The following is a 56,064-nucleotide window of genomic DNA, read 5'->3' as shown; positions in this document are numbered from 1 at the left end:
AGCGACGCCAAGGCGGCCTTCGAATGGCTGTTCTGGGCCGGACGGATCACCACCGCCTACCGCCGTGGCTTCGAGCGTGTCTACGACCTGCCGGGGCGCGTGCTGCCGCGCGCCATCCTCGACATGCCCGTTCCCGCGACGGCGGATGCCCAGCGCGAACTGCTGCGCATTTCCGCCCGTGCCCACGGCATCGCAACTGCCGCCTGCCTGCGCGATTATTTCCGGCTCCCGGCCACCGAGGCAGCCGCCCGCATCGCCGAGCTTGTCGAGGAGGGGGAACTGGTTCCCGTTGCTGTCGCGGGATGGGCGCGGCAAGCCTATCTGCATCGCGACGCACGCCTCCCCCGCAGGGTCGGGGCCCGCGCCCTGCTTGCGCCTTTCGATCCTTTGGTCTTCGAGCGGGATCGCACCGAAAAGCTGTTCGGGTTCCGCTACCGCATCGAAATCTACACGCCGGCAGAGAAACGGCAGTATGGCTACTATGTCCTGCCCTTTCTGCTGGGCGACAGGATCGTCGCGCGTGTCGATCTCAAGGCGGACCGCCCGGCCGGGGTATTGCGCGTCCACGCCGCCTACGCCGAACCGGGCGCGCCCGCCGGGACCGCAGCGGCCCTCCTTGCGGAACTCGCACAGATGCGCGACTGGCTGGGGCTCGAGCGCATCGAGGCCACGCCAGCCGGCGATCTCGGCCCGACGCTGGCGGACATGATCGCGTCGTAACCGCGCGTTGACAGCGCCCCCTGCTCGGGCCTAAATCCGCCATGACGGTCTCCTTTCCCAAAGGAAGGGAGCTAAGAGGGAATGCGGTGCGGGAATGTTCCCAACTCCGCAGCTGTCCCCGCAACTGTAAGCGGCGAGCCTGTGCCGGACGCCACTGGGTGAAAACCCGGGAAGGCGGCATCAGGGCCACAACCCGCAAGCCAGGAGACCTGCCGTCTGCGTGAAATGAGCCGAAAGCCTGGCGGGTGACCCGGGCAAGGAGCAGATAGTGGATTCAGGCCCGGCCACTCAGACCGAACCAGCCGCCAGCATCACCGGAGCCGGCACGACAATCGTCGTCTGTATCTCGTGCCGGGATGCCAGCGGCTCCGATGCGCATCCCCGTGCCGGCGAAAGGCTGGCCGAGGATACGCGCCGCGCCGCCGCCGGTCAGCCGGTCGAGGTGCGCACCGTCGAATGCCTCGGCAATTGCAAGCGCAGGCTCAGCGCCTCCATCCTGCACGATGGCGCATGGAGCTATGTCTTCGGCGATCTCGCCGAAGACAGCGGCGCCGATCTGGTTGCCGGCGCCAGCCTGCTCGCGACCGCGGAGGACGGCAAGATCCCATGGCGGGGCCGTCCCGATTCGCTCAGGCGCGGCCTTGTCGCGCGCATTCCTCCCCTTATGCCTCTGAAGGACCAATCATGACCGCAAACGCCACCCGCGTGCCCTGCACCGTCGTCACCGGCTTCCTTGGTGCCGGCAAGACCACGCTGATCCGCAACCTGCTGGAACAATCCGCAGGCAAGCGCCTCGCCCTCATCGTCAACGAGTTCGGCGATGTCGGAGTCGATGGCGAAATCCTGAAGGGTTGCGGCATCGACACCTGTCCGGAAGAGAACATCGTCGAACTGGCCAATGGCTGCATCTGCTGCACGGTGGCCGACGATTTCGTGCCGGCGCTCGACCAGATCCTGTCGCGCACGCCGAAGGTCGATCACATCCTGATCGAGACTTCCGGCCTCGCCCTGCCGAAGCCGCTGGTGCAGGCATTCCAGTGGCCGACGGTCAAAAGCCGTGTCACCGTCGATGGCGTGATCGCCGTGGTCGATGGCCCGGCCCTTGCCGAGGGCAAGGTCGCCTCCGACATGGACGCGCTCGCCGCCCAGCGCGCGCAAGACGAGTCGCTCGACCATGACGACCCCATCGAGGAGGTCTTCGAGGATCAGGTGGCCTGCGCCGACCTCATCATCCTGTCCAAGAACGACCTGCTCGATGAAGCCGCCGCCGAGCGCGCCCGCAAGATCGTGGACGCCCATATCGGGCCTGCGGTGAAGGTGGTCCCGTCCGGGCACGGCAAGGTCGACCCGTCGATCCTGCTCGGCCTCGGCCTCGCCGTCGAGGACGACATCGAGAACCGCAAGTCGCATCATGACGGCGTCGGCGATCACGAGCATGACGATTTCGACACTTTCGTCATCGACGTCCCTGCCGTTGCCGACCCGGACGATCTGGCTCGTCGCATCGCCGCCGCCGCCGAACAGGAGGACGTGTTGCGCGTGAAGGGTTTCGTGGAAGTGGCCGGCAAGCCGATGCGCCTGCTGGTTCAGGCTGTCGGTCCCCGCGTCAATCATTACTATGATCGCGCCTGGACAGCCGGGGACGATCGCCGCTCGCGGCTGATCGTCATTGGCCTCAAGGGTCTCGACCAGCCGGCAATCGAGAAGATACTGGCGGGCTGAACACAACAGGGCGCCTCTTGCTTTCATCAGGATTGAACGATGCACATCCTGACCACCACTTCCGCCTCGCTCGACGATGTCGTCGAGCCGGTCGACCTGCGCCAGACGCCGGGCGAGGTGGTGGCGCTGTCCTTTACCGACAGCGATCTGGCAGCCCTTGCGTCTGCATGGAAGGCCGAGGCGGATCGCCTGCCCTCCATGCGGCTTGCGGCCCTGCGCGATCTGCGCCACCCCATGTCCGTGGACCTGTGGGTGGATAGCGTCGCGAGGCATGCAAAGGTCATTCTGGTGCGGCTTCTGGGCGGCTACGACTGGTGGCGCTATGGCTGCGACCAGCTTGCCGCCATCGCCCGCGCCAGGGGCATCAGACTTGCCCTGCTGCCCGGCGAATGCCGCGACGAGGACGAGCGGCTGGCGCAGGCTTCCACCCTGCCCCGCGACGAGCTTTCCCTGCTTCTCGGTTATTTCCGCGAGGGCGGCCCGGCCAATATGCAGGCGCTGGTGCGCCGTCTGGCAAGGCTCGCCGGCCATGTGGCCGAAGCGCCGGCACCCGAGCCCGTGCCGAGAGCCGGCTACCATGAGCCCGGATCGGGCGTGGTCGAACGGCCGGCATCCTGTCGGGCACCCGTCGTGCCGGTGCTGTTCTACCGTTCCATGCTGCTGGCGAACGACATCGCCCCCATCGACGCGCTGACCGCTGAACTGTGCAGCACCGGCATCGCGGCGGTGCCTGTCTTCGTCTCCAGCCTGAAAGATGCGGCCTCGCTCGCTTTCGTCGAGGAGGCAATCGCGGCCCTGCAACCGGCGGCCATCGTCACCGCCACGGCCTTTGCCTCCGGTGCCGAACCGGGCGCGGAAACGCTGTTCGACCGCACCGGCATTCCGGTGTTTCAGGTGGTCGTGGCCACGACGAAACGCGAGGCATGGGAAAGCGGCCAGCGCGGCCTTGCGCCCGCCGACCTCGCCATGCACGCCGTTCTGCCGGAACTCGACGGGCGCATCATGGCAGGTGCCATCTCCTTCAAGGCGGAAGCGGAGGCCGATGCCGCACTTGGCCTGCGCGCCCAGATCAACCAGCCGGTGCCCGACCGCGTCGCGCAGGTGGCCCGGCGGCTTTGCGCCTTCCTGCGCCTGCGCGCCACGCCGCCGGCTGAACGGCGCGTCGTCATCCTCATTCCGGATTATCCGAGCGCGCCCGGCCGTACCGGCTATGCCGTCGGCCTGGATGTGCCCAACAGCGTGCTCGCCATGCTGCAAGACCTGAAGGACGCCGGCTATGTCGTTGACCGGATTCCGCAATCGCCGCGCGCCCTGCTCGATATGATCGACCGTGGCACCCACGGCCTTGCCGCTGACGACTATATTGCCCTCTTCAGCGAACTCCCCGCCGCGGCACGCGAGGCCGTCCTCGGCGCATGGGGCAAGCCTGCCGGAACCCGCTTCACGTTCCGCGCCGCCAGTTTCGGCAACGTCACGGTAGCCCTCGCCCCGGATCGCGGTCGCTCCGAGGACCGCCGCGCCGACTACCACGACCCCACCCTGCCCCCGCGCCATGAACTGGTCGCCTTCGGCCTGTGGATGCAGAAGGCGCTGGGCGCGCATGCCATCGTCCATGTCGGCGCGCACGGAACGCTGGAATGGCTGCCGGGCAAGACCGTTGCGCTCAGCGAAGCCTGTTTCCCCGAGATCGTCACCGGGCCGCTGCCGGTCGTCTATCCGTTCATCGTCTCCAACCCCGGCGAGGCGGCGCAGGCCAAGCGGCGCATTTCGGCCGTCACGCTCGGCCATCTGCCCCCGCCGCTGGTCAGCGCAGAACTGGATGAACACCAACAGAAACTCGAACGGCTGGTGGATGAATATGCGCAGGCCGACGGCCTCGATCGCCGCCGCCGCGACCGGCTGGCGAAGCTGATTGTCGAGACGGCCGGCGAGACCGGGCTTGCCGTCGAGGCCGGCGTGACCGGCACCGACGCGCCCGACGAGGCACTGCGCCGCATCGATGCCTGGCTTTGCGACCTCAAGGATTTCGCCATCAAGGACGGCCTGCATATCTATGGCCGCGCTCAGGCCGACGAAAACGATCCGCTGCGCCTGCAAAGCGCCGAAGCGGAAAAATCCGCGCTTCTCGCCGCACTCGATGGCCGCCACGTTACGGCCGGCCCGTCCGGCGCACCGGCGCGCGGCCGCACAGACGTGTTGCCGACCGGCCGCAACCTGTTCACCGCCGATCCGCGCACCATGCCCACGCCCACCGCCTTCGATCTCGGCAAGGCGGCGGCTGGCGAGGTGGTGACGACCTATGTCCAGACTCATGGTGATTGGCCGCGTTCGCTGGTCATCGACCTGTGGGGTTCGGCCTCGCTGCGCACCGGCGGCGAGGAAATCGCGCAGGGGCTGGCGCTGATGGGCTGCCGCCCGCAATGGGACGCCGCCACCGGCCGTGTGACCGGCATCGAGGTGCTGCCGCCGGCCGTGCTCGGCCGTCCGCGCGTCGATGTCACCTGGCACATTTCCGGCCTGTTCCGCGACATGTTCCCGACCCAGATCGCGCTGATCGACGCCGCCGCGCGCGCGGTTGCGGTCCGTGACGAGACCGACGATGAAAACCCGCTGGCCGCTCTTGCCCGCGCGGAAGGCCGCGTCGGCCCGCGCATCTTCGGCTCCTCGCCCGGCACATACGGCGCGGGCATCGAAAGCCTGCTTGCCAGCGGCGACTGGGAAAGCCGCGAGGAGATCGGCCGCGCCTATCTGGACAGCGCCTCGCACGCCTATGGCGGCGCGGAGGGCGAAGGCGTGGCCGCACCCGGCGCGTTCGCCGACCGGCTGTCGGAGGCCGATCTGCTGGTCCACACCGGCGACGACTCCGGCCGCGACATTCTCGAAGGCTCCGCCGATGTCGCCTTCATCGGCGGTTTTTCCGCCGCGCTTGCAGCGCTTGGCCGCAACGCCGACGTCATCGTGCTCGACACCACCGACCCGGCAAGGCCGAAGCCGCGTTCGGTGTCGGAAGCCGTTTCCCGCGTGGTGCGCGCCCGTGCCGTCAACCCGCGCTTCATCGCCGGCCAGATGCGCCACGGCCCGCGCGGTGCTTCCGAATTCGCCGAAACCGTGGACCGGCTGGTCGGTTTCGCCGAAACCACGCACGCCATTCCGGGCGCGCTGATCGAGGCCGTCCACGACGCCTATCTGGGAGATAATGAGGTGCGCGCCTTCCTGCTGCGCGAAAACCGGGAAGCCGCAGCGCTCATCGCCGAGCGCTTCCTCGCCGCCCGCCGGCGCGGCCTGTGGCACCCGCTTCGCAACGCGATAGACGACGACCTCGCCGCGCTGATCGCCGAGGCAAGGCAGGCGGCGGCATGAACGCCTTCGCCAGACGCGGCGCCTGTCCCGCCCTTTCCGCACCGATGCAGACCGGCGACGGCCTGCTCGCCCGTCTCCACACCATTGCTGGAGGTTTGCCGCCCAGGGCGTTGATCGGACTCTGCGAATCGGCCCTGCGCCATGGCAATGGCATCATCGACGTGACGGCGCGCGGCTCGATCCAGATTCGAGGTCTCACGCCATCTTCTGCGCAAGCGCTCGCCCGCGAGGTCGATGCGCTGGAGATTGACGTGCGCACCGGCGTGCCGGTCGAGACCGGCCCGCTGGCCGGCATCGACGCCGGGGAAATCGCCGACCCGCGACCGCTGGCAAGTGAAATCCGGAACGCCATCGAAAAGGCCGGCCTTGCCGCACGGCTCGGCCCCAAGGTTTCCGTGGTGGTGGATGGCGGCGGCCGCCTGCCGATGGACGCCGTGCTGGCCGATGTGCGGCTTGTCGCTTCATCCTCGGGATGGTTGCTTTCGACAGGCGGCACGGCTGCCAGTGCCCGCCGGATAGGCATAGTCAACGACGCGCAAGCCTGCATCGCAGCCATCGCCATCCTCGAAGCCGTCGCCACTTTGGGCCGCGAGGCAAGGGCGCGCGATCTGGCCGATCCGCACAGGATCATTGCGGCAATACCCCTCTCCGCAAGGCCAGAGAGGAGCAATCCTCAGGCCCCGTCGACAGCTGCTTCCATTACCATGTTCCCGCTGGCAGATGGCACGCTGGCACTCGGCATCGCCCTGCCTTTCGGCTCGATGCCCGCCGAAAACATCGCCGCACTTGCGCAAGGCGCCATTGCGCTCGGCGTAACGGAAATCCGTCCCGCCCCATCCCGTGCGCTGCTGTTTCCCGGCATGAACGGTGATGCCTGCGACACCCTGCGCGATGCCGCCGCCTCTCTAGGCTTCATCACCGACGCTGCCGATCCGCGCCTGTCGATTGCCGCCTGCCCCGGCGCTCCCGCCTGCGGTTCGGGCAGGATCGCCACGCGGGCCTTGGCCGAACGCATCGCCGCCCGCCATGCGGATTTGCTCGACGGCTCCTTCACGCTCCACGTTTCGGGCTGCGCAAAGGGCTGTGCGCATCCCGCTCCAACCGCCCTCACCCTCGCCGGCCATGACCTTGATGACCATGACGGCGGCGCGGGAATCGCGCTGGACGCAACCGCTCGGGCTCCAGCCGCCGAAGCGCATGTTGTCGCTGACGCGCAAGCCGGCATCGCCCGCGTCGCTTCACTGGTGCAACACATGCGCCATCCTGACGAAACCGTCGCCGCCTGCCTCGCCCGGCTGGGCGCTGCTGCCGTGACCACCGCCTTCATGCAGGGACGAGAATGACCGCCTACGATTACATACGCGACGGCAACGCCATCTATGAGCGCTCCTTCGCCATCATCCGCGCCGAGGCGGACCTGTCGCGCCTTTCGCCGCCGGAAGCCGAGATCGCCATCCGCATGATCCATGCCTGCGGCGATGTCGAAACGGCAAGGCATTTTGTCTTCGGCCCCGGCTTCGTGGAGGCGGCGCGCGCGGCCCTGCAAGCTGGCGCACCCATCTTCTGCGATGCCGAGATGGTGGCGCGCGGCGTCACCCGCGCCCGCCTGCCCGCCGACAACGAGGTGATCTGCACGCTGCGCGACCCGCGCACGGCGGAAATCGCTCATGCCATCGGCAACACCCGCTCCGCCGCCGCGCTCGACCTGTGGGGCGAACGCATGGAAGGCGCGGTCGTCGCCATCGGCAATGCGCCGACCGCCCTCTTCTACCTGCTGGAGAAACTGCGCGACGGCGCGCCGAAACCGGCCGCCATCATCGGCATGCCAGTCGGCTTCGTCGGCGCGGCCGAATCCAAGGATGCCCTGGCCGAAAATTCTTATGGCGTACCCTTCGCCATCGTGCGCGGCCGGCTGGGCGGCAGCGCCATGACCGCCGCCGCCCTTAATGCGCTGGCGAGGCCGGGCCTGTGAGCACGCAAGCAACCACCGGCCGCCTGATCGGCGTCGGCACCGGCCCCGGCGACCCAGAATTGCTGACGCTGAAGGCGGTGCGCGCGCTGGCTGAGGCCGATGTCGTGGCCCATTTCGCCAAGCGCCGTTCCAACGGCAATGCGCGCGCCATCGTCGAGGGCCATATCAGGCCCGGCACGGCGGAACTGCCGCTGCACTATCCGGTCACCATCGAGATCGACAAGGATCACGCCGACTACAAGGCGCAGATCCTCGCCTTCTACGAGGAATCGGCGGCACAGGTGGCCGAACACCTTGCAGCCGGCCGCACCGTCGCCGTGCTGTCGGAGGGCGATCCGCTGTTCTACGGCTCCTACATGCATCTGCATGTGCGCCTCGCCCACCGTTTTCCGACAGAGGTCATCCCCGGCGTCACCGCCATGTCGGGCTGCTGGTCGGCCACCGGCGAGCCCATCGTGCAGGGCGACGACGTGCTGACCGTTCTGCCCGGCACCATGGGCGAGGCCGAGCTTGCGCGCCGCCTTGCGGATACCGACGCCGCCGTCATCATGAAGGTCGGCCGCAACCTGCCCAAGATCAGGCGCGCGCTGGCCGCCTCGAACCGGCTCGAAAAGGCGATCTATGTCGAGCGCGGCACCATGGCCAATGGCGCGTCCATGCGCCTTGCCGAAAAGCCTGACGATGACGCTCCCTATTTCAGCATCATCCTCGTCGCCGGCTGGGAAAACCGGCCGGGCGAGCGCGCTTCGGGAGTGGTGGTATGACCGGCCGCCTCGCCATCATCGGGCTCGGCCCCGGCAATGAAGCGCAGGTAACGCCGGAGGCCAGCCGGGCGGTCGAGCAGGCGGCCTTCTTCTACGGCTACAAGCCCTATGTCGACCGGCTCGAACTGCGGCACGACCAGACCCGCATCTCCTCCGACAATCGCGAGGAACTGGCGCGGGCGAAGGAGGCCCTGGCAAAGGCCGTCGAAGGCCACAGCGTCGCCGTGGTGTCCGGCGGCGATCCCGGCGTATTCGCCATGGCCGCGGCCGTATGCGAGGCGATCGAGTCCGGTCCCGAGGCATGGAAGGCGCTCGACATCGAGATCGTGCCCGGCATCACCGCCATGCTGGCGGTGGCGGCGCGCATCGGCGCGCCCCTCGGCCACGATTTCTGCGCCATATCGCTGTCGGACAACCTGAAACCATGGGACCTGATCGAACTGCGCCTGCTGGCGGCGGCCGGCGCGGGTTTCGTCGTCGCGCTCTACAACCCGATCAGCAAGTCGCGCCCCTGGCAGCTCGGCCGCGCCTTCGAGGCGCTGTCCGCCATCCTGCCCGGCACCGTGCCGGTGGTGTTCGGCAGCGCCGCCGGCCGGCCGGACGAGCGCATGGAGGTCTGCCTGCTGGCGGATGCCAAGCCGGAGATGGCCGACATGGCCACCTGCATCATCGTCGGCTCCACCGAGACGCGCATCATCAGGCGCGGCGAAAAGCCGGCGCTGGTCTACACGCCGCGCGCCGCGACGAGGCCGAAATGAGCCACCGCCATTTCGACCAGCCCCTCGACGGTCGACGCAGCCGGCACCTGCGGCAGTTCCGGCCGGCGGATCATGATCACCTCGATGCCGAGCGCCCTTGCCGCCGCGATCTTGCCATGGCTGGCCGCCCCGCCGCTATCCTTGGAGACGATGGCATCGATGCGATGGGCGGCCAGCAATTCGCGCTCCGCCTCCTCCGCGAACGGTCCACGCGCCAGAATGTAGAGTGCATCGGGAACCGCCAGCGGCGGCTCGACCGGATCGACGCTGCGGACGAGGTAGAAGTGCTGCGGGGCAGCCGCGAAGGCACCCGCCTCCTGCCGGCCGATGCTCAGAAACACGCGGCGCGGCCGGGACCCGAGCACCCGCACCGCACCCGCCACATCGTCCGCGAACGTCCAGCGGTCGCTGTCCCGCTGTTCCCAGCCCGGACGACGCAGCGCCAGTATCGCGACACCCGCCTCCTGCGCCGCTTCAGCCGCATTGGCGGAAATGCGCGCCGCATAGGGATGCGTGGCATCGATCAGCAGATCGATCCGCTGTTCCGACAGATAACGCGCCAGCCCCTTCGCGCCACCGAAGCCGCCAACGCGCACCGGCACCGGCTGGCGAACCGGGTTTCCGGTGCGACCGGCCAGCGAAAGCGTGACATCGAGTTCGGGAACGGTCGCGAGCCGTTCCGCCGCCTGCCGCGCTTCCGTCGTTCCGCCCAGAATGAGGATGCGCATGTCGGCTGAGGCTCCTTCCCGCCCGTGGCTCACCATCGTCGGCATTGGTGAGGACGGCATATCCGGTCTCGGCGACGAGGCCAAGCAGGCGATTGCAGCCGCACAATTTGTGTTTGGAGGGGCCCGGCATCTGGAACTTGCCCGCCCGTTGATTGCGGGAGAAGCGCGCCGGTGGCCGGTGCCGTTCGACGCGGCCATGAGCGCGGTGACGGCTCTTGCCGGCCGCAAGGTCTGCGTACTGGCCTCGGGTGACCCGTTCTTCCACGGCGTCGGCGTCACACTGGCGCGGAAAATACCGGCGGAGGAAATGCGCACGATCCCCGCGCCTTCCTCCATCTCGCTTGCCACTGCCCGCATGGGCTGGGCCTTGCAGGACGTCGAAACCGTCTCCCTGCACGGTCGCCCCACCGACCTTATCCGGCCGCTGCTGCATCCCGGCGCGCGCATCCTTGCGCTGACTTCGGACGAAGCCGCTCCAGCGGCGATTGCGGCGCTGCTTGCCGGTATTGGCTTCGGGCCAACACGCATCACCGTTCTGGAAGCGCTTGGCGGTGCGAGCGAACGCATGCGCAGCACTCTCGCCGCCTCCTTCAGCATCGAAAACATCAATCCGCTCAATGTTCTGGCGCTGGAGATTGAATCGACACCGCAAGCGCGCATCCTGCCGCTTGCGCATGGCCTCGCCGACGATCTGTTCGAGCATGACGGCCAGATCACCAAGCGCGAGGTGCGCGCGCTGACGCTCTCGGCACTCAGCCCCCGGCGCGGCAAACTGCTGTGGGACATCGGCGCGGGCTCCGGCTCCATCGCCATCGAATGGATGCTGGCGCATCCCTCGCTGAACGCCATCGCCATCGAGGCCAATCCCGAGCGCGCCGCCCGCATCGGCCGCAACGCCGCCGCCTTCGGCGTGCCCGGCCTTGCCATTGTCCAAGGCACAGCCCCCGCAGCACTGGCCGATCTCGAAACGCCGGATGCGATCTTCATCGGCGGCGGAGGCTCCGATCCGGACGTTCTCGACGCGGCGATCCGGGCGCTGCACCCCGGCGGGCGCCTCGTCGCCAATGCCGTCACGCTCGAAATGGAGGCGCTGCTCATCGCCCGTCATGACGGGCTGGGCGGGACGCTCACACGCATTTCCGTGGCGCGCGCGGCCTCCGTCGGCAGCATGACCGGCTGGAAGCCGGCGATGCCGATCACACAATGGAGCTGGGAAAAGCCATGATCGTCGCCGGAATAGGTTGCCGCAAGGGCGTCTCATGCGGGCAGGTGGTGGCAGCCGTCGAATCCGCTCTCGAACCCTACGGCCTGTCGCCCGATTCGTTGTCCGGCCTTGCCACCGCCAGGATGAAATCGGAGGAAAAGGCGATCATCGAGGCCGGCAATGCGTTGCGCCTTCCCGTTTTTCTTGTGGACGGCCCCGCCATGCAGATGGTCTCGCTGCGCAGCCTGACCCGCTCGACGGCATCGCTGTCGGCGGCTGGCACGCCCTCCGTCTCGGAAACGGCCGCGCTTGCCGCGGCCGGCCAGAAATCGCGGCTGCTCGGCCCCCGCTCCGTGCATGGACCGGTGACCTGCGCCATCGCAGTCAATGGAGAAGAGCCGTGACCGTCCATTTCATCGGCGCCGGCCCCGGCGCTGCCGACCTCATCACCCTGCGCGGTGCAAGGCTGCTCGCCTCCTGCCCGGTGTGCCTCTATGCCGGCTCCATCGTTTCGCCCGAACTGCTCGGGCATTGCGGGCCGGGAGCGAAGCTGGTCGACACCGCCCCCATGTCGCTGGACGAGATCGAGGCGGAATATCGCGCCGCCCACGCAGCCGGACAGGATGTGGCGCGGCTGCATTCGGGCGACCTTTCGGTGTGGAGCGCGGTGGCCGAGCAGGTTCGCCGTCTGGAGCGCGCGAGCATTCCCTATACGCTCACCCCCGGTGTCCCCTCCTTCGCGGCCGCCGCCGCCGCTCTTGGCCGCGAACTCACCATCCCGGAAGTGGCGCAAAGCCTTGTGCTGACCCGTGTTTCCGGGCGCGCCTCGAAGATGCCGCCCGGCGAAACGCTGGCCGCCTTCGGCCGCACCGGCTCGACGCTCGCCATCCACCTCGCCATCCACGCCATCGAACAGGTGGTGGCGGAACTGACCCCGCTCTATGGGGCGGATTGCCCGGTGGCAGTCGTGTTCCGCGCCTCATGGCCGGAAGAGCGCATCGTCAGGGCCACGCTGGCGACGATCGAGGGGGAACTCGCCGCCAGCCCCATCGAGCGCTCGGCCATCGTCTTCGTCGGCCGCTCGCTGGCCGCCGGAGATTTTTCCGAGAGCGCGCTCTACGATGCCGCTTATCAGCGCCGCTTCCGCGGCCGGGAGGGCGCATGAGCCTCGACACGCCAAAAGCCGCCCTTGCCGACGCGCTGGCACGCCTCGATTTCGAGCCACGCGTGCTGGAAAACGGCCATGTCTGGCTGGCGGGCGCCGGCCCCGGAGACCCGCGCCTGCTGACCCTCGACGTGCTGGGCGCACTGGCGCAGGCCGACGCCCTCGTCCATGACGCGCTGGTGTCGGCCGAGATCGTCGCCGTCGCCGCGCAGGCGGAGAAATTCCATGTCGGCAAGCGTGGCGGGCGGCTCTCCATCCCGCAGGAGGAGATCAATACGCTGCTGGTGAAGCTCGGCCGGGAAGGCCGCAAGGTGGTGCGGCTGAAAGGCGGTCACCCCTATGTGTTCGGGCGCGGCGGCGAGGAAGCCCGCGCGCTGGCGGAAGCAGGCATTCCCTGGCGGGTCCTGCCGGGCATCACCTCCGCTTTCGGCGGGCTCACCTCGGCAGGCATTCCCGCCACAATGCGCGGCATCAACGGCGCCATCATCCTCGCCACCGGTTTCGCAGCCGTTTCGGATGACCGGCCGGACTGGGCGGCCCTTGCCCGCACCGGCCAGCCCATCGTCATCTATATGGGCCTTACCCACATGGCGGCGACCGTGGCCGACCTGCTGTCCGGCGGGCTTTCGCCCGACACGCCGGCCGCGCTCATCGAAAACGCCACGCTGACGCACGAGCGCACCGTGGTCGCAACGCTCGGCACGCTGGTTTCGGCAGCCGAACGCGAGCAGATCGTCTCGCCGGCGCTGATTGTGGTGGGCCACATCGTGGCGCTGCGCGACAAGCTGGAAGGCAGGCCATGACGGCGCGCGCGATCATCATCGGCGCGCCGCGCTCGGGCTCGGGCAAGACCAGCGTCACCATCGGCCTGCTGCGGGCGCTGGCCCGGCGCGGCCTGCGCGTGCGCGGGGCAAAATCCGGCCCCGACTACATCGATCCCGGCTTCCATGAGGCCGCGACCGGCCTTGCCGGTGTCAATCTCGACAGTTGGGCGATGGCTCGTTCCCTGCTCAACGGGCTGGTCCGACGCGCTGCGGAAGATGCCGACATCGTCGTCCTGGAAAGCGCCATGGGCCTGTTCGACGGCATTCCCGGCACGCCCGGCCGCTCCGGTGCCGCTTCCGATCTCGCCGCGCTGTACGGCGTCCCCACGCTGCTGGTGCTCGACGTGTCCGGCCAGTCCACCACGGTCGCGGCGGTGGCCAAGGGGTTCGCCACCTACCGGCCGGAGGTGCGCATCGCCGGCGTGGTGCTGAACCGGCTGGGGAGTGAACGACATCGCCGCCTGTGCGCCGAGGCCATCGAGGCCCTTGGCCTGCCGGTGGTCGGCGCCATCGAGCGCGACCCGACGCTGACCATGCCGGAGCGCCATCTGGGGCTGGTGCAGGCCGGCGAGCATGACGACCTGATGGCCTTCATCGACCGCATGGCCGACATGGCCGAACGCTCCATCGACCTCGACGCGGTTCTGGAACTGGCCACACCGCTAACCCCACACGATGGAAATTTCACCTGTGCCCTGCCGCCGCCGGGGCAGCGCATTGCCCTTGCGCAGGACCGCGCCTTCACCTTCCTCTACCCGCATGTCGCACGCCGTTGGCGCGATGAGGGCGCGGAGATCGTCCCGTTCTCGCCGCTCGCCGACCAAGCGCCGAGGCCGGATTGCGATGTCTGCTGGCTGCCCGGCGGCTATCCCGAACTGCACGCCGGAACGCTGGCCTCGGCCGGAAAATTCCGCGCCGGAATGGCCGTCTTCGCGAAGGAAAAGCCGGTGCATGGCGAGTGCGGCGGTTATATGGTGCTGGGCGAGGCTATCGAGGATGCCGACGGCGTCACCCACAGGATGCTCGCCCTGCTCGGCCACACCACCAGCTTCGCCAAACGCAAGATGAACCTCGGCTACCGGCAGGCGCGCCTTCTGGCCGACTGTGCGCTGGGAAGCACCGGCGACCATATCCGGGGCCACGAGTTCCACTATGCGCGGGTCACCGACCCCGGCAACGACAGCCCCATTGCCGACCTTGCCGATGGCCAGGGCACCCCGCTTGGCCCGTCCGGCGGCCGGCGCGGCCATGTCAGCGGCACCTTCTTCCATGCCATAGCGCGGGCGGGCGCATGAGGGACCGGCTCAACCCGCTCGACATCGCGCTTTGCCTCGCCTTCTTCACGCGGCTGCCGCTGCCGCATCTCGACTTCCGCGGACGGACGCTGGCCGATGCCATCTGGGCGGCACCCGTTGCCGGGCTGGCGGTGGCTATCATTGCTTCCGCCGCCTATGCGCTTGGCGTGTGGCTCGGCCTGCCCTCGGGTCCCACCGCCGCCCTCGCGCTAGCCGCCGCCATGCTGGCCACCGGATGCCTGCATGAGGACGGGCTGTCCGACGTGGCGGATGGTTTCGGCGGCGGGTCGACGCGTGAGCGCAAGCTGGAGATCATGCGCGACAGCCGCATCGGCTCCTACGGCACTGCTGCGCTGGTCATCTCCCTGCTGCTTCGCTGGAGCACGCTGGCCACCCTCGCAGGGCCGGCGCAGGTGTTCGCCGCCCTCTTCGCCGCCCATTGCGCCTCGCGCGCCCTGCCCGCCGCGCTGATGCATGTCCTGCCGCCGGCCCGCGCGGATGGCCTTTCTGCCAGCGCCGGCACGATTTCGCAGGAGACTGCCTTGCTCGGCGCCGCCATCGGGGCCGTGTCGCTTCTGATCCTCGGGCTCGGCACGGCGCTCGCCGCGCTTATCCTGCTTGGCCTGCTGGTTGCCGGCTTCGCCGCGCTGTGCCGCCGCCAGATCGGCGGCCAGACCGGAGATACCGCTGGCGCGCTCCAGCAACTGGGCGAGATCGCCGTCCTGCTGGTCGCTTCCACCACTTTCATCTGAATCATTTCCGGAGCTTATTGTCCCATGGCCTTCAAATCGCTTGAAGAACTGCGCGCCGCCTGCCTCGATTTGCCGGCCGGAAACGAGGCGGCGCAGGCAGCCGTCGCACGCCGTCAGGACACGCTGACCAAGCCGCAGGGCAGCCTCGGCCGGCTGGAGGAGATCGCCGGCTGGCTGGCGCGCTGGCAGGGCCGCGACATGCCGAAGCTGGACAGGGTGAAGGTGATCGTTTTCGCCGGCAATCATGGTGTCACCGCACAAGGCGTTTCCGCCTATCCGGCGGAAGTGACGGTCCAGATGGTGGCGAATTTTGCCCATGGCGGTGCGGCGATCAATCAGCTCGCCCGCGCGGCCAGCGCAGAGCTTGACGTCATCCCGCTCGACCTCGACCGGCCGACCGGCGACTTCACGCAGGAACCGGCCATGGATGAGGCCGATTTCCTCGCCGCCGTCTCGGCCGGCTATGATGCGGTCGACGGAAATCTCGATCTCGTCTGCTTCGGCGAAATGGGCATCGGCAACACCACCCCGGCCGCTGCCCTCGCCTCCGCCCTGTTCGGCGGCGAGGTGCAGGGCTGGACGGGACGCGGCACCGGCGTTGACGATGCCGGGCTCCACCGCAAGGTGGCAGTCATCGAGGCCGGACTGAAGCGCCATTCGACGGCATTGGCGGACCCGCTGCAAGTGGCGGCCAGCCTCGGGGGACGCGAACTCGCCGCCATCTTCGGCGCCACGCTGGCCGCCCGTCATCGCGGCGTGCCGGTGCTGCTGGACGGTTTCGTGTGCACCGCCGCTGTCGCACCACTGGCCCGGCTCCATGCGCAGGGCCTCGCGCATGCGCTTTCCGCCCATGTTTCGGCCGAGGCGGGCCATCGCCGCCTGCTTGAGGCATTGGAGCTAAAGCCGTTGCTCGACCTCGGCATGCGGCTTGGCGAAGGCTCAGGCGCCTGCCTTGCCGTGAACATCGTGCGCTCGGCGCTGGAATGTCACGCGCGCATGGCGAGTTTCACCGAAGCCGGGGTTTCGGAAGGCTGAACTTACCGTCCCGAAGCAGCCTTGCCATGCAGGGAGGCTGCCCGAGCAACCGATTGCCACCAGCTGTCGATTTCATCCTGCCGTGGCCCGACCGCCGTGGCGTGCGGGGCAAAACGCTGCCACGGATAATTGTGCTTGGGCGCCACGGAGGTGATGACCGGCTTGCCCAGAACAGCGGCGACCTCGAAGGCGCGGAACAGACCGCCCCCAACTGCCTCCACCTTGCCGAACTTGCTCAGCACCACCACGTCTGCACCCGCAATCTGACCGAGCACGCTTTCGCCTGCCTTCGTGACGCCGGTTTCATCGAGATGGCACGACGTGTGGGCGGGAGGCTCATCGAGATACATGGGAAAGCGCGCGCCGGTAACGAAGTTGCGCAATATCCCGCAACTGCAACCGCTCTGCGTCGGCCCGTCGCTTTCCTCCACGATGCCACATACGGTAAGGCCAGCGGCGCGCCAGCGCGCCGCCGCATTCAGCAGAAGAGCCTGGATCGCCGCGGTTTCGGCGCCTGTGATTGCTGCGATAGGGTTTCGGGCCATGGTCACCTGCCTTGCGCTGCGATCATCCTGAGGTTCGCAGCGACCTCGATCAAGCTCTTCTTCATGACAGTTTGTCGCCCCCTTTTGTGCAACAATGTTGGAATTTGAAACTCTTTCAAGGCCGATACGGGCAAATGCGGACTCATTTTCATGTTTGCACCGGGGTTCGGCAGGCAAAAGTTCCAAAAATTTAACCGGGCCTTCCTAATTTAACAGGGCCTTCCCAAACGGTGACTTCAGGGGGATTGGGGGCATCGTTCTGACGAACGTTCGAAGCGTTCGGCAGGCGGTAATTCTTGGGCGACGGGCGCATGACATCGCAGATGAAAAAGGCCAATACTCCTCCATTTCCGTCAGAAATGGAGTTCATACGCTACGCCCTCGACAGCGCCGCGATCGTGGCCATCACCGATGTGAAAGGCACGATCACCTTTGTCAACAACAAGTTCTGCGAGATATCGGGATATTCGCGGCAGGAACTGGTCGGCGCCAACCATCGCATGCTTCATTCCGGCATGCATGACGTCAGGTTTTTCCGCCAGATGTACAAGCGCATCGCCGCCGGGCGCGTGTGGCAGGGCGAGATATGCAACCGGCGCAAGGACGGATCGCACTACTGGGTCGACACCACCATCGTCCCGCATGTGAACGCCGCCGGCAAGGTCGACAGTTACACCGCCATCCGTTTCGACATCACCGACCGCCATCGGGCCGACGAAAAGCTCCGGCACATCGTCAATATCGACGCCCTGACCGGGATAGCCAATCGCCGCCGGTTCCAGGAGCATCTCGAAACAGTGATATCGACTCACGGCAGAACGCAGCCGTCGAGGGTCCATCTGGCCCTGCTGGACATCGACACGTTCAAGGAGATCAACGACACCTTCGGTCACGACGTCGGCGACGAGTTGCTGCGGGTCGTAAGCGGGCGCCTGTGTGAACTGGCCAGCCCCGAGGTTTTCGTCGCCCGGCTGGGTGGCGATGAGTTCGGCATCGTGATGACCGGACATCCGGACCGGGAGGTCCATGACATGATGGGCAAGGTGCTGTCCTGCCTGCGCCAGCCCGTGGACCTCGGCCCGGTGGTCCGGCGCTGCTCGGCCAGCATCGGCATCGCCACATTCCCGGATCAGGCCGCCTCTCTCGATGAGCTGTTCAAGGCGAGCGACCTTGCGCTTTATCGCGCCAAGGAGCTGGGACGGGACCGCCTGCAGTTTTTCGTTCCACGCCTGCGCGAGGTGGCGCTGCGCAAGAGCGAGTTGCTCCACGCTTTCGAGACCGGTCTGGCGCAGGGTCAGTTCCGCCTGCTGTACCAGCCGATCATCGCCACCGACCAGCAGCTCAAACCGGCGCTTGAAGGTCTGCTGCGCTGGGAGCATCCTCAGCAGGGACATCTGACGCCCGGCGCATTCCTTGCGGACATGAACGACCCGGGTCTTCTGGCCGCCCTCGGCATGTTCGTGCTGGAGCAGGTCTTCACCGACATGCAGAAGATGCAGGAAATGGCGTTGCCGCTGCGCCGCGTCGCCATCAACGTGACCAATGCGGACTTCCGTTCGGACGCTTTCGTCGACCGGTTCTTCGAGCTTTCCGCCCGTACCGGCCTGTCACCGGACATGTTCTGCATAGAGGTGACGGAAGGCGTGTTTCTGGGGCGCGACTTCCAGCAACTGGAAGGACGTCTGCACAGGCTTCACGCTGCCGGTGTGGAAATCGCGCTGGACGATTTCGGTACGGGCTTCGCCTCGCTGTCGCATCTGCGGCGCATGCCCATCGATCGCGTGAAGATCGACCGCAGCTTCATCTCGAATCTCGGCACCAGCAGCGCCGACCTCGCAATCGTGCGCGGGGTGATCGACATCGCCCACGGCATGGGCAAGGTTGTGACTGCAGAGGGCGTGGAGACCGGCGTGCAGGTTGAAATCCTCACCGCGCTCGGCTGCGACAGCCTGCAAGGCTGGTATTTCGCCAAGGCATGCAACCTGCTGCATCTGCCCTACATGATCGCGAGCCTGCAATCCTTTCCGGAGCAGCGGATGAAGTCCCGCGCGGTCGCAAGCTGAAGAGATTGCAGGATCAGCTGGTGCCAGCTTGCCGCTGGAGCATTTTGCGGGAGCAAAACCGGCCGGAGAGATGGTGGCGAAACAAGTCCGGAGGTCGTGTGAAAATCGGCCCGACTCTAAAACAGACCGTTCTGTTCGCCATCCAGATGTTTGAAAATGGTGGGTGATGTAGGGATCGAACCTACGACCCGCTGATTAAGAGTCAGCTGCTCTACCGACTGAGCTAATCACCCACGGGCGTTGGTAAAACCAACGTTGGCGGGCATATAGCTGCCCCTATTGAGCCTGTCTACCCCTGTCGCGATATTTCGCTGAGAAAACATTCCGCAGGCTTGAAAAAAGGGGATGCCGGGCGCGCTGGCCGCGATGACTAATAGGCGTTCATGGGAAAAAATATGATGTAAAAACAAAAGGTAATATGGATTACACGACACAGGAAACTTACCGGACGCTTCAAATAAAGAGCCGCCCCTCGGCTATCTTGACCGCATTTCCGCCGATGCGGGCCGTGGCGAGCGTGCCGTTTTCCACATCCAGCTCCAGCCGGATTCGCGAGGGCCGGTCCATCTCCATTCCCTGCTCGATCCACATGCGTGACATGCCCTCACCAGGGCCGTCGAAGTGCATGACAGCACCGGCGAAAGCCGCGGCCGCCGAACCCGTTGCCGGATCTTCGTAAGACGGGTTGCCGGGCACGAACATGCGCGCATGGAAAGCGCTGTCGTGCCGGATGGTCTCGCGGCAATAGACATAGGCACTGGCGACGGCGGTGCTGCTTTTACGCGGCGAAAGGTCAGCCCACAGGCGCGTGTCCAGCCACGCCCTCGATGCTTCTTCCAGTCCGGCAACCGGGATCATGACGTAGGGAACACCCGCGCTCCAGCAGGAAACGCGGTGATTCTCGAATCCGATCTCGTGCGGCGACAAGGCGAGGGCAGCTCCAACGGCTTCCGCTTCGGCGCTGAGATCGAGCCTTTCCGGCAAGCGGGGCAGATCGAACTCGGCAAAGCCGCCATCCTGCGAAACCGCGCAGCGCACCGGCCCGATATTCTCCTCCAGAACCAGGATGCTGGCCCCTTCTCCGGCCTCCTGCGCCAGCGCTACCGCCGTGCCGATCGTCGGATGGCCGGCGAATGGCATCTCGTAATGCGGCGTGAAAATCCGGATGCGCGCCCGGTGCCGCGCCTGCGCTGCCGGCAGCACGAATACGGTTTCGGACAGATTGAACTCGCGCGCGATGCGCAGCATCGCCCGCTCGTCCAGACCTTCGCAATCGAGAACGACGGCAAGCGGATTGCCACCCATCGCCTCTTCCGTGAACACGTCATAGACCAGATATCTGCGACCCTGCATGACCGGCTTCCATCCGCCGACCGGCGGAACATGAGCGAAATTTAATTTGAAATTCAGGCCCGCAGGCCTGATGTGTGTCGTATAAGGGACGTTCACGGCTACTATAGGGGTCCGGCGTGGACCAGTTTGTCAATCCGCCGAAAGCGGAATCCGAACCTTCGATCGAGACCGCACTGGGGCTCGACGTCAAGGGAGCGACGAAGCAGCGCCGGCACCGTCTCGGCTATGCGATAATGGCGCTCGTGGTCGCCGCTGCCGCCTTCGCCGGCTATCGCTACTTCTCCGCCGATACGCCCCGCATCGAATATTCGACCCAGGCTGCCGTCAGATCGGATCTCGTCATCGAGGTATCCGCCACCGGCACATTGCAGCCGCTGACGCAGGTCGACATTTCCAGCGAGCTCTCCGGCATCGTGCGCTCGGTCGCCGTCGCCGAGAACCAGGAAGTCGGCAAGGGCGATGTGCTGGCCACCCTCGACACCTCCAAGCTGGAGGTGCAGATCGAGCGGGCAAAGGCATCCGCAAGGGCAGCGGCATCGAAGGTCGACGATGCCACCGTGACGCTCAGGGAAAACGAACAGGCTCTGGTACGTACCGACGCGCTGACGAGGCGCGGCATGGCGACCGCGCAGGCGCTGGAAGCCGCGACAGCGACCCGCGACCGGGCCAAAGCCGCGCTCGAGAGCGCCGAGGCCAATCTCGCCATCGCCGAGGCCGACCTCAAGGCGCAGCAGACCGATCTCGACAAAAGCACCATCTACGCTCCCATCGACGGCGTGGTCCTGACCCGCTCGGTCGACCCCGGCCAGACCGTTGCCTCCTCGCTTCAGGCGCCGGTGCTGTTCGTGCTTGCGGCCGACCTGAAGAAGATGGAGCTCAAGGCGGCGATAGACGAGGCCGATATCGGTACGGTCAGGTCCGGCCAGCAGGCCCGATTTTCCGTGGATGCCTTTCCCGAAAGGCGGTTCGACGCCACCATACGGGATATCTCCTATGCTTCCGTCACCACCGACGGCGTCGTCACCTATGACGCGCGGCTCGAGGTGGAGAATGACGAACTGCTGCTTCGCCCGGGCATGACGGCCACCGTTACCGTCGTCACCAAGCACGCGAAGGATGCGCTTACCGTGCCGACGGCAGCCTTCCGCTATCGCCCTGCCATGCAGCAGCGTGAAAGCGGCTGGAGTGCGCTTTCCATGCTCACCGGCCGCATGCAGCCGCCGCGCGAACGTCGGGGCCAGCAGCAGCAGGCCCGCCAGCGCGAGGCAGACGGCACCCGCATGCTCTACGTGCTGAAGAACGGAGAACCGCAGCCTGTCCGGGTTCATGTCGGTTCGACGAATGGCGAACTGACCGAAATCCTGTCGGGCATTTCCGAAGGCGATCTGGTCGTCACGTCGCAGCAGCAGCGGGGATAACCCGATGGCAGGCTCACCGCTCATCCGCTTCGACAAGGTCCGGAAGACCTATGGCGAAGGCGAGGCGCAGGTGCATGCGCTGGCCGGCGTCGATCTCGTCATCGAAACGGGCGAATTCGTCTCGATCATGGGACCCTCCGGTTCGGGGAAATCGACGGCGATGAACATTATCGGCTGTCTCGACACCCCCACATCCGGCACCTATTCCTTCAAGGGCGTGGATGCCGGACGCCTGGACCGCAACCGGCGTGCCCTGCTGCGCAACCGCTATATCGGCTTCGTCTTCCAGGGCTACAATCTGCTGGCACGCACCACTGCGGCCGAGAATGTCGAACTGCCGCTTATCTATCGCGGCGTCCCGGCCGGTCACAGACGCAGCCTCGCCATGCAGGCGCTGGCCGAAGTCGGCTTGCAGGGCCGTGAACACCACACCCCCGCCGAGCTTTCCGGCGGCCAGCAGCAGCGCGTGGCCATCGCCCGCGCCATTGTCACCCGCCCCACCCTGCTGGTAGCCGACGAGCCGACGGGCAATCTCGACACGGCCCGAAGCCATGAGATCATGGAACTGATGACCCGCCTCAACGAGGAGCAGGGCCTGACCATCGTCATGGTCACGCACGAGGCCGACATTGCCGCCTATGCGCGACGCACGATTCATTTCCTCGATGGCAATCTCGCAGCAGACCTGCGCAACGAGGTGCGGAGGATGGCGTCGTGATCTGGGAAACGGTCCGCCTCGCTCTCCGCTCGGTGCGCCGCAATGCGCTGCGCTCCTTCCTCACCCTGCTCGGCATCGTCATCGGTGTGGCGGCGGTCATCGCCATGCTCACCATCGGCTCCGGCACCACGGAAAAAGTGAAGTCCGACATTGCCCAGCTCGGCTCGAACCTGCTGGTCGTCCACCCCGGCCGGCCTGCCGGCCCCGGAGGCCCGGGCGGCGCGGACTGGGGCCAGCGCCGCAAGCTTGGAGCCAAGGAATTCGACGCGCTTTCGACGCGCCTCACCGGGGCGCGCGCCATCTCCGCAGCCTCGCAGAAGCAGGTGCGCGTGATCTATGGCACCGAAAGCACGAGCGTTTCGGTGACGGGAACGGACAGCGCCTTTCTGGAGGCACGCAACTGGACGCTGGCATCGGGACGCCCTTTCACCGAACAGGAATCCCGCAGCGGCGCCGGCGTGTGCCTGATCGGCGAGACGGTGCGACAGCAATTCTTCGGGTCCGGGGACCCGGACGGGGAGCTGATCCGCGTCAACCGCAGCACCTGCAAGGTCATCGGCCTGCTGCAAGCCAAGGGCTATACCGGCTTCGGTCAGGATCAGGACAATGTCGTGCTGATGCCGCTGCTGACATATCAGCGCCGCATCGCCGGCAACCGCAACATCGACAACATCTATGTCTCGGCCGACGATTCCGTTTCCACATCGGAATTGCAGACACGCCTGGAAAACATTCTGCGCGACGTGCGCCGCATCCCGCCGGATGGCGAGGACGATTTCGGCGTCCGCGACATGACCCAGATCGCCGACACCATGGCAAGCGCCAGCGCGACCATGACCGGAATGCTGGGCGCGGTGGCCGGTGTCAGCCTGCTGGTGGGCGGTATCGGCATCATGAACATCATGCTGGTATCGGTGACGGAACGAACCCGCGAGATCGGCATCAGGCTCGCGATCGGGGCGCAGGAAAAGCATATCCTGATCCAGTTCCTCGTCGAGGCAACCGTGCTTTCGCTGCTGGGTGGCATCATCGGCATCCTGCTTGGACTGTCGCTGGCCGGCGGAGCTGCAATCGCCCTTTCGATACCCTTTGCGCCGAACCCGGCGGTGGTCCTGCTGGCCGTCGGCTTCTCGGCGCTGATCGGCATGGTGTTCGGCTTCTTCCCCGCATTGCGCGGCGCGCGCCTCGATCCGATCGATGCGCTCAGGCACGAATAGGAAGAAAACCCGGCCCGTCAGGGATTGGAAAAATGCCAGTCGGTCAGGGCCGGCATGTAGGCCATCAGCCCGGCAAGCCGCACCGCCGCATCCGCAATGACGACCGGCTCGCTGATCTCGGGATCGGGATCGGCAGCGATATGGGCATGGATGCGCGCAGTCAGCTCGCCGGCCGTTTCGGCAAAACGGTAGCGGCGGAAGATCACCACGCCGCCGGGCGTCGAGATCAGATGGTGCCGCTGCTCCGCCCCCGCGGCATCGAGATCCAGACCGGTTTCCTCCGTCACCTCGCGCGCCATGTTGCGGTGCATGTCTACCTGCCCGCCGACGAAATCCTCCGGCTCGAAAGATCCGGCCGCGAAATAGACCTTGCCGGCGTTGAGCGTATGCGGCGCCATGCGGATCGCCACCAGCGCACCGTCGCTGGTTACCGGCATGGCATGGGCGAAGGCATGATGCGCGTGCGGCGTATCGCTGTGGCGACGCCAGTGCAGGAAGGTGGAATAGCGAACTTCGTGGCAAACCCCTGCCAGCAGTCCGCCTTCATAGGTGAGCGACGACAGAAGCACCATCGTTCCATCGAACAGGGCAGGATTTCCCGCCCGGTGCTCAAGCCAGCCCTCGGCGATGGCATCCGCATTGTCACGCTCGAATGGATGCGGTGAGGGATCGAGCCGCACGTCGATCCTGTCGACGGGCAGAATCACATTCGCAGGGAGATTAAAGCTCACCGCCGCCTCATACGATATCCAGCGTCACCGCAACCGGGCAGTGATCCGAGGCTTTCGGCCGGTCCCAGCCCACGCGCGGAAAGCGGTCGACATCCTGCCCGCCCGGGAACGGCGTACGCCAGGGTTGTCCGTTGCGCACGATGTCCGGCACCGCCCCGGCATTTTCTTCCGCCAGCGAACGCGACAGCAGGATGTAGTCGAGCTGGCACAGATGCCGCTCCTGCGGCCCGCGTGTATGGTAGAGCGTCCAGCGGTCCATCTCGGGCCGTCGTTCCACGACATTCTCGCAGAATCCGTCTTCCAGCAGGACGTCGAGGCAGGAAACCGGCTCGTCGTGCACCTCAAAGCGGTAATCGGACGGCCCCTCGCCGTCGATCACCACCCTTTGCCGGTAATCGTTCATGTCGCCGCAGACCGCCCAGCGCTTGTCCGCCGCGCGCTCGCGCCCGAATCGCTGCTCGATGATATGGCGCACGGCCCTCGCCTCGGCAAAGCGGATCGGCATGGTCGCCTGACGGCCATCGAGCCCGTTGCGCGGGCTGCCCATCGACTTGAAATGAACCAGATAGAGTGTCAGCGGCTTGCCGCCGATCTTAAGGTCGATCTCCAGACAGTCCCGCCTGAAGATACGCTCATGCGGTTCCTGCCCCAATGCCGCCAGTTCCGGCGTATGCAGGCCAAGCTCGCCGAAGGTGAGATGCGCATGGCTGGTCATGCGCATGAATTCGATCGGCTGGCCGTGCGCGGTCTCGTCGCGCATCATCAGCGCCACGTCGATGCCGCGCGAATCATTGCCTGAGGTGGTGTACTTCTGCCGGTAGCCCTGCCCCACCATCTTGAACAGATAGCCGTATTCGAAGGCCTTGAGCGCCTCGATATTGTCCACCTCCTGCATGCAGATGATGTCGGCCCGCGTCGCCGCGATCGCCAGCGCGGTGAGCTGGCGCGTATCGTCCGAATGCGCGATGGCGCGAGCCTGTTCCAGCGCGCGGTATTCGGCCTCGCTCCTGATCTCGAACAGGGCCAGCGTCCGGTCCTGATTGAGCTGGTTGCGGAAGCCGGAGAAATCGAACCTGTTCATCAGGTTCTCGACATTGAAGGTGGCGAGGCGCAGCGACATGGCAGCGACAATTGCCTGCAAGTCGCGTCAAAGACAAGCGCAGAAACGGCATGCGGACGGAACTGCAACCGTTCATCCTGCGTTCATTGACCGGACGTCATCCTGAAGCCAATCGCCGCAACGCTTCGGCGCTGCGACTTGCTCTATCCTCGGGAGTGGCATATGAAAAAGCTTCTTTCCTCTCCGCTCAGGGCCGGGCTGACCGTTCTGTGTCTTGCAGGCATGCTCTCGGTTCCGGCGATGGCCGGGCCGCCGCCTGCGAACACACCCGCCGCGCCTGCGGCAAGTGCATCACAGGACATCGTCAAGGTTCGCGACGAGCGCTGGCGCAGACCTCCCCATCACGGCAACCGGCCGTCCGGCAACTGGAACCGCCCTCACCGTCCGGGCGGCTCGCACTGGCGTCCTCCGCACCATGGGGGGCATTGGCATCGCCCCCGGCCGCCCCGGCATAATTACTACCGGCCCCATTATCGCGGCTCAGGCTTCTATTTCGGCCTCGGGCTCGGCGTTCCGGCCTACCGCTATGTCGAACCGCGCCGCTATTATCGCCCGGCAGGCGATGCGCATGTGCGCTGGTGCTACAACCGCTACCGGTCCTACCGGGCCTGGGACAACACGTTCCAGCCCTATCACGGGCCGCGCCGTCAGTGCCGTTCGCCCTACGGCTGAACCTTTTCCCTGCCCGCACATGAAAAAAGGCCGGCGATTGCAATCGCCGGCCTTCCGTTTTTCACAGGTCGGGGAACTCAGTTCTTCGCCTTGTCGACCAGCTTGTTCTTGGAAATCCACGGCATCATGCCGCGCAGCTTGGCACCGACCTCCTCGATCTGGTGCGAATCGTTCATGCGGCGGATGCCCTTGAAGCGGGAGGCGCCCGAACGATACTCCTGCATCCACTCGGACGTGAACTTGCCGGTCTGGATGTCGTTGAGGATGCGCTTCATCTCGGCCTTGGTCTCGGCGGTGATGACGCGCGGGCCCGACACATACTCGCCCCACTCGGCGGTGTTGGAGATCGAGTAGTTCATGTTGGCGATGCCGCCCTCGTAGATCAGGTCCACGATCAGCTTCACTTCGTGCAGGCACTCGAAATAGGCCATTTCGGGAGCATAGCCGGCTTCCACCAGCGTCTCGAAACCGGCGCGGATGAGTTCGACCAGACCGCCGCAGAGCACGGCCTGCTCACCGAACAGATCGGTCTCGCACTCTTCCTTGAAGGTGGTCTCGATGATACCGGAACGGCCGCCGCCGACGCCGCAGGCGTAGGACAGGCCGAGGTCGAGCGCATTGCCGGAAGCGTCCTGATGCACGGCAACCAGGCACGGCACGCCGCCGCCCTTCTCGTATTCGCCGCGCACGGTGTGGCCGGGGCCCTTCGGTGCGACCATGAGCACATCGACCGTCGACTTCGGCTCGATCAGGCCGAAATGCACGTTGAGACCATGCGCGAAGGCGATTGCCGCGCCGTCGCGAATGTTCGGCGCGATCTCGTTGTTGTAGATGTCGGCCTGCAATTCGTCGGGGGCGGCCATCATCATCAGGTCGGCCCACTTGGCCACCTCGGCAACCGTCATCACCTTGAGACCGTCGGCCTCGACCTTCTTCGCAGTCGCGGAGCCCGCCTTCAGGCCGATGGCGATGTCCTTGACGCCCGAATCCTTCAGATTCAGCGCATGGGCGCGGCCCTGCGAACCGTAGCCGATGACGGCAACCTTCTTGCCCTTGATGAGATTCAGATCGGCGTCGCGATCATAGTAAACACGCATATTGGTAGTCCTTCCCGTTTTGAATTTACCTGTTGAGGGTTACTCGGCCCGTTGAGCCTTCCCGGCCCCGTGCAGGGCAAGAAACTGCCTGGTGGCGCGCGCCGCGTCTTCCTCGATCGCCGCCTCCGTCATGCCCGGCCAGTCGCCGAGCAGAAGCCTGATCTGCACATCGCGCGCGACCAGCCCGAAAAACGTCCGGAACGCCGTTTCCGCATCCTCGAACACCAGCAGACCGGCCCGCTTGCCGGCATCCAGCACCGGCTTGAGCCGGGCCGCCAGCGCAAAGCGCCCATTCTGCAACACGATCTCGCCGAGCTTGTCGCGACCCGAGCCGGCATGGCTGATCGCCACGCGGTTGAGCGCCACGGAGGTATCGCTCGAAATCACCTTCAGCCAGTCGCGCGCGTAGCTTTCGAGGCTTTCGGTAAGCGACATGAGATCCGGCCTGCCCTGATCCACGGGCACCACGCGCACCTTGGATGCCTGCCAGCGCACCGTCGCCGTCAGCAGCCCGTCGCGGTCGCCGAACCATTTGTAAAGGCTTTCCTTGGAGCATTTCGCCCGGCGCGCAACGGCGGCCATGGTGAGATTGTCGCCGTCCTCGACCAGCAGGCGCAGAGCCGCGTCCAGAATGTCCTTCTGACGTTCCGTCAGCTTCTGCACTTCCTCCTGTTCGTAAACCTGCACCGCGCTCACGTCCGCCCACATGCCGGCAAAGATATTCTGCCGCTGCCTTTCTCCCGACCGGCCAGCCCCACCCGGCAACCGTACCGTACGTTACGGTTCCAGCTATGCCCCATCGCCATGGCGAAGGCAAGAGGGTCTTTTCGCGCAGGGCCGATCTTTTGAAAAGGCGTGCCACGGCAAACCGCAGACACCGAATGCAGGCCCCGGAATCCACGACGACAGAAGAATGGCAGATCAGGTCGCGCCGACTTGAATCGCCTCGGCAGAATTGGCCGCGACCCGCTGCCAATCCGCCTCGGCAAGTCCGATCCGGTGCAGCGGGTCGATGATCGTTCCCGCCACCAGCGCGGCCAGGATACGCGGCGACGGCGGAACCCTCGCCATGGTCGCCACCACGCTGTCGCGCATGAAAGGCAGCAGCCAGCCGTCCGACTGGTAGAACGGCGTGAACATGCGCGACAATGTTTGGAAACCGCGGATATGCCAGCGGCGCGCCCGCGCATAGGCTGCAAGCGCGTCTTCCACGCATGCACTCTGCTTCAGCGCATGTGCCAACGCCGCCGCGTCGAGCAGCGCCATGTTGGCGCCCTGCCCCAGTTGCGGGCTGGTGGAGTGCGCGGCATCCCCGATCACCGCCAGCCGCCGTCCGGCGGGAACCGGCAGCGTATGATGGCCGTAGCGGGCAAGCGAAAGCTGCTCGAAACTGTCGATCTGGTCGATATAGGCCACGCATTCAGGCCAATAGCCGGTCACCCGCGCCTTCCATGCTTCAAGCCCTGCGGTCTGCACGCGACCGGCATCATCCGGCTTCAGGCTCCAGAAGAAGGCAGCCATCTTCTCGCCGCCGGGTCCGGCGCAACCGATCGGCAGCACGCCGATCATCACCCGCGCCCTCTCATAGCGTTGCAGGAGCGCCCGTTCGTCGAAACCTTCGCCTCGCCAGCCCAGCGACGCCCAGAACGCGCCATAGGCCAGCGGTGTCGGCTCGACGGGCACATCCGAGTAACGCCGCAACCGGGATCGCGTGCCGCTGGCATCGATCACGAGGTCGAACGATCCGATCCGTCTTCCTTTGCCGTCGCTCAGGACCGCTGCCTCCCCCATATCGAGCGAATCGATTTCGACGCCTGTCTCGATGGTGATGCCTTCGCGCTGCACGGCGCGGTACAGCACGCCGAACAGCGCCGCGCGATGCACCGCCACACCGAAGCGGCCGCCCGGCAAGGCCCGGTAGCGCACATCGAGCACCGTTCGGCCGGACCGCGCATCCACGCCATGCAGCCGGTCGATACGGCTGCCGAGGGCCACGATGCCGCCAAGCAATCCGAGGTCGTCGAGCACGGTGAGCCCGGTTGGCTGCAGGATCAGCCCGGAACCGACCGGGGCCGGCTTTTCGAACCTCTCGAATATGGTGACCCTGTGCCCGGCGCGGTGGAGATAGAGCGCTGCTGCGAGCCCGGCCGGCCCGGCTCCCGCAATGGCGATAGACAATGTTGATTGCACGTCAGACCTGCTTTGCCCCGGCAATGCGCATTCTGCACCGCCGGTTGCCGGGCCATGCGCCTGCGGATGCCTTCCCCCGGCGCCGGGATACAACAAGGCTTCGCATGTTCACAACCGCCATGAACGCGTGCGGGCGACGCATTGCCGCGTCACCCGCACTGCCCCCGCACAGGTCCGGTCCTTGCCGTGAACCCTATTTCACGATGATCGCCACCGTGCCGGACTGATAGCGATGCCCTTCGGTGCCCGCCGCAATGCCCGTGCCGTTGACGGCGCGCGTCGGCACACGCTTGCCACAATCCCGGCTCACACGGCTCGAAAGCCCGCCGTCGGAATATCTGACGATCGAGGACTTCGGAAGCCGACCCTCGATTTCCGCATAGCCCGGTGCTCCCGCGCCGCAGGAATTGCTCCGGTAGGCGGTCAGGTGCCTCGTTTCCCCCACCCGCATTTCCACTGTCTTGTCGGCGTTGGTCGGCGTGACACAACCCGACAGCATCAGCCCCGACAGGATCGACATCGCGCCGACAACAATAGCGTTTCGCATCTCTAAGCCCCTCTCTGTAACGCCTGAAAGCTGATCCACCGGAGCCAGGCAGAACATCGGCGGTGGTCTTTCCGGCGTGCCAAATCCATTCGCACCAGCAAATCGAAAAGTCCGCCAATCACCGGAAAATACGGAAAAAGGGAAGCAATCCCGGTTGCTATCTCCATGAATCGCTTCTTAAATCGCCCTGTGGGCATCGTGGGGTGCACAGGGCATGCAGCGCCTTGAGTGGAACAGATTCAGTCAGTGGCACATCTTGCTCGACGAGTTGTGCGAAAGCCGTGGCCATGTCGACAATGCGAGGCTGGCGAGCCAGCTCTGCCGCCGGGCGGGAAAATCCGCGCAGGAGGATTTCAACGCGGCGGAGAAGAACCTCCGCAACTGGCGGCTCGGGCGCCACCTGCCGCTGCGGCGCAACTTCATGATCCTTGCCGAACTGCTGCATGTCTCGGACGAGCCCGAACTGTTGAGGCAATGGAACCTGCTCTACGCCGCCGCGCGCGGTCGCGAGGTACCGGGCCAGCAGCAGCTCGCCACGGACATATCTCCTGTCGGCGCGGAAGTCCGCCGCCCCGCCGCCGGCCGCCGGCTGCTGTGGGCGGGAGCCATCACCATGACAGCGGTGGTCGCCGTCACCGGCTTCCGCTGGATGGCCGCGGACCCGTACCGCGACCTGCCGATGATCGGCTATGACGCGCGGGTGAGGATGCTGGTCGGTGAAAGCCGGCTCATCCACGGCGATCGCGGCGACTGCGACGGGGGCAATGTTCCCGGATGGGGCTACACGATGCCGCGTGTGCCGTTCAGCACTTTGGGCACATTTTCGGACGGCGGCCTGGCCCGCAAGATGAGCAATTTCTGCAATGCCGTCGTGCTGGTGCGGGCGGTGCGCTTCACAGCGCGGAAGGCCGGGGTCGAGGAGGTCCGGCTGCTGGACGATTTCGTCAAGATTTTCGTCACCGATCCGGCACATCTGGTTCGATGAGAAGAGAGGGGGAGATGGAGGAAGCCGACGACGCGGCGTTCACGCGCTGGCATTTGCTGTTCGACGAGTTGTGCAACCGCGCCGGCTATTATGACGACGCCACGCTGGCCAGCGCCTATTGCGCCCTGACCGCCAGCAAGGGTCAGCGCCAGTTCGAGACGGCCATGCGCAATCTCAACAACTGGCGCTCGGGGCGTCACCTGCCCCGCGCCGGCAATCTCAGGATGCTGGCGAAGCTGCTCAACGTGGCCGACGATCCCGCCACGCAGGCTTTGTGGAGCAGGCTCTACAAGCAGGCGGGCGACATGGAAGCCCGTTTTGGCCTGCCGGTGCCGGTTTCTTCCGCTGAGGTTGCGGAGGCGAGGCCCATGACGGCCCTCGGCAGGGTGCCGCATCCGGCTGGCCTTCCCGCGCTGCTCAGCCGGGAAGGGCTGGGCCGCAAGCGTTTTTCGATGCTTCAGACCATGTTCGGCGGCATCGTCCTGCTGGCTGCCGGAGCCGCGGCCGGCTCCCTGATCACCGCATCCGGCTGGCGACCATGGGCCGGCCCGGCCGACCATGCGCCCATTGTCCCGTTCAACCCGGTGGTGACGATGAAGGTTGGCGACACGCGCCCGATCTACGCCGAGCGCGGCGATTGCGGGAAACTGCCGCGCGACTGGGAACTGGTTGAGTCGGACCTGCCGGCGCTGCGCACGGGAACCTTCTCGGACGGCGGACTGGCCCGCCGCTTCAGCAAGTTCTGCCAGGGACTGACCCCGGCTCGGGCCATCGTCTTCACCGCCACCACGCCCGGCGTCGAGGAGTTCGAGATACAGGGCGATTTCTTCAAGATGACGGTGTCCGAGTAACTGGGGCGAACCAGCCCCGTCAGATCGCCACCTGCGTGCCGATCTCCACCACGCGGCCGGTCGGAATCTGGAAATATTCCGTTGCATCCGCCGCCGAGCGCGCGAGTCCGATGAACAGGCGATCCTGCCACATCGGCATGCCGGAACTGGCTGCGGCCTTCAGAGAGCGCCGCGACAGGAAGAACGAGGTTGTCATGATGTCGAACTTCCATCCCTGTTTGCGGCATGAAGCGAGCGCGCGCGGAATGTTCGGCTGCTCCATGTAGCCGAATGTCAGGGTGATGCGCATGAACAGGTCGTTGATCGCTTCCAGCTTCACCCGCTCGCTGTCCGGCACCTTCGGCTGGGGCGCGGTCACCACCGAAAGGATGATGTTCTGCTCGTGCAGCACCTTGTAGTGCTTGAGGCTGTGCATGAGCGCAGTCGGCGCACTGAGCGGATCGCTGGTAAGGAAGATCGCCGTGCCGGGCACCAGCTGCGGCTTCTTCTTCGCCAGGTTGCCGGCCAGAAACTCCAGCGGCACCTCGTTCTTGCGTGTCTTCTCGAACAGCAGGCGCGACCCCCGCACCCATGTCACCATCACGACGACAACCATGAATGCCACCACCAGCGAGGCCCAGCCGCCGTCCCTGACCTTCATGGCATTGGTGACGAGGAAACCGAGTTCGATCAGGCCGAACAGCGCCGTCAGCGCGAGGGCGGACCACAAGGGCCACTTCCAGATGCGGATCATCACGATGGAAAACAGCGTGGTCGTCACCAGCATCACCCCGGTCACGGCAATTCCGTATGCGGAGGCGAGCCCCTCCGATTCGCGGAACCCCAGCACCAGCAGCAGAACCACCGCCGCCATCAGGAAATTCACGCGCGGCATGTAGATCTGGCCCGACTGGCGTTCCGACGTATGGCGGATTTCCATGCGCGGCAGCATGTTGAGCTGAACCGCCTGCCGCGTAAGCGAATAGGCGCCGGTGATCACCGCCTGGCTGGCAATGACGGTCGCCGCCGTCGCCAGCGCCACCATCACATAGAGCAGCCAGCCATCGTTCATCTGGAAGAACGGGTGACCGACATGGCCATCGTGAGCCAGCACGAAGGCCCCCTGCCCGAGATAGTTCAGCAGCAGGCAGGGGAACACGACCCAGAACCAGGCGAGCACGATGGGCTTGCGGCCGAAATGGCCAAGATCGGCATAGACCGATTCCGCGCCGGTCACGGCCAGGAAGACGCCTCCGATGATGGCGAGGGAGACAACCGGCTCATGACCGAGGAAACGGAGCATGTAGAGCGGATTGATGGCGAGCAGGATTTCGGGATCGTGGATGATGTGGCGAAGCCCTGCAAAGCCGATGGCGACGAACCAGACAAGCGTGATCGGGCCGAAGATGATGGCAACGCCGCCGCTTCCGAAACGCTGTACCGAAAACAGGATCAGCAGGATGACCACCGTCAGCGGCACGATGTATGGCCCGAAACCATCGGCGATGATGGTGAGGCCCTCCGTTGCCGAAAGCACGGAGATCGCAGGTGTTATGACGGCATCGCCATAAAAAAGCGCGGCGCCCACCATCCCGATGCCGAGGATGATGGCGGGACGCGCCGGAAATGCAGAGCGGCCAAGCGCCATCAGGGAGAGCGTGCCGCCCTCGCCCTTGTTGTCGGCACGCAGCACGAACATCATGTACTTCACCGCCACGACGATGGTGAGCACCCAGATGATGAGCGAAAGCACGCCCAGAATATCGTTGCGGGTGGCGCTTTCGGATGCGGAAGCCGCGCCGAGCGCCACACGAAAGGCGTAGATCGGGCTGGTGCCGATGTCGCCATAGACCACGCCGAGAGCGGCGAGCATCATGTAGGGCGTGCTGTGCGGCTTGTGTTGGGGATGGTCAGCCTGCGGGGCTGACTCTACCTCGCTACCGGTATCGGCAACGGCCATGGACAGAACTCCGTTAAGAGCGCGGTGCTCTACTCCTGCTGCAGCGCAATATCAAGTGCCCGTGCCCCGGTTCCGCCACACCTGCGAGGATTGCTCACGGCCAGCCGCAAGCCTTCAGGAAGCGTTTTACCGTCTTTTCCATGCCGAACTCCAGCGCATCCGCCGTCAGCCCGTGGCCAATGGACACCTCTGCGAGGCCGGGGATACGCTTCACCAGAGCCGGCAGGTTTGCAACCACCAGATCGTGGCCGGCATTGACCTCCAGCCCCATCTCCAGCGCCACATCCGCCGCCTGCCCCAGCTTGTCCAGTTCGCGCGCCATCGCAGCCTCGTTGGAGTGGTGGCTCGCATAGGGGCCGGTATAGAACTCGACGCGATCGGCACCGGTATCGCGCGCCGCCGACAAGCCCTCCGTTTCGGCATTTGCGAACAGGGATACCCTTGCCCCCCCTTTTTTCAGTCGCCTGACGACAGGAGTGAGGAACGCAGACTGCTCGCCGAAGTTCCAGCCATGGTCGGAGGTCGCCTGCGCCGGATCGTCTGGCACAAGCGTCACCTGTTCGGGCTGGTTCTGCTCCACCAATGCCAGGAATTCCTCGGTCGGATAGCCCTCGATGTTGAACTCCGCCTGGGGGAACTCGTCGTCGATCAGCGCGCGCAACGCGGGAAGGTCGGAGTAGCGCGTGTGCCGCTGGTCGGGCCGCGGATGCACGGTCAGCCCGTGCGCGCCGGCCGCCAGCGCGACGCGCCCCAGCCCTGTCACGCTCGGCCACGGCAGGTCGCGCCTGTTGCGCAGCATGGCCACCGCGTTGAGATTGACCGACAGTTTGACCGGCATATCCGTACCTCCCGAAGCGTGTGCGACGGCATCTATAACCGCTTTGCGGGGAACAGACAGAGGTTTTGTGTGTTCCAGTATGGAGGCGTTTCGCGAAGGAGGCTGAATGAGCTATCTCGAAGCAGTGCCGGCTATCCGCCGCATCGATACGGACAGAGGCGATCTGTTCGCCGTCGACATCGTGGGAAAGGTGAACCCGGCCGATGCCGAAAACCTGTTCGGCCTGCTGGAGGCCGCCTATGCGCTGCATCCGCAGATCGATGTTCTGGTGCGGCTGACCGACTTCGAGGATACGCAATGGGCGGAAATTTCACCCGGCACCTTCGAACAGGGCCGCGACGCGGCACTGCGCCATGTCAGGCGATGCGCGAGTGTCGGCGGTCCGGACTGGAGCGGATATCTGCGTGGCGAACTTCCGGAAGCGACAGAGTTGCGGCATTTTCCGGCAGATCGTGAAGCGGAAGCGTGGGAATGGCTGGGTGCCAGTCCGCGCGCCACAACGTGAACCCGTCTCCAAAGCACGTCGCGATCTTTCAGATCCGCTCCTTGCGCTTCGGGTTCCTGTTTTTACGCATGTCGTTGTCCCGAAACCGGTTCCCATTTTCGGGCTACATGCTTTAGCCTATCTGACGACGGTCAGTTTTTCCGCCGCGCGCGTGATCGCCGTATAGAGCCAGCGCTCGCGCGTGTCCTTGAAAGCCCAGCTCTCGTCGAACAGCACCACATCGTTCCACTGCGAGCCCTGCGCCTTGTGGACTGTCAGCGCATAGCCGTAGTCGAAATCGTCGAAGCGCCGCTTCTGCTGCCAGGGAATCTCTGCCTCGGCGTCCTCGAACGCAGCCTTGAGCAGCTTGATCTTCGCCACCCCGCGATCGGGATCGTCCTCCTCGGGTGACACCAGCAGGTTTATGCCCGGCTTCACCGTCTCGCGCGAAGCGGTCATCACCTTCCATAGCGAACCGTTGAGCAGGCCCTTGGCCGGATCGTTGCGCAGGCACACCAGCTTGTCGCCGGCTTGCGGGTAGTCGGCGGTAAAACCTTTCAGCTCGCGCAGCCGGCGGTTGTAGCGCCGGCGCGTGCGGTTGGTGCCGACCAGCACCTGATCGGCGTCGAGCACCAGATCCTGCGTCACCTCGTCCTTGCCGATCACCCGCGCGGCGCCGTAGTCGCCATAGGCGAGTTCCCGGCCCTCCCGCACATCCAGCGCCATGCGGATGATGGGATTGTCGCGCGCCTGCCGGTGGATTTCGGTCAGCAGGAAATCCGGCTCCTGCTCGGTGAAGAAGCCGCCGCCGGAAATTGGCGGCAACTGCCCCGGATCGCCCAGCACGAGGATCGGCGTGCCGAAGCTCATCAGGTCGCGGCCGAGTTGCTCGTCCACCATCGAGCATTCGTCGATCACCACAAGCGCCGCCCTGGCGATGGGGCTCTGGCGGTTGAGGGAGAAGGTCGGAGACATGGAGGTCTTGCCGGTCGTCTCGTCCTCGACCGCCTCCTCGCCGCGCGGGCGGTAGATCAGCGAATGGATCGTCCTGGCATTGGTTGCGCCCTTGGAACGCAGAACCTGTGCGGCCTTGCCGGTGAAGGCGGCGAACTGGACCTGCCCGTCGACGTGCTCGGCGAAATAGCGCGCCAGCGTCGTCTTGCCCGTTCCGGCGTAGCCGAACAGGCGGAACAGTTGCGGCCGGCCGGCCTTCAGCCATTTTGCGACGGCCTGAAGGGCCTCGTCCTGCTGCGGTGAGAATTGCATGAGACGGTCAGACCCGATTCGCCCCCGCCGGGCAAGCTCGATACGCCCGAACTGTCCCGCGCCTACCGAACCATCGGCCACAGCGTAGCTGCGAGGAGCACGCCCATGGCGATGTTGAACCACTTCAGGCGCGCGGGATCGGACAGGAAACCGCGCAGCGCCATGCCGAACCCCGCCCAGCTCGAAACGCATGGCAGGTTGATGATGCCGAACACCGCCGAGATCAGCACGACCGACAGGAACGGGTTTGCAGGGTTGGAGAAAACCGCCATGGCCGTAACGGCCATCACCCACGCCTTGGGGTTGACCCATTGGAAGGCAGCCGCTTGCAGAAATGTCATCGGCTGGGCAGTGCCGTCGCCTCCGCTCTCGACGGAGCGCGACATGGCGATTTTCCATGCGAGATAAAGCAGATAGGCGCCACCGACGATCTTCAGCGCCGTGTGCAGAACCGGAAAGGCTGTCAGCACCGCGCCCAGCCCGAAGCCGACGGCCAACAGCAGCACGACGAAGCCGATGCCGATGCCCAGCATATGGGGGATGCTGCGAACGAACCCGAAATTCACGCCGGACGACAGCAGCATGAAATTGTTCGGGCCGGGCGTGATCGAGGTCACGAACGCATAGGCGGCCAGTGCAAGGAGGACTTCAGAGGTCATGGTCGGTCTGCAATGTCAGCTATGCTGACCTGTATTGAAGGAAACCGGCAGCGGGAACGCGCCAAAACCCGGCGGCACCTTATGCCAGCGCGACGTTTATCGGGGCGGAAGCCGTTCTCCCGAAACGTCGCGAACCCGATATTTCGCGGGACCGAAGTATTTCGCAGTCAGGCGGAATCACCTGACGTCGCACACATGCGGCGAAAACAAGCAGATGGAGCGGCAGCCCGGACCTGTCCGGACGTCTGCCGCGCCATCCCGGAAATGAAGGCTACATGCCCTGATGGCCGCGGTTCATCGCTGCCACGCCGGTGCGGCAGATTTCCACCAGTCCCAGGGGCCGCATGATGGCGATGAACTGGTCGATCTTCGAACTCTTGCCGGTAATCTGGAAGATGAAATGCTCGGTATTCGCATCGACGACATGGGCGCGGAAGGCATCGGCAAGGCGTAGCGCCTCCACCCTGTCGGTGCCGGTGCCGGCGACCTTCACCAGGGCAAGCTCGCGCTCCAGCGGCCGCTCCTGCCCCAGTTCCTGTGCCCGCACCGTCAGGTCCACGACCCGGTGAACCGGCACGATGCGCTCGAGCTGGTGCTTGATCTGCTGGAGCACATGCGGCGTGCCGTGCGTCACGATGGTGATGCGCGACAGGTGCGTTTCGTGCTCCGTCTCCGAGACGGTCAGGCTCTCGATATTGTAGCCACGCCCGGAAAACAGGCCGATGACGCGCGCCAGCACGCCCGGCTCGTTCGCCACCAGCACCGACAGCGTGTGCGTTTCCGGCTTCTCCGTTTCCCTGGCGATGAAATAAGCCGAGCCGGTGGGCTGAAGCTGTGCATTCATGATTGAATCCCGATCTTCAAAATCTGCAACAAATCATTGTTTTCGCGTAGCTTTCACCCGCGCGGAACCGACTTACACCAGCTCCCGGCCCTTGGCGTCGATGGCATTGGCAACCGCCTCATCCGTCGCCTCGTCCGGCAGGAGCATTTCATTATGCGCCTTGCCCGAGGGAATCATCGGGAAGCAGTTGGCCAGATTTGCAACACGACAATCGAAGATCACCGGCTTCCTGACGGTTATCATCTCGCGGATCGCATCATCGAGTTCGTCCGGCTTCTCACAGCGGATGCCATGCGCTCCGTAAGCTTCGGCAAGCTTGACGAAGTCCGGCATCGCCTCGGTATAGGAATGCGACAGGCGGTTGCCGTGCAGGAGCTGCTGCCACTGGCGCACCATGCCCATGTACTGGTTGTTCAGGATGAAGATCTTGATCGGCGCGTCATGCTGGATGGCGGCCGACATTTCCTGAATGCACATCTGGATCGAGGCATCTCCAGCAATGTCGATGACCAGCGCATCCGGATGGGCGATCTGCACGCCGAGCGCCGCCGGCAGACCATATCCCATGGTGCCGAGGCCACCGCTGGTCATCCAGCGGTTGGGCTTGTCGAAATGGAAATGCTGCGCCGCCCACATCTGGTGCTGGCCGACCTCGGTGGTGATGTAGGTGTCGCGGTCCTTCGTCAGCTCATAGAGCCGCGAGATCGCGTATTGCGGCATGATCACGTCCGGATTGGTCTTGAACGCCAGCGAGTCGCGCGCGCGCCACCTGGCGATCTGCTCCCACCATGGGTGCAGTGCCTTCTTGTCGGCCTTCACCGTCGCGCGCCACAGGCGAACCATGTCCTCCAGAACCGTGGCGACATCGCCGAGAATGCCGATGTCGACATGCACGTTCTTGTTGATCGACGACGGATCGACGTCGATGTGAATCTTCTTGGAGTTCGGCGCGAAGGCATCGAGGCGGCCGGTGATGCGGTCGTCGAAACGCGCGCCGATGCACAGCATCACGTCACAATCGTGCATGGCCATGTTGGCTTCGTAGGTGCCGTGCATGCCGAGCATGCCGAGCCAGCTCTTGCCGGAGGCCGGATAGCAGCCCAGCCCCATCAGCGTCGAGGTGATCGGGAAGCCTGTCAGGTCGACCAGCTCGCGCAACAGGTGGCTGGCCTCGGGGCCTGAGTTGACGACGCCGCCGCCCGTATAGAGGATGGGCTTCTTCGCCTTCGCCATCAGTTCGACAGCAGCCTTGATCTGGCCGAGATCGCCCTGCACGCGCGGCTTGTAGCTGGTGCGCGGCGCCGTCTGCGGCGAAACATAGGTGCCCTTTGCGAACTGAACGTCCTTGGGAATGTCGACAACGACCGGACCGGGACGGCCAGTGGTGGCGACATGGAAGGCTTCGTGGATGATGGCGGACAGATCGTTGACGTCCTTCACCAGCCAGTTGTGCTTGGTGCAGGGGCGCGTGATGCCGACGGTGTCGCACTCCTGAAAGGCGTCGGAGCCGATCAGGCTGGTCGGAACCTGCCCGGTGATGCAGACCAGCGGAATGGAATCCATCAGCGCATCCTGCAACGGCGTCACGGCATTGGTGGCGCCGGGGCCGGAAGTGACCAGCATGACGCCCGCCTTGCCGGTGGAGCGGGCATAGCCCTCGGCCGCGTGGCCGGCCCCCTGCTCGTGGCGCACCAGAATGTGCTCGACATCGTCCTGCTGGAAAAGCTCGTCGTAGATCGGAAGGACCGCGCCGCCCGGATAGCCGAAGATGTGCTTGACGCCATTGTCCTTCAGCGCCTGCACCACCATCTCGGCGCCCGTCATTTCGCGCCGCTCGTTCTGTCCGTTGCTCATCGGTATGGTCCCGTCCTGTTTCCGCTTCCGCGAGGCTGTCGTCGTTTAGTGCTGTTTCGGATAATAAAAAAGGCCCCCGAGGGAGCCTGTGTGTTGCGCATGGGGGGATTTCGCCCGGTGGTTACACCACCTTGCCCACGCGCCGTCCTACTACGAGAATGAATGCCTTTTTCATGGTGGGCGACAATAGAAGCGATTTTCGCATCGTGTCAACGCCCAATCTTGCCTGAAAATGCCGTTGCATGGCGCATGCGCGTTAAGATTGCCGCAACCATGCCCCCTCACGCGACCTTAACCGCAGCAGCGTATCGTTCGGCACGATAGAGTACGGGGGTCTCTGAACATGTATGTCGAGCGCGGAAATCCGCCTGGAGAAGCCACGTCGCAGGAACGGCGCGAGGCACAGCAATCCGATCATCGCATTCTGGGGCATGTGGTGCGCTGCGACGGCGCCCGTGCCGTGCTCGCCGCATTCGCCGGCGATGACGGCACGGACGATCCCGCGGAACGCTGGACGGTCGGACGCATGATCTCGATCAATCTTGGAACCAGCCGCACGGTCGGTCTGGTCTACGGTGTCGGCAAGCCGGGTCATGACTGGAAAACCGGCGAACTCAACCCGATCGAGGTCGAGGTCGAGCTGGTTGGCGAGGTGCGGGACGGCGCCCTGCCCTCGGCCCGGCCGGTTTTCGACCGCGGCATCACCCGCTATCCCCATGTCGGCGCTCACGCGCACCGCATCCGCTCGCGCGATCTGGAGGCCGTCTACGATCTTGCCGGGCGGCGCGGCATCGCCATCGGCCATCTCTCGCAGGATGAGGAGATTGCCGCCAATATCGCCATCGAGGACACCCTGTCCCGGCACTTCGCGGTGGTAGGCACCACCGGCGTGGGCAAATCGACTGCCGTCTCGCTGCTGATGCGCAAGGCAATCGCCGCCTGCCCCGACCTGCGCATCCTCATTCTCGATCCACATAACGAGTTCGCAGCGTCGCTGCCCGAGCACAGCGTTCGCATCGACAGCTCGACGCTGGACCTGCCCTTCTGGATGTTCCGGCTGGAAGAGTTCGCCGAGGTTCTGTTTCGCGGACGCGAGACGATCCCCGAGGAAATGGACCTGCTGCGAGACATCATTCCGCTTGCCAAGGCCATCTACCGGAACGGCGGAAGCCATGTCCGGCGCGGGACCGACACGATCACGGCCGATACGCCGGTTCCGTATCGCATTGCCGACCTGCTGAAGCAGATCGACGACCGCATCGGGCTTCTGGAAGGAAAAACGGACCGGCCGGCGCTGAGGTCGCTGCGGGTTCGCATCGAGCAGATCGCAGCAGATCCGCGCTATCGCTTCATGTTCAACTCGCGCCTGATCGAAGATACGATCCACCAGACCATAGGCAACATCTTCCGTGTCCCGCATGGCGGACGCCCTGTGACATGCTTCGAGATGGCGGGGCTTCCGTCCGAAGTGGTCAATGCCGTGTGCTCGGTTCTGGCCCGCCTTGCCTTCGACCTTGCCTTGTTGAGCGAGGGGCGGCTGAAGCTGCTGGTGATGTGCGAGGAGGCGCACCGCTATATGCCTGCCAATTCGCGCCAGGGCTTTGCGCCCACGCGCGAGGCGCTGGCGCGCATCGCCAAGGAGGGCCGCAAATATGGCTGCTTCCTCGGCATCGTCACGCAGCGGCCGGGCGAACTCGACCCGACCATCCTGTCCCAGTGTTCGACGGTCTTCGCCATGCGTCTTGCCAACGAGCAGGACAAGGCGATCATCCGTTCGGCCATTTCGGACTCCTCTGCTTCGAGCCTCTCCTTCCTGTCCTCCATGGGACAGCGCGAGGCAATCGCCTTCGGCGAAGGCGTGGCCACCACGATGCGCCTCAAATTCGAGAAACTGGACAAGCGCCTCCTGCCCGGCCAGCAGCGCAGCAGCGCCGACCCCACCGCCATCGCCCCAGGCCAGGACGTCGATCTGGCAGCGATCGTCAACCGGCTGCGTACGGGTTCAGCCCAGCAGGCAACCGCACCGGAAACCTCGCTCATGTTCGCCGGGTCCGCGGATGCGACAAGCCAGCCGGGCGATCCGGACTATCGCCGGTCGTCCTCCCTGTTGCGCCGTCCGGTCACCGATGAAGCGGAACAACGCTATGGGCTGAAGCCGACGACATTCGGTATGCGGCCACACAACGGCTGAGCTGGCCGCGGATAGCCGCATCAGGCGTCCTTAAGCGTGCCGCCCGAAACCGGTTCCCGCTTCCGGGCGACATGCTTTAGGCACAGACCCTGTTGCGGCCCTGCCGCTTGGCCTCGTAAAGCTGGCGGTCGGCGCGGCGGTAGAACTCCTCCGCCGTTTCCTTGCCGTCCCAGATCGCCAGCCCCACGCTGGTCGTGACCCTCAGCTTGCCGCGCCCGGTGGGAATGACCAGCGAAGCGATGGCATCGCGAATGCGCTCAGCCAGCTTTTCCAGTCCCGGCGCGTTCATGTTCGGCGCCACGATGGCGAATTCCTCGCCGCCGAGACGCGCAACCACGTCGTGATAGCGGGTCATGTCGCGCAGGCAATTGCCCACCGCGCGCAGCACCTTGTCGCCGACATCGTGGCCATGATTGTCGTTCACCTGCTTGAAATGGTCGAGATCGAGGATCATCAGCCCCACCGGCTTGTCGATGCGGCGGAACTCCACGATGTATTCCCGAAGCGCATCGTCGAAATAGCGGCGGTTCTGCGTACCGGTCAGCCCGTCCGTCAGCGCCTCCATCTCCAGCGTCTCGGAACGCGCGCTGAGCGAGGCCGTCATCTGGCGCAGCTTGTTCTCCTCCCGTACCTGCCGGCGGATCAGCGGATAGATGAAGAACATGCCGAAGAACAGAGCTGTCGCCAAGAGGACACTGGTGAAGAAGAGCAGATTTTGCAGCTGCGAAATCTGCGCAACCCGGTCGGGACGCCGCACCTCCTGAACGAGAGATTCCATGACGCCATGCGCGAACAGCATGAGCATCCCGGCGCCCAGGATCACGCAAATGAAAACAAAAAATGCCGATTCCGCTTTATGGAAACGCATTGCCGCCCGCTTGAATCCAGCCCACTGGCTTATCTCACGGCGCAGCTTAACAAAATCTGATTTCAACAACCAGAGCGCGAATTCCGGATGATATCGACCAGAACGATTGCATCCTGCCGGCGAAGCATTTTGCCGTCGGGAGCAATCGCCTGTTGCCGCAAAAATGCGGTGGCGGCACCGGGAGAGCGGCGGACCGGGTTCAGCCGGGCGTTCGATGCCGCGACGCCGCTTAAACGCCGGGACTTTCTCCGAGCGCAAGCCTTTTCCATTCGGGGCCCAGCTGGTTCCGAAACCATGTGGACTGCCGCCTGGCGTATTGCCGCGTCGCGATCTTGGCTCGCTCGATAGCCTCCGGAAAGCTCGTTTCGCCGACCAGGGCAGACTGCAATTCGCGAACGCCGATGGCCTTCATGGCCGGCAGGGACGGGTCGGGATCGAGCCTGAGAAGTTCCCGGACCTCATCGAGCGCGCCACGCTCCAGCATGGCATCGAAACGCATGTCGATACGCGCACCGAGTGCCTCGCGGTCGGGTTCGATGACCATGCATTGCGCGCTTGACCGCTCGACCAGCGGCTGTCCGCGCCTGCCCTGCCATTCGAGGATCGAACGGCCGGATGCTTCAAGAACTTCCAGCGCCCGCACGATGCGCTGGCCGTCGGCAGGCTTGAGGCGAGCGGCGGCACCGGGATCGCGCTCGCCAAGCTGTCTGTGCAGCGCCTCTGCTCCTTCGTCCCGCAAGTTGCCGCGCCAGCGGTCGCGGATTTCGGCCGGAATGTCGGGCATTTCCGACATGCCCCCGGTCAGAGCCCGAAAATAAAGGCCGGTGCCGCCCACGAAGATCGGCCGCAGCTTCCCCAGCCCCCTACCATCGATCAACTGCGTGACATCGCGCAGCCACGCTCCGGTCGAATAGGCACATGTCGGCGGCACATGGCCATAGAGGTGATGTGGGGCGCGCCTGAGATCGTCGGCGCCGGGACGCGCCGTCAGGACATCGAGCACCCCGTAGACCTGCATGGAATCGGTATTGACGATTGAGCCGCCCAGCCTGTCGGCGAGATCGAGCGCCAGCTTCGACTTGCCGCTGGCAGTCGGCCCGGCTATCAGGATGGCGTTTCTGACGCGCCCTTCCCTGCCCTCTTCACCGGAAGCCCCGATGCCGCTCATCGCCACGCTCATTTCCAATCCTTCCGGCCCTGCCTTGACGGCAGACCTGGCAAATAAGGCGTCCACGGCGCTCGGCGCAAGTGGCTTGGACTGGCTGGCCGAAACCATCGCCTGCGATATTGTCATCCCCTCCGGCATGGAAGGCCGGACGGCCGCGGCGCTTCTGCGCGATGCGCTGGCCGCCGCTCCGGTGGATGTCGCGATACAGGACGCCGGCACCCGCCGGAAGAAAATCCTGATCGCCGACATGGATTCCACCATGATCGATCAGGAATGCATCGACGAGCTTGCGGACGAGGTGGGCGTGAAGGCGCACGTCGCCGAAATCACCGCCCGCTCCATGAATGGCGAAATCGCCTTCGAGCCGGCGCTGCGCGAACGCGTCGCCCTGCTGCGCGATCTCGACATCGGCGTGGTCGACCGCATCGTGGAGAACCGGCTCACCCTCGCTTCGGGCGGTCGAACGCTGGTCGCCACCATGCGCGCGAACGGAGCCTGGACAGCGCTCGTATCCGGCGGCTTCGACCTGTTCACCTCGCGCATTGCCGCCATGCTGGGCTTCGACGAGAACCGTGCCAACCGCCTCATCGAGCGCAACGGCCGCCTCACCGGCGAGGTGGCCGAGCCGATCCTCGGCCGCGCCGCCAAGGCCGAGGCGCTGCACGACATTTCCGCCCGCCTGAAGCTCACGCCAGCAGATGCCATCGCGGTGGGGGACGGCGCCAACGATCTCGACATGATCCGCCTTTCCGGCACCGGCGTCGCCCTGCACGCCAAGCCTTCGGTCGCGGCGGAGGCCAAGATCCGCATCGACCATGGCGACCTTACCGCGTTGCTCTACCTGCAAGGCTATCGGCAGGAGCAATTCGTCCCGTGAAGCCCGTCCGCACCGAAAGGCTGATCCTGCGCAACTGGGAGGAGCGCGACCGCGATCTCTTCCATCGCATCAACTCCGACGAGCGGGTGATGGAATTTTTCCCGTTCCGACGCAACCGGGCGATCTCCGACGTCAAGATGGACGAATTCCGCGAAACGATCGCCCGGCAGGGCTTCGGCTGGACGGCTGCGGAAATCGCCGCCACCGGCGCGTGCATAGGTTTCATCGGCCTCAGCCGCACCGACCATATGCCGGGCCTGTTTCCAGCCGGAACCGTCGAGATCGGCTGGCGTCTCGCGCCGGAGTTCTGGGGCAAAGGCTATGTCTCGGAAGCCGCACGCGCCTGGCTCGACTACGGCTTCGAGGTGATGGGCCTCGATGAGATCGTGTCCTTCGCGGTGGCAGCCAACCGGCGCTCGACGGCAGTGATGGAGCGCATCGGCATGGTTGCCGATCCGGCCCGCGACTTCGATCATCCCGGCGTGCCCGACAACCATCCGCACCTGAAGCGTCACAGCTTCTATCGGATCACGCGCGAGGAATGGACAAAGAAAAAGGCGGCCTCCTGACCGCCTTTTCCATTTCTCAATCCATGCGGATCGTCACGAAGCGCAGCTCGCCGCTTTTCGAGGCCAGCATCAGCAGGGCGTTCTTGCGGCCCTGCTCCTTCAGCGCCGCGATGCGGTCCATCACGTCTTTCGGGTTCGCCACGGATTCCTGTGCGATTTCGGTGATGACCTCGCCGGCCTGAACGCCGCGTTCGGCGGCGGCGGAATCGGGCGTGACCTCGGTGATCACCACACCGTTGACGCCCGAATCGATCCCGTACTTCTCGCGCGCGGCATCGTCGAGTTCGCCGATGGTCATGCCGAGAACGGAAGCCGTGGCGACCGCCTCGTCCTTCTGTACGGCTTCGCCATCCTCGCCTTCGGCCATCTTCTCGCCGTCCTCGAGACGGCCGAGCGTAACCTTGACAGTCATCTCGTTGCCCTTGCGGACCACCACCACGTCAACCGCCTTGCCGACCGGGCTTTCGGCGACGATGCGCGACAGGTCGCGCATCTCGTCGATCTCCTTGCCGTCGAATTTCGTGACCACGTCTCCCGGCTGGATCGAGCCGTCGTCCACCGGCCCGCCCTTGATGATGCCGGAAATGAGCGCGCCTTTGGCATCCTTCATGCCGAGGCTTTCGGCGATGTCCTCAGTCACCGGCTGGATGCGCACGCCGAGCCAGCCGCGGCGCGTCTCGCCGAACTCGCGCAACTGGTCGACGACCCCTTTCGCCAGTTGCGTGGGAATGGAGAAGCCGATGCCGATCGAACCGCCGGTCGGCGAGATGATGGCCGTGTTGATGCCGATGACCTCGCCATGCATGTTGAACAGCGGCCCACCCGAATTGCCCCGGTTGATGGCGGCATCGGTCTGGATAAAGTCGTCATAGGGGCCGGCATTGATGTCGCGGTTGCGGGCGGAAATGATGCCGACGGTGACAGTGCCGCCGAGGCCGAACGGGTTGCCGATGGCCATCACCCAGTCGCCGATGCGCATCTTGTCGGAATCGCCGAACTTCACCTCGGTCAGCTTGTGGCCGGCCGGGTCGACCTTCAGAACGGCGATATCGGTCTTGGAATCGGTGCCGACCAGTTCGGCCTTGAGCGTCAGCCCGTCGGAGAAGTTGACCTCGATGTCGTCGGCGTCGGCGATGACGTGATTGTTGGTGACGACGAAGCCTTCCTTCGCGTCGATGACGAAGCCGGAGCCCAGCGACTGCACCTTCTGCGAGCCGCCGCCGCGCTGGCCGCCGCGATCCTTGAAGAATTCGTCGAAGAAATCCTGGAAAGGCGAGCCTTCGGGAAGCTGTGGCATCGGTACCGCGCCGGGACCCTCGGTCCCCTTGACGGTCTGCGAGGTGGAGATGTTGACCACCGCGCCGAGCAACCCTTCGGCGAGGTCCGCCACGGAGGCCGGCCCGGCACCGGGCACGGCAGGAGATGCCGGCGCCTGCGCCATTGCCCGCGGCACCATGGCGCTTGCGGCCACGGCCAGCGCGCTGGCCGCCAGCAATGCGGTCCGCGCAGTACGCAGGAGAATATGGGGTGTCATGGAACGGGCTCCGGGCATCTCGAAGTTGCGTGCGGCCATGATGGCACGAAATACGGCACGTTTGCGACGCAAACTGCTATCGTCAGGTAAATCCTGCGTAATGAAAAGGGGCGGAACGACAGCGCTCCGCCCCTTCCGTTTTCAGCCGCGCACCAGCCACACGATGCCGACGCCGAAGGCGATGGCCAGCAGGCCGGCCATGCGCATGGCGCCTTCGGGCATGGACTGGACCTCTGCCGCCAGACGACGCGCCATGCGGGGAAAGCCCCCATAGACCAGGCCCTCGATGACGAGGACCAGGCCAAGGGCCGCCAGGAAATCCTGCACGGATTACTGGCCGCTGGCAGCCGGCGCGGGCGCCTGAAGCAACGGGGAGGCCGCCGCCGCGCCGCTCTGGTTCGGGTCCCTGAAGAAGCGGAAGAACTCCGATTCCGGCGACAGGACCATGGTGGTGCCCTCGCCGTTCAGGGCCGTCCCATAGGCGCTCATCGAACGGTAGAAGTCGAAGAACTGCGGGTCGCGCAGATAGGCGCCGGCAAAGATGGAGTTGCGTTCGGCATCGCCTTCACCGCGCAGGATTTCGGATTCCCTCTGCGCTTCCGCGACGATTTCCACGACCTCGCGGTCGGCGCGGGCGCGGATGCGCTGGGCGGCCTCGTTACCGCGCGCCCTCAGCCTTTCGGCCTCGGCCAGACGTTCCGCCTTCATGCGCTCGAAGGTCTGCTGCGACACTTCCTGCGTGAGGTCGGTACGACGGATACGCACATCCACGATTTCGAGGCCCAGCGAGGTCGCGTCCGGACGAAGCTGGTCGCGCACCTCGCGCATCATGTCGGCGCGCTCTTCCGAGAGCGCCGCCTCGAAGCCGCGCAAGCCGTACACACGACGCAGGGCCGCGTCGAGACGGGTGCGCAGCCGCTGTTCGGCCAGTTCGATGCTGCCCGAGACCGCCGAGCGGAACACGCGGGGATTCGAGATGCGGTAGGCGATGAAGGCATCGACCTCGTAGAACTTGCCGCCCGAAACCTGCACGCGGATATTGTCGAGGTCGAAACGCAGCACGCGGTTTTCGATCATCTGCACATTGTCGGCATCGAAGAACGAGAACGGCATCTTGAAGTAGATGCCCGGGTCGCTCTTGACGTCGACGATCTCACCGAAGCGCAGCACGATCGCCTGCTGGCGCGCATTGACCACGAAGATCGACGAGTAGATCAGGAACAGGATGACGATGCCGGCGACGGCAATGGCTGGAAGACGGTTTGCCATTATTGCGCCCCTCCGGTAGCGGCGCCGGAGCGCTTCTGCAGTTCAGGCAGCGGCAGGTACGGCACGACGCCCGGGCCGCCACCCTGCTCCACGACCACCTTGTTGGAATCCCTCAGGACCTTCTCCATGGTTTCGAGATAGAGACGCTTGCGCGTCACGTCCGGCGCCTTGGCATACTCCTCGTAGACCGAGATGAAGCGCTGCGCCTCACCCTGCGCTTCCTGCACGACGCGGTTCTTGTAGGCGGCGGCTTCTTCGCGAAGCTGTGCAGCCTGACCGCGGGCCTGGCCGAGCTTCTGGTTGGAATACTGGTTGGCCTGCTCGACGAACCTGTCCTCGTCCTGCTCGGCGCGCTGGACCTCGTCGAAGGCATCGGCCACTTCGCGCGGCGGAGCCGCGTCCTCGATGGAGATGGCGTTGACGTTGAGACCCGCATCATAGCCGTCGAGCGTATTCTGAAGAATCTGGCGCACCGATTCGGCGATACCCTGACGGTCGTCGCGGAAGATGTCCTGCGCCGGGCGCCGGCCGACGGCTTCGCGCATGGCGCTTTCCGCCACCTGCGTCAGCATGCCGTCGGGATCGGAAACCGCGAACAGATAGGCGCGCGGATCGGACACCTGATAGGCCACCGAAAACTGCACGTTGACTATGTTCTGGTCCCCGGAAAGCATCAGCCCGGACGTGTCGTTGCTGCGCGAGAGACCGCCGATATTGACGAGCTGCTCGGAGATCTTGGCGGTCTCGACCGTTTCGACCGGCCACCAGTGGAAGTGGAGGCCCGGCTCGGAAAGCTCCTGCTTCGGCTTGCCGAAGCGCAGCTCGACGGCAACCTCGTCCGGCTGCACCGTATAGATCGCCTTGAACGCCCACATGCCAAGCACGAGCAGCGCGATCACCAGGAACATGGCCTTGTTGCCGCCACTGCCGCCCGGCAAGGCCCGGCGCAGCTTGTCCTGTCCCAGCCTGATGATGTCCTCCAGATCGGGGGGCGTGCCTTGTGGTCCGCCCGGCCCTCTCGGACCCTGGCCCCACGGGCCGCCATTACCTCCGCCGCCGCCCCATGGGCCGCCGCCACCGCTCTTGTCGTTCCAGGGCATAAATGTCCTTTCGTCCGCAGTCCCTCATACGCCGTCCATACGGCGCACAAGCCTTGATCCTCTATAGGGAGGCAAAAGCCCGCTTTCAACGCGCAGGGGACCTAAAAAATCCTTTGTCCCTGCGGCATTGCGCAACTTTCTGTCATCTGGCGAGGCCGGAACGCCTCAACCGCGCCGTTCATAGACGACGTAACGTGTCGCGTGGCTGTCCTTTTCCCCGGAGGGAACCTCCTGACGGACAGTCTCCTGCCAGATTGCGGCATCGATGGCCGGGAAGGACGCATCTCCCTCCACTTCGCCCAGAACATGGGTGACATGCAGCCGGTCGACCAGTGGCAGCGCCTGGGCGTAGATCTCCGCGCCGCCGATGATGCAGGCTTCTCCGTCCGGCCCGACATGGCGTTCCGCAATGCCGATCGCCTCCCCGAGCGAATGCGCGATCTCCGCCCCCTCGACTCCGTAGCTTGTGTCGCGCGTGACGATGACGTTCGGGCGGCCCGGCAGGAGCCGGCCGATGCCCTCATATGTCTTGCGGCCCATGATGACCGGCTTGCCCATGGTGTCGGCCTTGAAACGCCTGAGGTCGGTGGAGAGCCGCCACGGCAGCCCGCCCTCACGCCCGATCACGCCATTTTCGGCGATGGCCACATAAATCGCAGTTTTCATTGGATGTCCTTATGGCGCGCCGCGGTCCGGCGGCGCGAGAATCAATATGTCGATGTCGCGCTCGGGATAGAAATCCTTCGCCCGCATCTCGAAGGTAGTCGGGCCCGTCTTCTTCACGCCCGTGCCGCAAAACGAAACGAGCGCCGCCGGATCGCCCTTGTCGATGGTCAGCCTGAAGTCGCCGATGGTGCCGAGCGCCCAGTTCGAACCGGTGGTCAGCACGTAGGAAATGCGGTTCTCGCTGAGCGCGGGCACCCCGTCCGCGTTGCGGCCGGCCGCCTTGCGCACTCCGTTCTCGAAGCTAGAATCGAAGCAGTAGCGGCGCCTGTAGTCCTCGTATTCGCCCTGGAACTTGCCGTCATGGAAGAATCCGATGCCTGCCGTCGCCCCGACGCTCGGCACATAGCTGTGCGAGACGCGCACATCCTTGCCGGCCGGGAACGTAGCCTTCCACCAATAGGCGGAACGCAGGCTCCACAACGGGGTCCGTTCGGTCTTCCAGCCGGAACCGTCGTCGTACTCGTTAAGCATGACGATGCCGCGCTCCTGCCAGTCGCGCGCCACTTCGTCGGGCAGTTGCGCCAGCCTGGCATAGGCATCCTCGGCAAACGGGTTGAGCGGAATGCCATGGGCCTTCAGCTCCGCGGTGACGTCCAGTTCCACCGCGAACGCCTTCTGCTCCAGTTCGGGCCGTATCTCCACACCATCGCTGGTCACGCGAAAATCGAGGAAATTGTCGGCTGCATTGTCCGGGACGGCAACCATCGCGTCGGGTCCGCCGGATATTTCCGGCATCGGAAAGGCGACGATCGTGGAAACGTCCTCGTCCGACCTGTTGGCGAAGATATAATCGACGCGCACCTGCTTCTGCGAGATGAACAGATCCTCGCTCTTCATCTCGATCAGGTCGGTGCGGGACAGGATGAGCCCGCCGGTGCCGAGTTCGGCGATGGAATCATTGGCCATTGCGGGCGTGGCTGCCAGCAGCATGAGTGAAGCGGCGCAGGGACGCAGCATGGTGATTCCCCCTGTTGGGATCGTGCGCATGACACTAGAGAGTTTGGCCCCAGCTTCCTAGGGCCGACACGGCTATCCCCAGCCACTGGACACAGCGGTGGCGTTCGGGCAGGAAACTGCGCCATGCGCACGCTTCTCGTCATCGGCATCGGCGCCGGCAATCCCGAACACATGACCGTGCAGGCCATCGCCGCGCTCAACCGGGCCGATGTGCTGTTCGTGCCCGACAAGGGAGTGGAAAAGAGCGACCTTTCCGGTTTGCGCCATGAAATCTGCGACCGGTTCGTCACCAACCCTGCCTCGCGCCGCGTGGGATTCGACGTTCCAAAACGGGCTGCGCCCTCCTCCTCCTCCTATCGCAGCACCGTGGACGACTGGCATGAGGACATCGCCGGCATCTATGAAGCGCTGATCGTGAGCGAGCTTGCCGAAGACGGCTGCGGTGCTTTCCTCGTCTGGGGCGACCCCATGCTCTACGACAGCGCGCTGCGCATCCTCGAACGGGTGCGCAATCGCGGCAAGGTGGACTTTGCCGTTAAGGTGGTCCCCGGCATCACCGCCATCCAGTCGCTGTGCGCCAGCCACAAGATGGCGCTCAACCGCATCGGCGACCCGGTGCTGATCACCACCGGCCGGCGTCTCGACGCCGAAGGCATGCCGGACAATGCCGGCACGGTCGTGGTGATGCTGGACGGCAACTGCGCCTTCCGTAACCTGAAGGACAAGGATGTGACGATCCATTGGGGGGCCTATCTCGGCACGCCGGATGAAATCATCGTCACCGGACGCCTTGGCGAGGTCGAAGACCGGATCGTGGCAATACGCGCTGAGGCCCGCGCCGCCAGGGGCTGGATCATGGACACCTATCTGCTGCGCAAGCCGGGCGAACCGGAGGAACGGGACAGCGGAGCGTCCGCAGCGACTACGCGCTCTCACATATAATTCTATCCGGCATCGATCTCTGCCTGCAGCGCCATCATATGCGTTTCCGCCGCAGCCGTGGCCGCGCGCTCTATGGCCCGGTAGCGGCTGACAACGGCGAGCCCCACCGGGGTTAGCTGGGCGCCCCCACCGCGCTTTCCGCCGGTCTGGGCGCTGACCAGGGGCTTGCCGAACACGCGGTTCATATCCTCCACCAGATCCCATGCGTGCTTGTAGGACATCTGCATGGTGCGGGCGGCGGCCGAGATCGAGCCGAAGGAGGCGATATGCTCCAGAAGTTCGATCTTGCCAGGCCCGATGCGCCCGTCTGGATCGAGATTTATGCGCAAGGTCAGCGACGGCATCTTGTCCTCCCGCAATCGGCCCCTTCATTCCTAGCGCTTTCAAACGGAAACCGCTATTCCAAAATGAAATAGCGGTTATCCCGGCACCTTACAGGTGGGCCTCTCGCATCCCCTTGCCCGTGCTGGTTTCATCGAAGCTCACGGTCTTGACCACCGCGAATACGGACAGGCCGGGTCTGAGACCCAGCGTCTGCCGGGACTGCTGTGTGATACGCGAAATGACGGACACGCCGTTGCAGTCTATGCACACCTCGCTCTCCGCCCCGTCCCCGTACGCTATGGAAGCAACCTTTCCCGGCAGTATGTTCAGCGCGCTGAGGCCGGTCGGGGGCTCGGTGGCGATCATCACGTCGCGGGCACGGATACGCAGCCGCACCGGATCGCCAACCGCAATGTTCATACCCGGCACGCGAATCTCGCCCGCCGCGGAACCCAGAACGGTCATCGAAAAAGCGTCGTCGTGCCGAAGGACAACCGCCTCGACCAGCGCGCCACCCTCGCCACGCTCGCCGGCAGGCAGCAGGTCGAGCCGCCGCAATATGCCGGCAACCGGCCCGGATGCCGTGACCTTGCCCTGTGCCAGCACCACCACGTCGCTCGCCAGCCGCGCCACCTCCGCCACCGAATGGCTGACATAGACGATCGGGATCTTCATCTCGTCGCGCAGGCGCTCGATATAGGGCATGATCTCGGCCTTGCGCGCCTCGTCGAGCGAGGCGAGCGGCTCGTCCATCAGGAGCAGGCGCGGACTGGAGAGCAGCGCGCGCCCGATCGCCACGCGCTGCTTTTCACCACCGGAAAGCCCTGCCGGCTTGCGTTCCAGCAGCGCCCCGATGCCAAGCAGATCCACGATAGCGTCCATATCCATGTAGCGCTCGGCAGCAGGCGTGAACCAGCGCCCGTAGAGCAGGTTGGAGCGTACGCTCATATGCGGGAAAAGCCGCGCGTCCTGAAACACCATGCCGATGCGGCGCCTGTGACACGGCAAAAAGATGCCGGCTTTCGTATCGACCAGCACCTTGCCGTCGACCTCGATGCGCCCTTCTTCCGGGCGGATCAGGCCGGCGATCAGGTTGATGAGGGTGCTTTTGCCGGAGCCGGAGGGGCCGAACAGCGCCGTCAGCCGGCCGGACCCGGTGAAACTTGCCTCGATCCGGAAATCGCCCTGGCAATGGCGGATATCGACAGAGAGCGTCATTCCACATCCATCCGCTTGCCAAGCCGCCGCGCCAGCACTTCCGAAGCCACCAGCGCCAGCATGGAAATGATGATGCTGATGAGGGTGAGCCGCAATGCGCCCTCGTCGCCACCCGGCACCTGCGTAAAGGTATAGATGGCGGAAGGCAGCGTCTGGGTTTCGCCCGGAATGTTGGAAACGAAGGTGATGGTGGCGCCGAACTCCCCCATCGCCTTGGCAAAGGACAGGATCGCGCCGGCGATGATGCCGGGCAGGATGAGCGGCAGCGTGACCGTGGAGAACACCCACAAGGGGCCGGCGCCGAGCGTTCCGGCGGCGGCTTCCAGCTTGCGGTCCACGGATTCGATCGAAAGCCGGATCGCCCGCACCATCAGCGGAAAGCCCATCACCCCGCAGGCGAGAGCCGCGCCTGTCCAGCGGAACGAAAACACGATGCCGAAATGCTCGGCCAGGAACGCGCCGACCGGCCCGCGCCGGCCGAAGGCAAGCAGCAGCAGATAGCCGGTAACGACCGGCGGCAGCACCAGCGGCAGATGCACGATGCCGTTAAGCAGCGTCTTGCCCCAGAAACGGCCGCGCGCCAGCGCATAGGCGATCAATATTCCGGGCGGCACGGAGGCGAGCATCGCCACCGTCGCCACCTTGACCGACAGCCTGACCGCCGTCCATTCGTCCGGCGTCAGGTCCAGCAACCAGTCCATAAGCTGCGGAACGACCTAGTTCGCGGCCGGCGCGAGCACCGTGAAGCCCTGCTCCTCGAACAGCTTGCGCGCCTTCCCGGTGTGCAGGCACTTCAGGAAGGCGGGCGTGTCCTCATCCCTGGAATCGGCCGTCTGCGCCACCGGGTAGATGATCGGCGCGTGCGTTTCTTCCGGGAAGGTCGCAATCACCTTCACGCCCGGCTCGGCCACCGCATCCGTGGCATAAACGATGCCGGCGGCGGCCTCGCCGGTGGCGACCAGCTTCAGCGCCGCCCGCACATTCTCGGCCTGAGCAAGCTTGCCTTCGACCGAACCCCACATGTCCAGCGCCTCGAGCGCCGCCTTGCCGTACTTGCCGGCCGGAACCGCCTGCACATCGCCCATGGCGAGCCTGCCTTCGCCGATCAGGCCAGCCAGGTCAAAACCCTTTTCCAGCCTGGCTTCTGCGGTGGAATCCGCCGGTGCGACCAGAACGATCCGGTTGCCGAGCAACTGCTCTTCAGTATCGGCCTTGATGAGATTCTTGTCGGACAGATACTTCATCCAGTCCAGATCGGCCGAGATGAACACATCGGCCGGCGCGCCTTCCTCGATCTGCTTGGCCAGCGCCGAGGACGAGGCATAGGAAATCTTCGCGGTCTCGCCGACATCGGCCTCGCAGGCGGCGTTGATGGCGTCGAGCGCATTCTTGAGGCTCGCCGCGGCGAAAACGACGATCTGACTGTCATCGGCCTGCGCCGTCGGGACCGGCGCAATCAGCAATGCCGACAGGGCGCCCGCGGCCATCAGCGTCTTCAAACCAGTTGCCTTGATCTTACCCATCGCACCTCTCCGTGTATGATCGTTGCTCACATGCCGCCAGAAGCGGCCTGCAACCGATATATACAGATGAATATAACAAGGAAAGCTTTTTGCGCTCCTCGCCCGGCTGTGTTTCACTGTTTCCGCAAGGATGGAAAAAAAGGAGCAGTCCCATGAAGATCAGCGCCCGCAACCAGATCAGGGGCAGGATCGTGGAAGTGGCAAAAGGCGCCACCACCGCCCATGTGCGCATCGACATTGGCGGCGGAGCGATCATAACCGCCTCCATCACCAATGAGGCGGTGGACGAGCTCAGGCTCCGGGAAGGCGACGATGCCTATGCCGTGGTCAAGGCGTCCGATGTCATGGTCGCGGTGGACTGACGGGCGTCAGACCGCGATCGGCGCGCGGATGCTCGGATCGGCGACGTAGTTCTCCAGCCTGAAATCCTCGAAGCGGAAGGCGAACAGATCCTCCACCGCCGGGTTGATCCACATTGTCGGCAACGCCTTGGGAGACCGTGAAAGCTGCTCGCGCGCCTGATCGAAATGATTGGCGTAGAGATGGGCATCGCCCAGCGTGTGGATGAACTCGCCGGGTTTCAGCCCTGTCACCTGCGCGATCATCATCGTCAGCAATGCATAGGAGGCGATGTTGAACGGCACGCCGAGGAAGATGTCGGCCGAGCGCTGGTAGAGCTGGCACGACAACCGCCCTTCGGCAACGTAGAACTGGAACAGGCAGTGGCAGGGCGGCAGCGCCATGGTGTCCACCTGCGCCGGGTTCCATGCCGAAACGATCAGGCGCCGGGATTGCGGATTGCGACGCAGTTCGATGAGAAGATTGGCGATCTGATCGATTTCGCCGCCCTTGCCGTCAGGCCAGGACCGCCACTGGCGACCGTAGACGGGGCCGAGATCGCCATTCTCGTCGGCCCACTCGTCCCAGATGGTGACGCCGTTGTCGTTGAGATATCCGGTATTGGTGTCGCCGGCCAGGAACCACAGAAGCTCGTGGATGATCGACTTCAGATGCAGTTTCTTCGTCGTGGTGACGGGAAAGCCCTGCGCCAGATCGAACCGCATCTGGTAGCCGAAGACGGAGCGCGTGCCGGTGCCGGTGCGATCGC

Annotated in this window: 57 protein-coding genes, 1 tRNA gene and 1 riboswitch (2 of these 59 running past the window's edge); of the genes, 29 read left to right on the top strand and 29 right to left on the bottom strand. The window is 65.1% G+C overall.

Annotated elements, in window-relative coordinates; all coding sequences use genetic code 11:
- The 8 genes from DES43_RS00560 to DES43_RS00525 form a co-directional block, all read left to right on the top strand.
- On the top strand, positions 1–720 hold the 3' portion of the coding sequence (locus tag DES43_RS00560; protein WP_035023875.1) for a winged helix-turn-helix domain-containing protein. It extends 483 nt beyond the left edge of the window; 720 of the gene's 1,203 nt are visible here — the last part of the coding sequence; the start codon falls outside the window, past its left edge; it ends in the stop codon at positions 718–720.
- A gap of 28 nt (positions 721–748) precedes the next feature.
- A riboswitch (cobalamin riboswitch) is annotated at positions 749–951 on the top strand.
- 37 nt (positions 952–988) lie between these two features.
- Positions 989–1,408: a DUF1636 family protein gene (locus DES43_RS00555; protein ID WP_051520400.1), complete on the top strand. Its 420-nt coding sequence runs from the start codon at positions 989–991 to the stop codon at positions 1,406–1,408.
- Positions 1,405–2,442: a cobalamin biosynthesis protein CobW gene (gene cobW / locus DES43_RS00550; protein ID WP_035023877.1), complete on the top strand. Its 1,038-nt coding sequence runs from the start codon at positions 1,405–1,407 to the stop codon at positions 2,440–2,442. Before DES43_RS00555 ends, cobW begins: the two co-directional genes overlap by 4 nt.
- 39 nt (positions 2,443–2,481) lie before the next feature.
- Positions 2,482–5,802, top strand: a complete 3,321-nt coding sequence (gene cobN / locus DES43_RS00545; RefSeq protein ID WP_035023879.1) for a cobaltochelatase subunit CobN — start codon at positions 2,482–2,484, stop codon at positions 5,800–5,802.
- Complete coding sequence (cobG, locus tag DES43_RS00540; RefSeq protein ID WP_035023881.1) at positions 5,799–7,145, top strand: precorrin-3B synthase; 1,347 nt, start codon at positions 5,799–5,801, stop codon at positions 7,143–7,145. The genes cobN and cobG overlap by 4 nt, the downstream gene beginning before the upstream one ends.
- Positions 7,142–7,774 carry a precorrin-8X methylmutase gene (locus DES43_RS00535; RefSeq protein ID WP_035023883.1) on the top strand — a complete coding sequence of 211 codons (633 nt, stop codon included), beginning with the start codon at positions 7,142–7,144 and terminating at the stop codon, positions 7,772–7,774. Before cobG ends, DES43_RS00535 begins: the two co-directional genes overlap by 4 nt.
- On the top strand, positions 7,771–8,538 hold the full coding sequence (locus DES43_RS00530; RefSeq protein WP_035023885.1) for a precorrin-2 C(20)-methyltransferase: 768 nt from the start codon (positions 7,771–7,773) through the stop codon (positions 8,536–8,538). The genes DES43_RS00535 and DES43_RS00530 overlap by 4 nt, the downstream gene beginning before the upstream one ends.
- Positions 8,535–9,296, top strand: a complete 762-nt coding sequence (locus tag DES43_RS00525) for a precorrin-3B C(17)-methyltransferase (RefSeq protein ID WP_035023887.1) — start codon at positions 8,535–8,537, stop codon at positions 9,294–9,296. Before DES43_RS00530 ends, DES43_RS00525 begins: the two co-directional genes overlap by 4 nt.
- Here the strand turns inward: DES43_RS00525 and DES43_RS00520 are convergent.
- On the bottom strand, positions 9,263–10,024 hold the full coding sequence (locus DES43_RS00520) for a cobalt-precorrin-6A reductase (RefSeq protein ID WP_035023889.1): 762 nt from the start codon (positions 10,022–10,024) through the stop codon (positions 9,263–9,265). The genes DES43_RS00525 and DES43_RS00520 overlap by 34 nt on opposite strands.
- On the opposite strand from DES43_RS00520, the gene DES43_RS00515 reads away from it, so the two are divergent.
- The 7 genes from DES43_RS00515 to cobT are packed head-to-tail and all read left to right on the top strand — an operon-like array spanning position 10,023 to position 16,299.
- A complete protein-coding gene (locus DES43_RS00515) occupies positions 10,023–11,249 on the top strand; it encodes a bifunctional cobalt-precorrin-7 (C(5))-methyltransferase/cobalt-precorrin-6B (C(15))-methyltransferase (protein WP_035023893.1) in 1,227 nt (408 codons plus the stop codon). The genes DES43_RS00520 and DES43_RS00515 overlap by 2 nt on opposite strands.
- Complete coding sequence (locus tag DES43_RS00510) at positions 11,246–11,632, top strand: cobalamin biosynthesis protein (RefSeq protein ID WP_035024135.1); 387 nt, start codon at positions 11,246–11,248, stop codon at positions 11,630–11,632. The genes DES43_RS00515 and DES43_RS00510 overlap by 4 nt, the downstream gene beginning before the upstream one ends.
- Positions 11,629–12,393, top strand: coding sequence for a precorrin-4 C(11)-methyltransferase (gene cobM, locus DES43_RS00505; RefSeq protein WP_035023895.1), 765 nt, complete (start codon positions 11,629–11,631; stop codon positions 12,391–12,393). Before DES43_RS00510 ends, cobM begins: the two co-directional genes overlap by 4 nt.
- On the top strand, positions 12,390–13,196 hold the full coding sequence (gene cobA, locus DES43_RS00500) for a uroporphyrinogen-III C-methyltransferase (protein ID WP_035023897.1): 807 nt from the start codon (positions 12,390–12,392) through the stop codon (positions 13,194–13,196). The genes cobM and cobA overlap by 4 nt, the downstream gene beginning before the upstream one ends.
- Positions 13,193–14,512, top strand: a complete 1,320-nt coding sequence (locus DES43_RS00495; protein WP_035023900.1) for a cobyrinic acid a,c-diamide synthase CobB — start codon at positions 13,193–13,195, stop codon at positions 14,510–14,512. Before cobA ends, DES43_RS00495 begins: the two co-directional genes overlap by 4 nt.
- The gene (gene cobS / locus DES43_RS00490) at positions 14,509–15,264 is read left to right on the top strand and encodes an adenosylcobinamide-GDP ribazoletransferase (protein ID WP_035023902.1); all 756 of its coding nucleotides are present in this window, start codon (positions 14,509–14,511) and stop codon (positions 15,262–15,264) included. Before DES43_RS00495 ends, cobS begins: the two co-directional genes overlap by 4 nt.
- Before the next feature lie 24 nt (positions 15,265–15,288).
- Positions 15,289–16,299 carry a nicotinate-nucleotide--dimethylbenzimidazole phosphoribosyltransferase gene (gene cobT / locus DES43_RS00485; RefSeq protein ID WP_035023904.1) on the top strand — a complete coding sequence of 337 codons (1,011 nt, stop codon included), beginning with the start codon at positions 15,289–15,291 and terminating at the stop codon, positions 16,297–16,299.
- A 2-nt stretch (positions 16,300–16,301) separates the two neighbouring features.
- Here the strand turns inward: cobT and DES43_RS00480 are convergent, their stop codons facing one another.
- A complete protein-coding gene (locus DES43_RS00480; protein WP_035023906.1) occupies positions 16,302–16,844 on the bottom strand; it encodes a DUF2478 domain-containing protein in 543 nt (180 codons plus the stop codon).
- A gap of 323 nt (positions 16,845–17,167) precedes the next feature.
- On the opposite strand from DES43_RS00480, the gene DES43_RS00475 reads away from it, so the two are divergent.
- Entirely contained in the window at positions 17,168–18,907 is a 1,740-nt protein-coding gene (locus DES43_RS00475; protein ID WP_198027468.1) for a putative bifunctional diguanylate cyclase/phosphodiesterase, read from the top strand.
- A gap of 157 nt (positions 18,908–19,064) precedes the next feature.
- Here DES43_RS00475 and DES43_RS00470 read toward each other — a convergent pair.
- Positions 19,065–19,140 (bottom strand) — tRNA-Lys (locus DES43_RS00470).
- Between the two features lie 220 nt (positions 19,141–19,360).
- Positions 19,361–20,260, bottom strand: a complete 900-nt coding sequence (locus DES43_RS00465) for a PhzF family phenazine biosynthesis protein (RefSeq protein ID WP_035023908.1) — start codon at positions 20,258–20,260, stop codon at positions 19,361–19,363.
- A gap of 116 nt (positions 20,261–20,376) precedes the next feature.
- On the opposite strand from DES43_RS00465, the gene DES43_RS00460 reads away from it, so the two are divergent.
- Genes DES43_RS00460 through DES43_RS00450 form a run of 3 tightly spaced genes read left to right on the top strand, consistent with a single transcriptional unit; the run spans position 20,377 to position 23,613 of the window.
- Positions 20,377–21,678 carry an efflux RND transporter periplasmic adaptor subunit gene (locus DES43_RS00460; RefSeq protein WP_035023911.1) on the top strand — a complete coding sequence of 434 codons (1,302 nt, stop codon included), beginning with the start codon at positions 20,377–20,379 and terminating at the stop codon, positions 21,676–21,678.
- 4 nt (positions 21,679–21,682) lie between these two features.
- Positions 21,683–22,396: an ABC transporter ATP-binding protein gene (locus DES43_RS00455; protein ID WP_035023915.1), complete on the top strand. Its 714-nt coding sequence runs from the start codon at positions 21,683–21,685 to the stop codon at positions 22,394–22,396.
- Positions 22,393–23,613, top strand: coding sequence for an ABC transporter permease (locus DES43_RS00450; protein WP_035023918.1), 1,221 nt, complete (start codon positions 22,393–22,395; stop codon positions 23,611–23,613). The genes DES43_RS00455 and DES43_RS00450 overlap by 4 nt, the downstream gene beginning before the upstream one ends.
- Positions 23,614–23,630: 17 nt before the next feature.
- On the opposite strand, the gene DES43_RS00445 is transcribed toward DES43_RS00450, so the two are convergent.
- Both DES43_RS00445 and DES43_RS00440 read right to left on the bottom strand, forming a co-directional pair.
- Positions 23,631–24,344 (bottom strand): hypothetical protein, encoded by a 714-nt coding sequence (locus DES43_RS00445; protein ID WP_035023921.1) that lies wholly within the window; start codon positions 24,342–24,344, stop codon positions 23,631–23,633.
- Between the two features lie 7 nt (positions 24,345–24,351).
- The gene (locus DES43_RS00440; protein ID WP_035023923.1) at positions 24,352–25,464 is read right to left on the bottom strand and encodes an endonuclease/exonuclease/phosphatase family protein; all 1,113 of its coding nucleotides are present in this window, start codon (positions 25,462–25,464) and stop codon (positions 24,352–24,354) included.
- A 162-nt stretch (positions 25,465–25,626) separates the two neighbouring features.
- Between DES43_RS00440 and DES43_RS00435 the strand changes: the two genes are divergently transcribed.
- Positions 25,627–26,136, top strand: coding sequence for a BA14K family protein (locus tag DES43_RS00435; RefSeq protein ID WP_035023925.1), 510 nt, complete (start codon positions 25,627–25,629; stop codon positions 26,134–26,136).
- A gap of 77 nt (positions 26,137–26,213) precedes the next feature.
- Here DES43_RS00435 and ilvC read toward each other — a convergent pair whose 3' ends face one another.
- The 4 genes from ilvC to DES43_RS00415 all read right to left on the bottom strand — a co-directional run bounded on the left by ilvC (position 26,214) and on the right by DES43_RS00415 (position 29,970).
- A complete protein-coding gene (gene ilvC, locus DES43_RS00430) occupies positions 26,214–27,233 on the bottom strand; it encodes a ketol-acid reductoisomerase (RefSeq protein WP_035023927.1) in 1,020 nt (339 codons plus the stop codon).
- 39 nt (positions 27,234–27,272) lie between these two features.
- Entirely contained in the window at positions 27,273–27,929 is a 657-nt protein-coding gene (locus tag DES43_RS00425) for a TetR/AcrR family transcriptional regulator (protein ID WP_245264640.1), read from the bottom strand.
- Positions 27,930–28,154: 225 nt separating this feature from the next.
- Positions 28,155–29,423, bottom strand: a complete 1,269-nt coding sequence (locus DES43_RS00420) for an FAD-dependent oxidoreductase (RefSeq protein ID WP_051520412.1) — start codon at positions 29,421–29,423, stop codon at positions 28,155–28,157.
- Between the two features lie 193 nt (positions 29,424–29,616).
- A complete protein-coding gene (locus tag DES43_RS00415; protein ID WP_035024141.1) occupies positions 29,617–29,970 on the bottom strand; it encodes a hypothetical protein in 354 nt (117 codons plus the stop codon).
- Between the two features lie 214 nt (positions 29,971–30,184).
- On the opposite strand from DES43_RS00415, the gene DES43_RS00410 reads away from it, so the two are divergent.
- A complete protein-coding gene (locus DES43_RS00410; RefSeq protein ID WP_035023931.1) occupies positions 30,185–30,955 on the top strand; it encodes a hypothetical protein in 771 nt (256 codons plus the stop codon).
- Between the two features lie 14 nt (positions 30,956–30,969).
- Positions 30,970–31,806, top strand: a complete 837-nt coding sequence (locus tag DES43_RS00405; RefSeq protein ID WP_035023933.1) for a hypothetical protein — start codon at positions 30,970–30,972, stop codon at positions 31,804–31,806.
- Between the two features lie 19 nt (positions 31,807–31,825).
- Here DES43_RS00405 and DES43_RS00400 read toward each other — a convergent pair whose 3' ends face one another.
- Together DES43_RS00400 and DES43_RS00395 are read right to left on the bottom strand one after the other, a co-directional pair.
- Positions 31,826–33,745 carry a potassium transporter Kup gene (locus tag DES43_RS00400; RefSeq protein ID WP_035023935.1) on the bottom strand — a complete coding sequence of 640 codons (1,920 nt, stop codon included), beginning with the start codon at positions 33,743–33,745 and terminating at the stop codon, positions 31,826–31,828.
- 94 nt (positions 33,746–33,839) lie between these two features.
- Entirely contained in the window at positions 33,840–34,583 is a 744-nt protein-coding gene (locus DES43_RS00395) for a pyridoxine 5'-phosphate synthase (protein WP_035023937.1), read from the bottom strand.
- Between the two features lie 106 nt (positions 34,584–34,689).
- On the opposite strand from DES43_RS00395, the gene DES43_RS00390 reads away from it, so the two are divergent.
- Positions 34,690–35,088: a SpoIIAA family protein gene (locus tag DES43_RS00390; RefSeq protein WP_035023939.1), complete on the top strand. Its 399-nt coding sequence runs from the start codon at positions 34,690–34,692 to the stop codon at positions 35,086–35,088.
- A gap of 117 nt (positions 35,089–35,205) precedes the next feature.
- Here the strand turns inward: DES43_RS00390 and DES43_RS00385 are convergent, their stop codons facing one another.
- The 4 genes from DES43_RS00385 to DES43_RS00370 all read right to left on the bottom strand — a co-directional run bounded on the left by DES43_RS00385 (position 35,206) and on the right by DES43_RS00370 (position 39,690).
- Positions 35,206–36,333, bottom strand: a complete 1,128-nt coding sequence (locus tag DES43_RS00385; RefSeq protein WP_035023940.1) for an ATP-dependent DNA helicase — start codon at positions 36,331–36,333, stop codon at positions 35,206–35,208.
- 62 nt (positions 36,334–36,395) lie between these two features.
- The gene (locus DES43_RS00380) at positions 36,396–36,992 is read right to left on the bottom strand and encodes a LysE family translocator (protein ID WP_035023942.1); all 597 of its coding nucleotides are present in this window, start codon (positions 36,990–36,992) and stop codon (positions 36,396–36,398) included.
- Positions 36,993–37,263: 271 nt separating this feature from the next.
- Positions 37,264–37,836, bottom strand: coding sequence for an acetolactate synthase small subunit (ilvN, locus tag DES43_RS00375; RefSeq protein ID WP_035023944.1), 573 nt, complete (start codon positions 37,834–37,836; stop codon positions 37,264–37,266).
- A gap of 72 nt (positions 37,837–37,908) precedes the next feature.
- A complete protein-coding gene (locus tag DES43_RS00370; protein ID WP_084496398.1) occupies positions 37,909–39,690 on the bottom strand; it encodes an acetolactate synthase 3 large subunit in 1,782 nt (593 codons plus the stop codon).
- 343 nt (positions 39,691–40,033) lie between these two features.
- On the opposite strand from DES43_RS00370, the gene DES43_RS00365 reads away from it, so the two are divergent.
- Positions 40,034–41,881 (top strand): ATP-binding protein, encoded by a 1,848-nt coding sequence (locus tag DES43_RS00365; RefSeq protein WP_035023946.1) that lies wholly within the window; start codon positions 40,034–40,036, stop codon positions 41,879–41,881.
- 76 nt (positions 41,882–41,957) lie between these two features.
- Here DES43_RS00365 and DES43_RS00360 read toward each other — a convergent pair whose 3' ends face one another.
- Positions 41,958–42,749, bottom strand: coding sequence for a GGDEF domain-containing protein (locus DES43_RS00360; protein ID WP_035023948.1), 792 nt, complete (start codon positions 42,747–42,749; stop codon positions 41,958–41,960).
- Here DES43_RS00360 and DES43_RS23135 point away from each other — a divergent pair.
- Entirely contained in the window at positions 42,709–42,840 is a 132-nt protein-coding gene (locus DES43_RS23135) for a hypothetical protein (RefSeq protein ID WP_280940153.1), read from the top strand. The two genes, DES43_RS00360 and DES43_RS23135, sit on opposite strands and share 41 nt — an antisense overlap.
- A gap of 138 nt (positions 42,841–42,978) precedes the next feature.
- Here the strand turns inward: DES43_RS23135 and miaA are convergent, their stop codons facing one another.
- A complete protein-coding gene (miaA, locus tag DES43_RS00355) occupies positions 42,979–43,917 on the bottom strand; it encodes a tRNA (adenosine(37)-N6)-dimethylallyltransferase MiaA (RefSeq protein ID WP_051520402.1) in 939 nt (312 codons plus the stop codon).
- Here miaA and serB point away from each other — a divergent pair.
- Together serB and DES43_RS00345 are read left to right on the top strand one after the other, a co-directional pair.
- The gene (gene serB / locus DES43_RS00350; protein WP_084496399.1) at positions 43,907–44,794 is read left to right on the top strand and encodes a phosphoserine phosphatase SerB; all 888 of its coding nucleotides are present in this window, start codon (positions 43,907–43,909) and stop codon (positions 44,792–44,794) included. The genes miaA and serB overlap by 11 nt on opposite strands.
- Positions 44,791–45,363: a GNAT family N-acetyltransferase gene (locus DES43_RS00345; RefSeq protein ID WP_035023950.1), complete on the top strand. Its 573-nt coding sequence runs from the start codon at positions 44,791–44,793 to the stop codon at positions 45,361–45,363. The genes serB and DES43_RS00345 overlap by 4 nt, the downstream gene beginning before the upstream one ends.
- A gap of 16 nt (positions 45,364–45,379) precedes the next feature.
- Here DES43_RS00345 and DES43_RS00340 read toward each other — a convergent pair whose 3' ends face one another.
- The 6 genes from DES43_RS00340 to DES43_RS00315 form a co-directional block, all read right to left on the bottom strand.
- A complete protein-coding gene (locus DES43_RS00340; protein ID WP_035024149.1) occupies positions 45,380–46,897 on the bottom strand; it encodes a DegQ family serine endoprotease in 1,518 nt (505 codons plus the stop codon).
- A 141-nt stretch (positions 46,898–47,038) separates the two neighbouring features.
- The gene (locus DES43_RS00335) at positions 47,039–47,224 is read right to left on the bottom strand and encodes a DUF2065 domain-containing protein (RefSeq protein ID WP_035023952.1); all 186 of its coding nucleotides are present in this window, start codon (positions 47,222–47,224) and stop codon (positions 47,039–47,041) included.
- Positions 47,225–47,227: 3 nt separating this feature from the next.
- Positions 47,228–48,166 carry a protease modulator HflC gene (hflC, locus tag DES43_RS00330; protein ID WP_035023954.1) on the bottom strand — a complete coding sequence of 313 codons (939 nt, stop codon included), beginning with the start codon at positions 48,164–48,166 and terminating at the stop codon, positions 47,228–47,230.
- Entirely contained in the window at positions 48,166–49,266 is a 1,101-nt protein-coding gene (gene hflK / locus DES43_RS00325) for an FtsH protease activity modulator HflK (RefSeq protein ID WP_035023956.1), read from the bottom strand. The genes hflC and hflK overlap by 1 nt, the downstream gene beginning before the upstream one ends.
- Positions 49,267–49,431: 165 nt before the next feature.
- The gene (locus DES43_RS00320; RefSeq protein ID WP_035023958.1) at positions 49,432–49,932 is read right to left on the bottom strand and encodes a dihydrofolate reductase; all 501 of its coding nucleotides are present in this window, start codon (positions 49,930–49,932) and stop codon (positions 49,432–49,434) included.
- Between the two features lie 9 nt (positions 49,933–49,941).
- A complete protein-coding gene (locus DES43_RS00315; RefSeq protein ID WP_035024151.1) occupies positions 49,942–50,949 on the bottom strand; it encodes a DUF4424 domain-containing protein in 1,008 nt (335 codons plus the stop codon).
- A 123-nt stretch (positions 50,950–51,072) separates the two neighbouring features.
- Here DES43_RS00315 and cobF point away from each other — a divergent pair, with 123 nt between their 5' ends.
- Complete coding sequence (cobF, locus tag DES43_RS00310; protein ID WP_051520403.1) at positions 51,073–51,891, top strand: precorrin-6A synthase (deacetylating); 819 nt, start codon at positions 51,073–51,075, stop codon at positions 51,889–51,891.
- Between the two features lie 2 nt (positions 51,892–51,893).
- On the opposite strand, the gene DES43_RS00305 is transcribed toward cobF, so the two are convergent.
- The 4 genes from DES43_RS00305 to modA all read right to left on the bottom strand — a co-directional run bounded on the left by DES43_RS00305 (position 51,894) and on the right by modA (position 54,956).
- Complete coding sequence (locus DES43_RS00305) at positions 51,894–52,235, bottom strand: winged helix-turn-helix domain-containing protein (protein ID WP_035024155.1); 342 nt, start codon at positions 52,233–52,235, stop codon at positions 51,894–51,896.
- An 88-nt stretch (positions 52,236–52,323) separates the two neighbouring features.
- On the bottom strand, positions 52,324–53,433 hold the full coding sequence (modC, locus tag DES43_RS00300) for a molybdenum ABC transporter ATP-binding protein (RefSeq protein ID WP_035023960.1): 1,110 nt from the start codon (positions 53,431–53,433) through the stop codon (positions 52,324–52,326).
- Entirely contained in the window at positions 53,430–54,134 is a 705-nt protein-coding gene (gene modB / locus DES43_RS00295; protein ID WP_035023962.1) for a molybdate ABC transporter permease subunit, read from the bottom strand. Before modB ends, modC begins: the two co-directional genes overlap by 4 nt.
- Before the next feature lie 15 nt (positions 54,135–54,149).
- On the bottom strand, positions 54,150–54,956 hold the full coding sequence (gene modA, locus DES43_RS00290; protein ID WP_035023964.1) for a molybdate ABC transporter substrate-binding protein: 807 nt from the start codon (positions 54,954–54,956) through the stop codon (positions 54,150–54,152).
- Positions 54,957–55,108: 152 nt separating this feature from the next.
- Here modA and DES43_RS00285 point away from each other — a divergent pair, with 152 nt between their 5' ends.
- Entirely contained in the window at positions 55,109–55,318 is a 210-nt protein-coding gene (locus DES43_RS00285) for a TOBE domain-containing protein (protein ID WP_035023967.1), read from the top strand.
- A 6-nt stretch (positions 55,319–55,324) separates the two neighbouring features.
- Here DES43_RS00285 and DES43_RS00280 read toward each other — a convergent pair whose 3' ends face one another.
- Positions 55,325–56,064: the 3' portion of a thymidylate synthase gene (locus DES43_RS00280; protein WP_035023969.1), read on the bottom strand. The gene runs 55 nt beyond the window's last position; only the last 740 of its 795 coding nucleotides appear in the window; its start codon lies beyond the right edge, outside the window; it ends in the stop codon at positions 55,325–55,327.

The organism is Aquamicrobium defluvii, from assembly GCF_004363725.1.
Taxonomy (GTDB): Bacteria; Pseudomonadota; Alphaproteobacteria; order Rhizobiales; family Rhizobiaceae; genus Mesorhizobium; species Mesorhizobium defluvii.
The sequence above is the reverse complement of the archived record's forward strand: the minus strand, read 5'-3'. Positions and strand labels throughout refer to the sequence as shown.

Bases quoted from the DNA above. Each gene is read 5' to 3' on its own strand.
- DES43_RS00475 (WP_198027468.1), top strand. From the start codon at position 17,168: ATGAAAAAGGCCAATACTCCTCCATTTCCGTCAGAAATGGAGTTCATA.
- DES43_RS00410 (WP_035023931.1), top strand. From the start codon at position 30,185: ATGCAGCGCCTTGAGTGGAACAGATTCAGTCAGTGGCACATCTTGCTC.
- DES43_RS00400 (WP_035023935.1), bottom strand. From the start codon at position 33,745: ATGGCCGTTGCCGATACCGGTAGCGAGGTAGAGTCAGCCCCGCAGGCT.
- DES43_RS00510 (WP_035024135.1), top strand. From the start codon at position 11,246: ATGATCGTCGCCGGAATAGGTTGCCGCAAGGGCGTCTCATGCGGGCAG.
- DES43_RS23135 (WP_280940153.1), top strand. From the start codon at position 42,709: ATGAAAACAAAAAATGCCGATTCCGCTTTATGGAAACGCATTGCCGCC.
- DES43_RS00405 (WP_035023933.1), top strand. From the start codon at position 30,970: ATGGAGGAAGCCGACGACGCGGCGTTCACGCGCTGGCATTTGCTGTTC.
- cobA (WP_035023897.1), top strand. From the start codon at position 12,390: ATGAGCCTCGACACGCCAAAAGCCGCCCTTGCCGACGCGCTGGCACGC.
- cobG (WP_035023881.1), top strand. From the start codon at position 5,799: ATGAACGCCTTCGCCAGACGCGGCGCCTGTCCCGCCCTTTCCGCACCG.
- hflC (WP_035023954.1), bottom strand. From the start codon at position 48,166: ATGGCAAACCGTCTTCCAGCCATTGCCGTCGCCGGCATCGTCATCCTG.
- DES43_RS00440 (WP_035023923.1), bottom strand. From the start codon at position 25,464: ATGTCGCTGCGCCTCGCCACCTTCAATGTCGAGAACCTGATGAACAGG.
- DES43_RS00395 (WP_035023937.1), bottom strand. From the start codon at position 34,583: ATGCCGGTCAAACTGTCGGTCAATCTCAACGCGGTGGCCATGCTGCGC.
- DES43_RS00435 (WP_035023925.1), top strand. From the start codon at position 25,627: ATGAAAAAGCTTCTTTCCTCTCCGCTCAGGGCCGGGCTGACCGTTCTG.
- DES43_RS00480 (WP_035023906.1), bottom strand. From the start codon at position 16,844: ATGGCCCGAAACCCTATCGCAGCAATCACAGGCGCCGAAACCGCGGCG.
- ilvC (WP_035023927.1), bottom strand. From the start codon at position 27,233: ATGCGTGTTTACTATGATCGCGACGCCGATCTGAATCTCATCAAGGGC.
- DES43_RS00370 (WP_084496398.1), bottom strand. From the start codon at position 39,690: ATGAGCAACGGACAGAACGAGCGGCGCGAAATGACGGGCGCCGAGATG.
- DES43_RS00380 (WP_035023942.1), bottom strand. From the start codon at position 36,992: ATGACCTCTGAAGTCCTCCTTGCACTGGCCGCCTATGCGTTCGTGACC.
- DES43_RS00385 (WP_035023940.1), bottom strand. From the start codon at position 36,333: ATGCAATTCTCACCGCAGCAGGACGAGGCCCTTCAGGCCGTCGCAAAA.
- modC (WP_035023960.1), bottom strand. From the start codon at position 53,433: ATGACGCTCTCTGTCGATATCCGCCATTGCCAGGGCGATTTCCGGATC.
- DES43_RS00515 (WP_035023893.1), top strand. From the start codon at position 10,023: ATGTCGGCTGAGGCTCCTTCCCGCCCGTGGCTCACCATCGTCGGCATT.
- DES43_RS00315 (WP_035024151.1), bottom strand. From the start codon at position 50,949: ATGCTGCGTCCCTGCGCCGCTTCACTCATGCTGCTGGCAGCCACGCCC.
- DES43_RS00525 (WP_035023887.1), top strand. From the start codon at position 8,535: ATGACCGGCCGCCTCGCCATCATCGGGCTCGGCCCCGGCAATGAAGCG.
- DES43_RS00365 (WP_035023946.1), top strand. From the start codon at position 40,034: ATGTATGTCGAGCGCGGAAATCCGCCTGGAGAAGCCACGTCGCAGGAA.
- cobS (WP_035023902.1), top strand. From the start codon at position 14,509: ATGAGGGACCGGCTCAACCCGCTCGACATCGCGCTTTGCCTCGCCTTC.
- DES43_RS00320 (WP_035023958.1), bottom strand. From the start codon at position 49,932: ATGAAAACTGCGATTTATGTGGCCATCGCCGAAAATGGCGTGATCGGG.
- cobN (WP_035023879.1), top strand. From the start codon at position 2,482: ATGCACATCCTGACCACCACTTCCGCCTCGCTCGACGATGTCGTCGAG.
- DES43_RS00305 (WP_035024155.1), bottom strand. From the start codon at position 52,235: ATGCCGTCGCTGACCTTGCGCATAAATCTCGATCCAGACGGGCGCATC.
- DES43_RS00495 (WP_035023900.1), top strand. From the start codon at position 13,193: ATGACGGCGCGCGCGATCATCATCGGCGCGCCGCGCTCGGGCTCGGGC.
- DES43_RS00285 (WP_035023967.1), top strand. From the start codon at position 55,109: ATGAAGATCAGCGCCCGCAACCAGATCAGGGGCAGGATCGTGGAAGTG.
- DES43_RS00455 (WP_035023915.1), top strand. From the start codon at position 21,683: ATGGCAGGCTCACCGCTCATCCGCTTCGACAAGGTCCGGAAGACCTAT.
- miaA (WP_051520402.1), bottom strand. From the start codon at position 43,917: ATGAGCGGCATCGGGGCTTCCGGTGAAGAGGGCAGGGAAGGGCGCGTC.
- DES43_RS00390 (WP_035023939.1), top strand. From the start codon at position 34,690: ATGAGCTATCTCGAAGCAGTGCCGGCTATCCGCCGCATCGATACGGAC.
- cobF (WP_051520403.1), top strand. From the start codon at position 51,073: ATGCGCACGCTTCTCGTCATCGGCATCGGCGCCGGCAATCCCGAACAC.
- serB (WP_084496399.1), top strand. From the start codon at position 43,907: ATGCCGCTCATCGCCACGCTCATTTCCAATCCTTCCGGCCCTGCCTTG.
- modB (WP_035023962.1), bottom strand. From the start codon at position 54,134: ATGGACTGGTTGCTGGACCTGACGCCGGACGAATGGACGGCGGTCAGG.
- cobW (WP_035023877.1), top strand. From the start codon at position 1,405: ATGACCGCAAACGCCACCCGCGTGCCCTGCACCGTCGTCACCGGCTTC.
- cobT (WP_035023904.1), top strand. From the start codon at position 15,289: ATGGCCTTCAAATCGCTTGAAGAACTGCGCGCCGCCTGCCTCGATTTG.
- hflK (WP_035023956.1), bottom strand. From the start codon at position 49,266: ATGCCCTGGAACGACAAGAGCGGTGGCGGCGGCCCATGGGGCGGCGGC.
- DES43_RS00415 (WP_035024141.1), bottom strand. From the start codon at position 29,970: ATGCGAAACGCTATTGTTGTCGGCGCGATGTCGATCCTGTCGGGGCTG.
- DES43_RS00465 (WP_035023908.1), bottom strand. From the start codon at position 20,260: ATGCAGGGTCGCAGATATCTGGTCTATGACGTGTTCACGGAAGAGGCG.
- modA (WP_035023964.1), bottom strand. From the start codon at position 54,956: ATGGGTAAGATCAAGGCAACTGGTTTGAAGACGCTGATGGCCGCGGGC.
- DES43_RS00535 (WP_035023883.1), top strand. From the start codon at position 7,142: ATGACCGCCTACGATTACATACGCGACGGCAACGCCATCTATGAGCGC.
- ilvN (WP_035023944.1), bottom strand. From the start codon at position 37,836: ATGAATGCACAGCTTCAGCCCACCGGCTCGGCTTATTTCATCGCCAGG.
- DES43_RS00340 (WP_035024149.1), bottom strand. From the start codon at position 46,897: ATGACACCCCATATTCTCCTGCGTACTGCGCGGACCGCATTGCTGGCG.
- DES43_RS00360 (WP_035023948.1), bottom strand. From the start codon at position 42,749: ATGCGTTTCCATAAAGCGGAATCGGCATTTTTTGTTTTCATTTGCGTG.
- DES43_RS00520 (WP_035023889.1), bottom strand. From the start codon at position 10,024: ATGCGCATCCTCATTCTGGGCGGAACGACGGAAGCGCGGCAGGCGGCG.